Consider the following 57,200-nt stretch of genomic DNA (forward strand, 5'->3'; position numbering starts at 1 on the left):
TTCCCGACGGTTCTTTCGCGGAAGGGGCGGCAGCCCTGAATTCCGTCACCGATGCCGTGGAGATCCTGAAGCTCGATGCCGATGCGCTGGTCGGCTCCGTCGAGATCCTGCACGGACTCTTCCGCAGCAAATCCCGGCTGCTGATGTCGGTGCCGGTCTGTTTCGATACGCTTGCGGCCCGCCGCACCCGGCAGCCCTTTCTTGAAATCTGCCAGTCGATTCCCGATTACCTGCGCCGCTTTCTGATTTTCGAGCTTCTGCGGTTCCCGCCGGGGGTGCCGACCGGCCGGCTGAGCGAACTGCTGCATGAGGTCAGGCCCTATTGCCGCTGGTCCTTCATGCAGATGGATTTCAGGCAGCAGAGCTTCTCCAGCCTTGCCGGCACCGGATTGAGCGGCATCACCATGGCGATGCCTGGCGACCGCTCCGCCGAACCGCGACTGATGGAGGAGATGAACGCCATCGTCACATTGGCGGAGCGGGCTGGCCTGATGATATGCGTCACCGGCCTGTCGACCACCAGCATGGTGGTGGCGGCAAGGGCGGCGGGGGTCAGGCTTGTCGCAGGCAACCGCATCGGCCTGCCGCAGGATCGACCGCGGGCAATGAAGCGCCTGGACTGGCCCAACCTGTACCGCGAGGACGACGAGGGTGACGGGCAGGGCGGTTCATAGTGCCGCGATCGCCTCGGCCAGCGTCACCAGCCGGCGGGCGTTCTCGACATGCAGGGTCTCCACCAGCTTGCCGTCGACCAGCACCACCCCCTTGCCGGATGCCGCAGCCTCCGCATGGGCGGCGATGATGCGGTGGGCCTGGGCGATTTCCTCGGCATCCGGGGCGAAGGCGGCGTTGCAGGCGGCGATCGTCTTCGGATGGATCAGCGTCTTCCCGTCGAAGCCCAACTCGCGCCCCTGCCGGCAGGAGGCGGCGAAGCCCTCGTCGTCGTTCAGGTCGAGATGCACCCCGTCCAGCACCGCCAGCCCATAGGCCCGGGCCGCCAGCAGGCACAGCCCCAGGCTGGTGATCATCGGCAGCCGCTGCGCCGTGTGAGCGGCGTGCAGGTCCTTGGCGAGGTCCGAGGTGCCGAGCACCAGCGCACCGACGGCGGGCGAGGCACCGGCGATCTCTTTGGCATTCAGGATGCCGAGCGGCGTCTCCATCATGCACCAGATCGTCTGCTTGGCCGGCGCACCGGCGGCGCGCAGCACCGCCTCGGCCTGCCGCACCGCGTCGGCGCTCTCCACCTTCGGCAGCAGCACGGCATCGGCACCGCTGGCTGCCGCCATGCGCAGATCGTCATAGCCCCAGGGGGTGTTCAGCCCGTTGACCCGGACGACCAGTTCCCGCCCGCCATAGCCGCCGGCGGCCAGCGCGGTGGCTATGGTGTCGCGCGCCGTCGCCTTGGCGTCGGGAGCGACCGCGTCCTCCAGATCCAGGATCAGCCCGTCGGCAGGCAGGCTGCGCCCCTTCTCCAGAGCGCGGGCGTTCGAGCCCGGCATGTAGAGCACGCTGCGACGGGGGCGGACGGTCGTGGCCATGGCGGTATCCTGGAAATGCTGAAGATGGAGGAGGCCAGCTTTAGCCGCGCGCCGTCACCCTGTCCATGGGCCAAGCCGCCACAGATGTGCCCTTGCACGGCCCAGTGCATGGCTGCCATGCCGCTCACCCCCGCTGTCGAGGTGGAGTCGGCCGCTTTACGGCCGGCGGACCGTCGCTTACGCTTCCACCCATGAAAAGCGTCCTCACCATCCAATCACACGTCGCCTATGGCTATGTCGGCAACCGCGCCGCGGTGTTTCCGTTGCAGCGGCTGGGTATCGACGCCACGGCGGTGAACACCGTCCAGTTCTCCAACCACACCGGCTATGGCGCCTGGACCGGGCAGGTCTTCACGGCGGAGCATATCGCCGACATCGTCGACGGCATCGCCGCCCGCGGCGTGCTGCCGGCGCAGGATGCGGTTCTGTCCGGCTATATGGGCGCGGTCGAACTTGGGCAGGTGATCGTGGAGACCGTGGCGCGGGTGAAGGCGGCCAATCCCAAGGCGGTCTATTGCTGCGATCCGGTGATGGGCGACGTCGGCCGCGGCTTCTTCGTGCGGCCCGGCCTGCCGGAGTTCATCCGTGACCATGCGGTGCCCGCCGCCGACCTGATGACGCCGAACCAGTTCGAGCTGGAATATCTGACCGACCGCAAGATTGCGACGCTGGACGACGCGCTGGCCGCCACCGCGGCATTGCGGGCGCGCGGGCCGCGATTGGTCCTGGTCACCAGCCTGACGCGCAGCGATGCCGATCCCGACAGCATCGAGATGCTGGTGGACGGCACCGACGGTGCCTGGCTGGTGGCGACGCCGCGCCTGACCTTCGATCCGCCGCCGAACGGCTCGGGTGACGCGGTGGCGGCGCTGTTCCTCGCCCATTACCTGACCGCCTTCGATCCGGCCGACGCGCTGGAAAAGGCGGCGGCGGCGATCTTCGCCATCTTCGAGACGACGCGGCGGATGGGCACGCGCGAGCTTCAGCTGATCGCCGCCCAGGACGATTTCGTCGACCCGCCCCGCCGGTTCATCGCAACGCGCCTGCGCTGAACGCCGGCGCGACAGCCACGTCACGCCGCGGGAATTTTCGCGTGGCTGCCGATATCGGTGGGCCGTTCGATCACCCGCCCGGCCGGCAGCCTCACCGTCATCTTGGTGCCGGTCCCGGGTGCGCTGCGGCAGGTCAGCGTCCCGCCATGCAGATCGACGAAGTTCTTTGAGATCGACAGCCCCAGCCCGGTGCCCTCGTACCGGCGGTTGGCGGCATTCTCCGCCTGACGGAAAGGCTGGAACAGATCGGCCATGAAGTCGGACGGAATGCCGATGCCGGTGTCGGTGACCGTCAGCACAAAGCCGCCATCCTCCGCCATCCCGGCGGCGATGGTGATGCTGCCGCCGCCGGGCGTGAACTTCACCGCATTGGACAGCAGGTTCAGGATCACTTGCTTGAAGGCCCGGCGGTCGACCCACAGGGCAGCGACGGCGGCCGTCACCTCGTTGTGGATGGCCACCCCGCCGGCGGCGGCGCGGTCGCGCACCATCATCAGGCATTGGCCGACCGCCTCATGCGCCTCCACCGCCTCCTCACACAGTTCGAACAGGCCGGAGTCCAGCTTGGACATGTCGAGAATGGCGTTGACGATGTCGAGCAGATGCCGGCCGCTGTCGTGGATGTCGGCGATGCAGGACTTCTGCCGCTCGTTGACGGCACCGAAGAACTCGCTGTCCAGCACCTCGGCGAAGCCGATGATGGCGTTCAACGGGGTACGCAGCTCGTGGCTCATGTTGGCGAGGAATTCGCTCTTCGCCCGGTTCGCCAGCTCCGCCTGGGTCTTGGAGGCGATCAACTCCGCCTCCTGCTGCTTGCGGCGGGTCATGTCTCGGATGACGCCGACATAGATACGCGGTTCGTCCGGACGCAGAGCGCCGACCCCGGTGGGATATGCAGGGGGGTAGGAGGCCGCGGCGCAGGGGCCGCCGCCCAGCCGCAGGTCGCTGACAGTGAAGCCGACCGGGAAGGCATGGCCGTCACGGCGCAGTGCCGTCAGGTCGCGGTCGTTGGCTCCGCCGCGCGCATCGGGGATCAGCGCCTCGATCGGCTGGCCGATCATCTCGTGCTCCCGCAAGCCGAACATCATTTCCGCCGCGCGGTTGAAGGTGACGATGCGCCCGGCCGTGTCGAAGGTCACCACCGCGTCCGGCATGGAATCGAGAATGCCGCGGATCCGCCGCGAGGCGCGGGCCAGCCGGGCCTGATCCTCCTCCCGCCGGGCATGCTGGCGGACGACGAAGGCGGTCAGCAGGGCGATGGCGATGGTCATGACCGTGCCGATGGCCGTCCAGGCCGCCGTGTCGCGCCGCCATTCGGCCAGTGCCGCGGCCACCGGCAGGGTCGCCACGATGACGAAGGGATAGCCCTGCACCCGCCGCACGCTGATCAGGCTGTCGGTGCCAGACTCTGGGCCGGCCCCCGGACCGGGGACGGTATCGCGGATGGTGGCCTCGTCATGCGCGGCGAGCGCAGTCCACACCGCCGGCCAATCGGTCAGCCGGGCAGGTCCGCTGTAGCCCTGTGGCCGTTCCAGCAGGATCGTGCCGTCTCCCAACGCCAGGATCACGCTGCCCTTGCGGTCGATGTCCCGCGATTCCAGTGTCGCGGCCAACCGTGTCGGATCGACCATGGCGACCAGCACGCCGCGGAATCCGCCATCGGTGTCCAGCCAACGCCGGCTGAACGGAATGACCTGGGTCCCCGGTCTGACACGGCTGGTGATGGCGCCGCCGACATGCAGCTCCTGGCTGCGACCGTCGCGCGGCCCGGTGAAGTAGCTGCGGTCGGTCAGCGAAACCGCGGGAAGCGGCAGCTCGGCCGAATGATGCAGGGCGAAGCCGTCGCCGCCGACCACCACCAGATCGGCCAGTTCGGCGAAGGAATCGCGCCGCTGGCGCAGATGGTCATGGATGGAAGTGCTGCCGCGGCGGGCACCGTCAGGAAGCATGTCGAGCGCGAAGGACAGGTCGCGCAGCATCTGGTCCACCGCGAAGGCCGTCCGCAGCGTCTGCGATTCCAGCATGCGAGCGAGGTCACGGGTGGCGCGTTCGCCGGCGTCCAGCGCCTCGCGCCGGCCCTGGACGATGCCGTAGCCGATCAGCGCGTTCACCACCAGGATGAAGGCAAGACCGGATGCGGTCATCAGGAAACGCACCGATCCCAACCGGCCACGCAACGCCCGCGCCAGACCGGCGGAGGAACGGGGCAGCGGCGGGGAGGCGGACCCGGGAACGGGCATCGGCGTGTCGATTTCCTGTGGGGCTGGCGGCCGTACGGCCTGTGTTGATTAGACGAACCAACACCCTAATGAAAGCGTAACCTCACGGAAATATGGGTCATTCCCGCTGCGCGCAGATGTCGCGCCGCCGCCGGCCGGTTCCGGGGCCGGCTCCGGGTGGCCGACGCCACCCTTATTCTCCACCCTGCCATTCCCACCTTGCCTTGCCGTCGGCGGTTGCCGGGAGCGGCGCCATCCGCTAGGTAAGGACCCATCTTGGCAGCCGGATCTCCCATAATCCCATGACCGACGGACCGCTTTCGCTCTACCGCGCCCGCCGCGGCAGCGGCACTCTTCGCCCCGATCCCGACCAGGAACTGGCGGCGGAGAAGTTCCAAAGCCTGTATCAGGCGCTGAAGGGCTATCAGCCGCGGCCCGCCGGCGACGACAAGCCTGCCGGGGGAGGCTGGCTGGAACGCTTCGGCCTAGGCCGCCGCCGTGCCGTCCCGCCGCCGCCGGACATCGCCTCCACCGCACCGCAAGGGCTGTACATCTACGGCAGCGTCGGTCGCGGCAAGTCGATGCTGATGGACCTGTTCTATGAGACGGCACCCGTCGACAAGAAGCGGCGGGTCCATTTCCACGAATTCATGCTGGAGATCCACCAGCGCATCCACGACCACCGCCAATCGGGCAAGGGCAAAGGCGACGGACCCGACGAGGCGCTGCCCGAACTGGCCCGCGCGCTGGCCGACGAGGCGTGGCTGCTCTGCTTCGACGAGTTCCACGTCACCAACATCGTCGACGCGATGATCCTGGGCCGGCTGTTCACCAACCTGTTCGATTTGGGCGTGGTGGTGGTGGCGACCTCCAACTGGCCGCCCGACATGCTGTACAAGGACGGGCTCCAGCGCGAACTGTTCCTGCCCTTCATAGCACTTCTGAAAGAGAAGCTGGACATCCTGTCGCTGGACGGCCCGACCGACTACCGGCTGGACCGCCTGAAGGGCGTGCCGATCTACCACCACCCGCTGGGCGCTGCCTCCGACGCCGCCCTTGCCAAGGCGTTCTCCGACCTGACCGGCGGTGCGGCGGGCGAGCCTTGCAGCCTGACGGTGCAGGGGCGCCGGGTCGAGATCGACCGGGCCGCCAAATGCGTGGCCTGGGTCGATTTCTGGAACCTGTGCGGCAAGCCGCTGGGGGCGGCCGACTATCTGGCGATCGCCACCCATTTCCACACGGTCCTGATCGACCATGTGCCGACGATGAAAGACGAACTGCGCAACGAGGCCAAGCGCTTCATGACGCTGATCGATGCCTTGTACGAGCACAAGGTCAACGTCGTCATCGCCGCCGAGGGTCCGCCGGAGCGGCTCTACCCGGAAGGCACCCATGCGTTCGAGTTCGAACGCACGGTGAGCCGCCTGATGGAGATGCAGAGCGAGGACTACCTGCAAAGGCAGCATCTGACATAAGCGCGGGTTTCCACGCAGCCTGAAAGCTGTAACCCGCTTCGGCTTGTCGCTTCCCAGGGGATCCATCACTGGGTTTGGTGCTGCCCTGGCGAAATCGGCCTATGGCGTGGATTATTTCGTATCGGCGTCCTGTTCGTGTCGATTGGAAGTAATCCACGGCGGGGCATCCACTATGATGACGCGTTTCATTGTACTCGGCTGCATGCTGGCGGCCGGGCTGGCCGGTTGTGTCCCAAGTCCACGCTTCGAGACGACGACGAACTATTTTTCGCCGGTCAGCGAGGCCGGAAAACTTTGCGTAGCCCAATGCAGGCAGGTGCAATCCATGTGCGAGTCCGCGAGAGAGTTGGCCCTTCAAACCTGCCGGGCCGAGGGCCTGACCCGCGCACATGCGGATTATCGTGCTTATCTCAAATCATTGCCCAAGGACTACAACAAGAAGAAGATGAAGACCCTCAGCGATTTCGAGCGGGAAATCAGCTGTTCCAGCAATCTTTATTGCTCATCCGATTACGATCAGTGCTTCAAATCCTGTGGCGGCCGGATCGAACAGCAGACCTTTTGCGTCAAGGATTGCAAGCTGATGAAGCCGCCGCAGCCGGACGGAGTTGCGGTCGGACCGAAGACCACGCTCTGATCCCAGCGGTCCCGTCGAAAACCGCAGGGATCAGGGCAACGCTCAATCCTTCGTCGCCGACCGCCGCCGCAGCTCTTCGAAATCGCGGCCGGCATGGTGGGAGGAGCGGGTCAGCGGCGTCGCCGACACCATCAGGAAGCCTCTGGCCCGCGCCACCGTCGCGTAGCGCTCGAACTCCTCGGGCGTGACGTGGCGGGCGACCGGATGGTGGTTGGAGGTGGGGCGGAGATACTGGCCGATGGTCAGGAAATCGACGCCCGCCGCCCGCAGATCGTCCATCACCTGCAACACCTCCGCCGGCTCCTCGCCCAGCCCGACCATGATGCCGGACTTGGTGAAGATGGTCGGATCGTGCTCCTTCACCCGCTCCAGCAGGCGCAGCGAACCGTAATAGCGCGCTCCCGGCCGCACATCGGCATAGAGCCGAGGCACGGTTTCCAGATTGTGGTTATAGACGTCGGGCTGGGCGTCCGCCACGGTCTCTACCGCCCCCGGCTTGTTGCGGAAGTCGGGGGTCAGCACCTCCACCGTCGTGGTGGGCGCCGTTTCGCGCAGGCGGCGGATGCAGCGGGCGAAATGCGCCGCACCGCCGTCGGGCAGGTCGTCGCGGTCGACCGAGGTGATGACGACGTGGGCGAGGCCCAGTTCGCCGACCGCCTCGGCCAGCCGGTCCGGCTCGTGGGGATCGAGCGCGTCCGGCCGGCCGGTGGCGACGTTGCAGAAGGCGCAGGCCCGCGTGCACACGCTGCCCAGGATCATCACCGTGGCGTGCCGCTTGCTCCAGCACTCGCCGATGTTGGGGCAGGCGGCCTCCTCGCAGACCGTGTTCAGGCCGTGGCGGCGGACGAGCGACTGCGTGTCCTCGAACGCCGCACCGGCGGGGGCGCGGGCGCGGAGCCAGGCCGGCTTCTCGGCCCGATGCTCGGGCCGGGGACTGTGCATCGCGGGCAGGGCCATCAGTGGACAAGCTCCGGCTGTTCGGCGGCAGCAGGAACCGCCTGTGGCTGCACGATGATCTTCACGTTGCGGTCCTTGTGGGCGACCAGTTCCTCGAAGCCGCCGCTGACGATGTCGTCCAGCGTGATGCGGCCGGTGATCAGCGGCTGCACGTCGATCCGACCATCGGCGATGAAGCGGATGACGTCGGCGAACTCGCCATTGTAGGCCAGCGAGCCGATGACCTGCTTTTCGGTGGCGACGATCTCGAAGAAGTTGAAGGAACTGGGCTCCTCGAAGATGCCGACCAGTACCGTCTTGCCCGCCTTGCGGATCACGTCGATGGCGAGCTTCGCCGTGTCGCGGTGGCCGATGCACTCGAACGACACGTCGGCGCCGTAACCGCCGGTCAACGCCTTCACCTCCGCCACCGCGTCGCATTCCTTGGGATCGAGCACGATGGAAGCGCCGACCTCCAGCGCCTTGGCCTTGCGGGCGGCGGACATCTCAAGGACGATGATCCGGCCGGCTCCCGCCGCCTTCGCGCACATGATGGTGCAGAGGCCGATGGTGCCGGCACCGACCACCACCACGGTCTCGCCGACGATGCTGCCGGCCTTCTTCACCGCATGCATGCCGACCGCTAGCGGCTCGATCAGGGCGCCGGCCTCGGTCGGGAAGCCGTTCGGCAGCTTGTAGAGCAGCTCGGCCGGGACGTTGACCAGACTGGCGAAGGCGCCGTTGTTCATCAGGCCGGTGAAGGCCAGCTTCTCGCAGATGTTGTACATGCCGTGCTTGCAGTAATAGCACTCGCCGCAATGCTGGCAGGCATCGGCCGCCACCCGGTCGCCGACTTTGAAGCCGGTGACGCCTTCGCCCAGCGTCGCGATCTCGCCGCTGAACTCGTGGCCGAGGATGCATTGTCCCTTCAGACCGGTCAGCGGGTGGGGGGTGTCGACGGGGATGAAGACCGGGCCGGCAACATACTCATGCAGGTCGGACCCGCAGATGCCGCACCAATGCACCTTGATCTGCACCCAGCCGGCGGGCGGGGCGCCCGGCAGCGGCACGTCCTCGACCCGGATGTCCTTGCGGCCATGCCAGACGGCGGCCTTCATCGAAGTGGCACTCATGGTGTTGTCCTCCGGTTTTATCGTTGTGAGGCGAGCGTTGATGGCGGTCAGGCGAACACCATCCCGCCATCGACCAGCAGGGACTGGCCGGTCATGAAGTCGCTGTCCGACGAGGCGAGGAAGCGGGCGACGCCGACCAGATCGTCGGGCCGCGACGGCCGGCCCAGCACGGCGCCGGCGGCGAACATGTCAAAGGCCTCGTTCTCCGACTTGGTGATGCCGGTGTCGCGGAAGCCCTGGTCGATGATCTTCCACATCTCGGTCGCCACCACGCCGGGGCAGATGGCGTTGGCGGTGATGCCGTCCTTGCCGAAGCCGCGGGCGGCGGCCTGGGTCAGCGCGACCACAGCGAATTTGCTGGCGGAGTAGTGGGCCAGCGGTTCGTAGCCCTGCTTGCCGGCGATGGAGGCGGTGTTGACGATCTTGCCGCCACCACCCTGCTTGCGGAACGTCTTGATAGCTTCCTGCATGCCGATCAGCACGCCGAGCGCGTTGACGTCGTTGACCGTGTGCCAGTCGTCCTCGGTGATGTCGAGGAAGGGCTTGGTCTGGGCGATGCCGGCATTGTTGAAGATGACGTCGAGCCGGCCATGGGCCTTCACCGCCTCGTCGATCATGCGGCGGACGGCGGCGCGGTCGCGGACATCGACGGTGACGGCGATAGCGCTGCCGCGGGCAGCACGGATGGCCTCGGCCACCTGCTGGGCGTCGGCCTCGGTGCGGTCGGCGATGGTCAGCTTGGCACCGTCGGCGGCCAGCGCCTTGGCGATGGTGGCGCCGATGCCGCGGCCGGCGCCGGTGACGATGATGCTCTTGTCCTTGAGATCAGGCATGAGCGGTCTCCTGCCGGCGCGCTGGTGGTCGTCGCGCGCCGGTTGCGGGTGGATCGGGATGAAGCGAAGGGGAGAGAGGCCGGCCTCTTTGTAAGTCGGGCCGCCTCAGCTCGCCTTGGCGATGTGCTCCTTCAGCAGCGCGTTCACTTTGCCGGCCGCCTCCATCTGCACCATATGGCCGGCGCCGGGGATGACGGCGACCTGTGCCGTGTTTGCCAGCGCCTGGGCGTGGTCGGCGGGGATGACGCGATCCTCTTCACCCCACACGACCAGCGTGGGCGTCCGGGCATCCGCGATTCCGGAGACGAGTACGCTGGCCTGCCGGCCCTCGGCGAACAGCGAGGCCGACAGCGCCCGCAGCGCCTCGTCCACGCCGTCCAGCCGCTTGTACTTCAAGAGGTCGTCAACCATCTGGCGGCTGACAAGGCCGCGGTCGGCGAACAGCGTCTCCAGGACCGGTTTCAGGTCGCGGCGCGATGTCGCACCGACGAAGCCCTGGATGTAGCCGCCGTCGATTTGCTCGCCGAGACCGGCCGACGCGATCAGCGACAGCGACGCCACCCGGCCCGGCGCGTCGAGCGCGGTGCGCATCGACACCGCACCGCCCATCGAATGACCGACGAAATGGGCGCGCTCCACCCCGACCGTGTCGAGGAAGCCCAGCACCGCCTGCGACAGGCCGGACAGGCTGGCGTCGGCGATCTGCTTGGTGGATTGGCCGTGGCCGGGCAGGTCGAGGGCGTAGACGGTGGCCTTCTCCGCCAGCGCGTCGATGGTGAACAGCCAGTTGTCGAGATCGCCGCCGAAGCCGTGGACCAGCAGGATGGTCGGCCCGCTTTCACCACGCTTTGCGTAGCGGATGGTGCCGGCCGGCGTCTCGGCGGTGTGGTACTGCGGGCCGGCCTCGGCCTCGCCATCCCCGTCTTCGCCGGCTGGGACGGCATAGGCGTTGATGAAGGCGTCGATGTCATCGTCGGGCACATCGGGTTCGGCCAGCACGGCGATCAGCGCCTTGACCGGATAGACGGTGCCGGGCTCGCCCAGCACACGGCGCAGCACGCCGGTTTCGCCGGCCTCGACCACGTTGGTGATCTTGTCGGTCTCGACCTCCAGCAGTTCATCGCCGATGGAGATGGTGGACCCCGGCCGCTTCAGCCAGCCGGTGACCTTGCCCTCCGACATGGACAGGCCCCATTTCGGCATGACGATGGGCTTGATGCGCTCGTTCAACATGGAACTCGGTCTCCTGGGAATGCTTTTTTGCTTGGCGCACACCCCTCCCGTCACTCCCGCGGAGGTGGGAATGTGGGAGAGGGCGCGGCTCGTGCGTACTGTGTGGTGATGCCGGTCTGTCAGGCCGCGATCCGCGGCGACGCCCCCTTGGGCGACAGGGTGCGCCGCACGGCGCTGGCGATGCTGTCGGCGCTGGGGACGTACAGATCCTCCAGCGAGGGCGCGAAGGGTACCGGCGTGTGCGGCGCCGTCACCATCTGGATGCCCGCCTTCAGCGCGCCGAAGGCGTTCTGGCCGACGAAGGCGGCGATGTCGGTGGCGAGGTTGCAGCGCGGGTGCGCCTCGTCCACTACCACCAGCCGGCCGGTGCGCTCGACGCTCTCGACGATGGTGTCCCAGTCGATCGGCGACAGGGTGCGCAGGTCGATCACCTCGGCCTCGGTGCCGTCCTTGGCCAGGGCCGTCGCCGCCTCCATCGCGCGGTGGACGGTCAGGCCGTAGCTGACGATAGTCACGTCATCGCCGTCGCGCAGGACGTTCGCCTCGCCGAAGGGGATGGCATAGCTCTCCGCCGGAACCTCGCATTCCAGTCCGTAGAGATTCTTGTGCTCGCAGAAGATGACGGGGTCGTTGTCGCGGATCGACTGGATCAGCAGGCCCTTGGCGTCATAGGCGTTGCTGGGGCAGACCACCTTCAGGCCGGGGATGTGGGTGAACAGCGGGGTGAGCATCTGCGAATGCTGGGCGGCGGCGCGGAAGCCGGCGCCGACCATGCCGCGGATCACCACCGGCGTCTCGGCCTTGCCGCCGAACATGTAGCGGAACTTGGCCGCCTGGTTGAAGATCTGGTCGAAGCAGACGCCCATGAAGTCCAGGAACATCAGCTCCGCCACCGGCCGCAGCCCGCAGGCGGCGGCACCGATGGCCGCCCCGATATAGGCGGATTCCGACAGTGGCGTGTCCATCAGCCGGTCGCCATGCTTGGCGTACAGACCCTTGGTGACGCCCAGCACGCCGCCCCAGGCGTCATCCTCGCCCTGGGCGCCGGTGCCGCCGACGATGTCCTCGCCCATGACGATGACGGTGGGGTCGCGGCGCATCTCCAGGTCCAGGGCCTCGTTGATCGCCTGCTTCATGCTGATCTTGCGGGACATGTGTTTCCTCCGCGTTTGGCGTTTCTTGAATGGGCTTAGTAGGAGACGTAGACGTCGCGCAGCAGGTCGTCGGCGACCGGCAGCGGGGCGGCCTTGGCGGCGCGCACGGCATCCTCGATCAGCGCGTTGACCTCGCGGTCGATGGCCTGAAGCTCGTCGCGGCCGATCACCCCGGCCTCGATCACCCGTTCCGACAGGATGGTCAGGCAGTCGCGCGAGGCGCGGATCGCCTCCAGTTCGCCCTTGGCGCGGTAGGTCTGGGCGTCGCCTTCGAAATGGCCGTAGAAGCGGACCATGTTGCATTCCAGCAGGGCCGGGCCGCCGCCGTCGCGGGCGCGGCGGATGATCTCGCCCGCCGCCTCGTACACCGCGAAGAAGTCGGTGCCGTCCACCGTGACGCCCGGCATGCCGAAGCCGGTGGCGCGGTCGACATAGCTGTCGCAGGACACCGCCCATTCCATCGCGGTGGATTCGGCATAGCCGTTGTTCTCCACCACGAAGACCACCGGCAGGTTCCACACCGCGGCGAGGTTCAGGCTTTCCAGGAAGGTGCCCTGGTTGGAGGCGCCGTCGCCGACGAAGGTGATGCCGACGCCGCGGTCGCCGCGTACCTTGGCCGCCAGCGCAGCGCCGCAGATCAGCGGAGCACCGGCCCCCAGGATGCCGTTGGCGCCCATCATGCCCTTGGACAGGTCGGCGATGTGCATCGACCCGCCCTTGCCCCGGCAGGCGCCGGTGCTGCGGCCGTAGATCTCCGCCATCATCGCGTGGACGTCGACGCCCTTGGCGATGCAGTGGCCGTGGCCGCGGTGGGTGGAGGCGATGCGGTCGTTGTCGTTCAGGTGCATCATGATGCCGGTGGCGCAGGCCTCCTCGCCGGCATAGAGGTGGACAAAGCCGGGGATGTCGCCCTTGGCGAAATCGACGTGCAGCCGCTCCTCGAACTCGCGGATCGTCCGCATGGTGCGGTAGGCCTTCAGCAGCTCGTCCTTGCCGAGGGGGAAGGGATTCTGGGCCATAAGGTGTTTGCTCCCTGGTTGATGTCTTTGGGGGTTGATTTGGGTTGTGGTTGTCAGAAGGCGGCGGTGACGGGCACGGGGGTACCGGTCAGCAGCCGGTTCTGGCCGGCGTGCCGCATGACTGCGGCGACGTTGACCGTGCGGAAGGCGTCGTCCCTTAAGGTCAGGGACAGACGGTCGCGTTCGGTGAAGGACAGCTCCCGCTCGCCATCCAGCGCGACCGAGCCGGCGGCGACCTCCGGCACGAAGGCCACGTCGGCCGGCATGCGGCGCCAGTCGGTGACGCCGACCTGGGCCATCATTCCCGGCGCGATGGGAGCGTTGAGGGTGGTGATGCCCTTGCGGCAGTCGCCGTCCGGCGACAGACGCACCATCAGGCCGCCGCTTTCGTCGCGGCCGACGGGTTCCAGCAGGCCGGCGATGGCCGACATGCCGATGACCTCCGGGTCGGCGAAGGTGACATAGAGTTCGCGGAAATTCTCGGTCCGCCACAGGGCGCGGGCGCCGATGTAGCGCTCCGTCACCAGCGCGACGTCGACCAGCGCCATGTCGGTGACGGCACCGCCGTTCAGCGAAACGTCGATGCGCTTGTTGGCGATGAAGGCGATGTGCGGCGGCACCCGGCCGGTCACCGCCAGCCCGGTGGCAAGCCCGGTGATCGTCGGCTCGCGATGTTCGGGGAAGGCGTTGTTGGTCCCGGTGGAGATGCCGGCGATCGGCACCGTCCCGCATTCGGCTGCCACCGCTCGGTGGGTGCCGTCGCCGCCCAGCACCACCAGTGCGGCCACCCCGGCTCGCCGCATCTCCGCTGTGGCGCGGTGGGTGTCGGCGACGGTGCCGGTGACCGGCATGGCGACCGGGTGAAGGGCAGGGTAGATATCCTCGCCTCTTGCCCTGGCCCGCATCATGCCGCGGTCTACATGGGCGCGGATGCCGCCATTCTCCGGCATCATCAGCACGTCGCGGACGCCGCACGCATGCAGCGCCGCCAGCACCCGCAGCAGGATGTTCGCCCGGTCGGCGATCTGCAGGCTGGTGGCGTTGGCGACGACCCGGCGGATGTCGCGGGCGGAAACCGGATTGGCGACGATGCCGACGACCGGAGCCAAGATGGCACCTCCCCCTCGTTGTGGTGCGTCGTTGATCGACGCGCGGTTCGAGGGGGTAAGAGCAACCGCCGTGCCAGATGGTCAGTTTGACGGATTTTCTTGATTTTCAACGGTTGAAGGTGATGCGGCAGGGTGGCGCGTTGCAACAGGTGTTGCATGGACTGTGGCGTTGCCGGTGCAACAGGTGTGGCGCCTCAGATGCTGAGTGGCGCCAAACTGTGGCAACCCGGCATTCCACCTCTGCGCATTGCCCGTCTTGCCAAGCACTTGCCCGCCGCCTTAGCCTCGCTTGGTCATACCAATGAACCATCCCAATGACTCATCGACCGGGGAGGACAACACCCATGACCGTCATCGCCACCACCCAGCCGCGCGCGGCCCTGACCGAGGAGGCTCGGGCCGAGCTGACGGCTCTGCTGGGCGACCGGTTCACCACCTCCCTGCCGGTGCGCGAGCATCACGGCAAGGACGAGTCCTATCACACGCCCTGTCCGCCGGACGGCGTCGCCTTCGCCAATTCGACCGAAGAGGTCAGCGCGATCGTGAAGATCTGCGCGAAGCACAAGCTGCCGATCATCCCCTTCGGCACCGGCACCTCGCTGGAGGGCGGCATCGCGGCGCTGGCCGGCGGCATCACCATCGATCTGTCGGGCATGCAGCAGATCCTGCGCGTCAGCCCGGAGGATCTCGACGTCACCGTCCAGGCCGGCGTGACCCGCAAGCAGTTGAACGAGCATCTGCGCGACACCGGCCTGTTCTTCCCCATCGATCCCGGTGCCAACGCTTCGCTGGGCGGCATGTCGGCGACCCGGGCCAGCGGCACCAACGCCGTGCGCTACGGCACCATGCGCGAAAACGTCCTGGGCCTGACCGTGGTGCTGGCCGACGGCCGCGTCATCAAGACTGGCGGACGCGCACGCAAGTCGGCGGCCGGCTATGACCTGACCCGGCTGTTCGTCGGCTCCGAAGGCACGCTCGGCATCATTACCGAGGTGACGCTGAAGCTCTACGGCATCCCGGAAGCCATCTCGTCCGCCGTCTGCGCCTTCCAGTCGATCAAGGGCGCTGTCGACACCGTGATCCAGACCATCCAGGTCGGCGTTCCGGTCGCCCGCATCGAGTTGCTGGACGAGGTGCAGATCGATGCCGTCAACAAATACTCAAAGCTCGACTATGCCGTGGCACCCACCCTGTTCTTCGAGTTCCACGGCACCGAGGCCGGGGTGAAGGAGCAGGCGGAGATGGTGGCGGCCATCGCGGCCGAGCATGGCGGGATGGAGTTTGCCTGGGCCACCCGGCCTGAGGACCGCTCGAAGCTGTGGCAGGCCCGGCACGATGCCTATTACGCCGCTCTTGCCCTGCGTCCGGGGTCGAAGGGCTGGCCGACCGACGTTTGCGTGCCGATCTCACGCCTCGCCGACTGCATCCTGGAGACCAAGCAGGATCTGGCCGAGTCCGACATGCTGGCCCCGATGGTCGGCCATGTCGGTGATGGCAATTTCCACCTTGTCTATGTCCTCGACCCCGACAACCCGGCCGAACTGGCCGAGGCTCAGCGGCTTGCCGACAAGATGGTGGGCCGCGCGCTGGCGATGGGCGGCACCTGCACCGGCGAACATGGGATTGGTTACGGCAAGATGGCGTTCCTGGAGCAGGAGACCGGCGAAGCCTTCAACGTCATGGGCGACCTGAAGCGGGCCTTCGATCCGGACAATCTGCTGAATCCGGGCAAGGTGGTGCGGGTTTAATCACTGGCAAGTATTTGTGCGCCTGTAGATTTGACGCCAACTCTTTCGGCGTAGTCTTTTGTTGTTGAGTACTTGTTATCGCTTCTACGATTGGGAATGCCGTCTGTCGGCACGGCGCAACGATCCCGTTGCGCCGCCCAATCTGGAGCCCGGTCATGAAGCATGCCGTTCTCGCTTTTGCGTTTGGTGTCCTGTCTTTCGGCGCTCTTTCGGTGGGATCGCCCGCCATGGCCGACGACAACGCCAAATGGGTGGCCCAGTGCATGAAGGACAATGCCGACGCCAAGGTGTCGGAGGCAGTCGTGAACAAGTATTGCGTCTGCATGAACGACAAGATGGACAACAACGAGACGCGCACCATCACCCAGTGGGAAAAGGCCAACCCCGAAGCCCGCAAGGCCTGCGAGAAGGTTGCCGGCTGGGAGTGATCGCCGGTCTCCGGCGATCCCGCAGGAAAGGCCCGGTTCCGTTTGGAGCCGGGCCTTTCTCTTTCATCTTCACCGTCTCACCGAAACCTCGGCCGCCGCCCAGCCTTCAGCGCCTGCACCGCCTGATCCAGCGTTTGCAGGAACTGCGACTTGTCGCGCTGGCTCATCGGGGCGTTGCCGCCGCTGACCATGCCCATGTCGCGCAGATCCTGCATCAGCGCGCGGGTCGCCAGCGCCGAACCGACGCTGTCGGGCGTGAAGGGCCGCCCGGTCGGGCCGATCACCACCGCGTTACGCTTCACGCAGCGGTCGGCCAGCGGGATGTCGGCCGTCACCACCACGTCGGTCGGACCGGCATGCTCGGCGATCCAGTTGTCGGCGGCGTCGAAGCCGTCGCTGACCACCACCAGTTCCGCCATGCATTCCGTCGGCAGGCGCAGCGGCGCGTTGGCGACCAGCCAGACCTTGCAGCCGGTGCGGCCGGCGACCTTGTAGATCTCGGCCTTGACCGGACAGGCGTCGGCATCGACGTAGATTTCGACCTTGGGACTGACCAATCCTTTTCCTCCTGTTGCCGGCCGATACCGCCCGATCCCGGCGGGGCGGCTCAACAAGGTTTCATGCAAGCCCCTTATGCGCTAAAACCAGACCCTAGCGACAGGGTGCCGTAGAACCGCAGGGATGGGGGCGGCGCCATTTCTCACATCTTTTCGGAAGGTCGGAGCGGCGCATGGCGTCCTACCAGTATGTCTATGTCATGAAGGGCCTGACCAAGGTCTATCCTGGCGGCAAGAAGGTTCTCGACAACGTCTGGCTCTCGTTCCTGCCGGGTGTGAAGATCGGCGTGCTCGGCGTCAACGGTTCCGGTAAGTCGACCCTGATGAAGATCATGGCCGGCCTGGACAAGGACTATTCCGGCGAGGCCTGGGCGGCCGAGGGCGCCAAGGTCGGCTACCTGCCGCAGGAGCCGCAGCTCGACCCGACCAAGACCGTCCACGAGAACGTCATGGAGGCGCTGGGCGAGACCAAGGCGCTGCTCGACCGCTTCAACGAAGTGTCGAACCTGATGGCCGATCCGGATGCCGACTTCGACGCGCTGCTGGCCGAACAGGGCGAGCTGCAGGAGAAGATCGACGCGGCAGACGCCTGGGACATCGACCGCACGGTCGAGATCGCCATGGACGCCCTGCGCTGCCCGCCGGGCGACGCCGACGTGACCAAGCTGTCGGGCGGTGAGAAGCGCCGCATCGCGCTGTGCAAGCTGCTGCTCGAGAAGCCCGACCTGCTGCTGCTCGACGAGCCGACCAACCACCTTGATGCCGAATCGGTCGCCTGGCTCCAGAAGCATCTGGAGGACTATAAGGGCACCGTCGTCCTGGTCACCCACGACCGCTACTTCCTGGACAGCGTCACCGGCTGGATCCTCGAACTCGACCGCGGGTCGGGGATTCCGTGGGAAGGCAACTACTCGTCCTGGCTGGAGCAGAAGCAGAAGCGCCTGGAGCAGGAAGGCCGCCAGGAAGAGTCGCGCCAGAAGCAGCTGGCCACCGAACTGGAGTGGATCCGGCAGTCGCCGCGCGCCCGTCAGGCCAAGAGCAAGGCGCGTATCACCGCCTACGAGACCTTGCTGGCCGAGAGCGGCAAGGAGCAGTCCGGCGAGACGCGGATCGTCATCCCGGTGCCGCCGCGTCTCGGCAACGTCGTCATCGAGGCGGAGAACATCGCCAAGGGCTTCGGCGACCGCCTGCTGATCGACGGCCTGTCCTTCCGTCTGCCGCCGGGCGGCATCGTTGGCGTCATCGGCCCGAACGGCGCCGGCAAGACCACGCTGTTCCGCATGATCACCGGGCAAGACGGGCCGGATTCCGGCACCTTCCGCGTCGGCGACACGGTGAAGCTCGGCTATGTCGACCAGAGCCGCGACAGCCTGGACGCCAAGAAGACGGTGTGGGAGGAGATCTCCGACGGGCTGGATCTGGTGGAACTGGGCAAGAAGACCATGCCCAGCCGCGCCTATGTCTCCAGCTTCAACTTCCGTGGCCCCGACCAGCAGAAGAAGGTCGGCCAGCTGTCGGGCGGTGAGCGCAACCGCGTCCACCTCGCCAAGATGCTGAAGTCCGGCGCCAACGTCCTGCTGCTCGACGAACCGACCAACGATCTGGACGTCGACACCCTGCGGGCGCTGGAAGACGCGTTGCAGAGCTTCGCCGGCTGCGCCGTGGTCATCAGCCACGATCGCTGGTTCCTCGACCGCATCGCCACCCACATCCTGGCCTTCGAGGGCGACAGCCACGTCGAATGGTTCGAAGGCAACTTCCAGGATTACGAGGTCGACAAGAAGCGCCGCCTGGGCGCCGACGCCGACCAGCCGCACCGCATCAAGTACAAGCCGCTGGTCCGCAGCTGATCCTGTTGCCTGAATGAAAAAGGCCGCCCCTTTCGACTGGAAGGGGCGGCCTTTTTCATGCCTGCGAACGGTGAAGTCCGGTCAGCGGGTCACGTCGTCATCTGTCCGGTCGGAGAGCGGCCGGTCGGACAGGGGATTGCGGGTGCTCTTGTCCCGCGTGTCCTCGATCTCGACCTCGGTGCGGCGGACGGTGTCGCGGACGCTCTGGGCGCGCTCCTCGACATCCTTGCGGACCACGACGGTCTCACGGACATGGGCGGTCTTGCTGACCACGGCCTCCTCGTCGGTCTCCGTCACCTCGATGGTGCGCTCGCGGAAGGCGTCGGCCGGAACCTCGGCGCTTCCCTCCACCAGACCGCCGGGGCGGCGTTCGACGGTGACGGTCTCGTCGCGCAGGCGGACCTGCTCCTCGACCGGCGTCTCGACGACGTAGCTGCGGACGCGGACGCCGCCGCGCTCGACGCTGCGCTTGCCGATGTTGACCTGTTCCTCGACGATCGGGATCTGCTCTTCCCGTTCGGCGGAGCCGGTGCGGGTGGCGTGGGTGCTGTCGGTGTTCACGTCGCGCATGGCGGCGGCGGCACCGGTCAGGCCCGTTCCGGCTGTCGTGCCGGTCGAGGTGTCGATGGCAGTGCGGCCCGGCGAATAGCGCAGACGCTCTTCCTCGGCCGACTGCTCGTCATAGTAATCGGCGGTCTCGTCGTAACCGGTCCAGCCGGATTCACGATAGGCGCTGCCGCGTTCCTCGACATCGACCACATTGCCGCGCTCCAGCACCTCCATGGCGCGGTCGACATCCTCCTCGTCCAGCCGGACCTTCAGCAGCGAGCCACCGCGGCGCACACCCTCGGCATAGACCTCCGCATCCCGGTTCGGAATGCCCCAGCCGGCCAGCCGGGTCAGCATGCCGCCGGAGCCGGTCGTGGTGCTGCCCAGCCCGCCCTCCAGGGCGCTTCCGGTGCCCGGCACCGTGTTGGGCGAGGCGACATAGCCGGTGGACAGGTCGGTCCGTGCCATGCCGCTCGCCGCGCCCAGCGAGGCGTCGCCGGTGGTGGTGCCGATCCCAGTGGTTCCAGCCCCGGTATAGGTGCCGCCGCTTCCGCTCCAGCCGCCGCTGGACAAGTCGCTATGCGACAGGATTTCGATGGCACTGGAGTCGAAACCGGCGGCCTGCAACTCGCGGGAGGCCGTTTCGGCTTCCGATCGGTGGTCGTAGAGGGCAACGATGGTCTTGGTCATCGGCTTTACTCCTCAGGCGGATTCTGGTTGGGGGATTGGGCGGGGGAGGGCGGGGACGTCACACGCTCCACCACCGCGTCTTCGGAACGCAGGGTGACGGGCTGCTCGACCTCGACGGTCCGCCGGCTCTTGCGGATGTGCAGTTCCTCGCGGAGCACCAGACGGCGTTCCACCACCAGCACCTCCTCCACCAGCGGGATCACGGTGACGTCGCCTTCCTGACGGATGCCGGGATGGGCGTCGATCTCGCGGTCGATAGGGACGCGGGTGACGGTGGCCTCTTCCTGCTCCAGCGCTTGGCGGACCATCTCCTCGCGTTCGGTGACGCGCGTGGTGACGCGGACGCGGCTTCGCTCCACCCGCTGCTTGCCGACGGTCACCGACTCGTCGTGCAGGGGAATGACCGCATCACCGTCTTCAAGGGGCGGTCCATTGTCGGCCGTCATGGCGGCGGGTACTGCCGGGTCAGCGGAACAGGAGATAGAGGACGATCGCGACCACGATCAGGCCGATGATGATCCACATCCAGTTCATGCCCGAACTGCCGGCCCCACCGTCGGAGCCGTCATACACACCAACTTTCCTGGGCTTCTGTTCGTCTGCCATGGGAGCCTCCATTCGGGGATCTACCGGCGGGTTGTACCCCCATCCGGCGTGCTCCCTTCAAACAGGAGGTCCTGTGGATCGTTCCGCGATCGTTTCGGGGATTCAACGATCCTGTGCAATCGAACGGTTCTGCGGCAGGCGGAGGAATCGCCAGCGTCAGCCGGCCATCTTCTGGTGTTCCAGGAAGGCGGTCTTCAGCAGCGCCTTCAGGTCGTCGCCATACTGATGGAAGCGGACGGACAGCTGTCCACGCTCCTCGTCGCGATGCAGGACGACGAGGTTGGCGACGGCCGCCACCTCCTGCCGGTCGGCCAGGACGACGCGGGCCTGAAAGGTCTGGCCGCGCTGGTAGGGCTGGTTGACCGCCAGCAGGCAGAGGCCGCCCACCGACCAGTTGCGCGCCGGGAAGCTGCCATGGTCGGTGTGGACGACCATGCCGGGCCGGACGAAGCGCTTCTGCCGCCGCCGCTCTTCCGGCGGAGGCGGGGGCAGAGGGCTGGAGGCGCCGGCAATGTCGATGCCGGACCGGTCGGTCAGTGCCTTGGTGAACACCGCCCCGCGCACAATCGCCGACCCCATGGTGGAGTCGCGCAGGTCGGCATCGGAGAAGTCGGCGCCCTCGAAATTGGCCGGCCAGTCGCGGCCGCCGGCCAGCGGCACCGGGCGGGCATCCACCCCGTTCATCAGCGTGTGGGCCAGATAGGCGCGGCGCAGGGTGGCCCCGCGTAGTACGGCGTCGCGCAGGTCGGCCTCGTCGAGGTCGATGTAGGACAGCTCCGCCATCTCCAGGCTGGCCTTGGTCAGGCGGGCGCCGGGCAGCCGGCAGCGGCGCAGCCGGGCCGCCGCCAGCGTGCGCCCATGCAAATCCGCCCCCGCCACCGACACGAGGTCGAGGTCGAGCCGCGCGCCCTCGGCCCCGCCGCTGTCGACCCAGCGCTCGTGCTTCTCCACCAGCTCCAGGAACTCGGCGACCGGCATCGCGGTATAGCTGGGCCGGACGATGGCGTCGGGGGGGAGGGCGAAGGGGATGAAGGTGCGGGTCAGGGTGGCGTGGTCCATCACCGTGTTGCCGAACACCGCTCCATCCAGGTTGGCGCCGCAGAAATCGGTGCCCATCAGCACGGCGGAGGTCAGTTCCGCCCCGGTCAGGTCGGCATCGTTCAGGTCGGCACCTGTCAGGTCGCAGCCGGCGAAATTGGCGCCGGCCAGGATCGAGCGCTCCATCTTCGCTTCGGTCAGCCGGGTGGTGCCGGTGCCGCGGGTCGTCTTCTGGCCGCCATCCTGCGGACCGCCGCTGTCCACCAGTTCGCCCGCGCGGAAATCGGCGCCGCGCAGGTTGGCGTCGGTCAGCACGGCGCGGTGCAGATTGGCGCCGCGCAGGTCGGCACCGGTCAGTACGGCGCCGGACAGGTTCACCGCCTCCATATCGGCGCCGAACAGGTCGGCCTGCGACAGGTCGGCCTTCACCATGCGGGTGTTGCTGAGATTGGCGCCGGCCAGCTTGGCGCCGGCCAGCGAAACCCGCTCCAGGTTCAGCCGCGACAGGTCGCGGAAGCTGAGGTCAGCCCGCCGGCCGCTGGACGGCCGTTTCAGCCAAGCCTGATGCGCCTGTATGATCGTCCGGAGTTCGTCGATCTCTTTCGGATCGCGTTCGGCCATGGCGTCGGGTTCCCGGATCCACCGTATGACGAAAGACAGCAGCGTCGCCGCAACGATAGCCCGTTCGGGCAGGCGCGTCACGGATTCTGAACGGCCGGACCCAAACGGCGCCGCCGCCGTTCTGCTGCCGGGCTGTCTTGCACAAAACCTCCGTACCGATCTTGGGTGACGAATGACCGACAACGCCGCGACCCACCGGTCGCTCGACCTGCTGAACTTCTTCCTGGCCGATGTGCGGGACGGGCTCGGCCCTTATCTGGCGATCTATCTGCTGACCGTCCAGCATTGGAACGAGGCCGACATCGGGCTGGTGATGACGCTCGCCGGGCTGGCGGGGATCGCCGCCCAGGTGCCGGCCGGCGCGCTCGTCGACGGCACCCGGTACAAGCGCGCGGTCATCATCGTCGCGGCGTTGCTGGTGACGGTGGGATCGCTGGCCTTGCCCTGGCTGAACGGCTTCACCGTCGTCGCCATTCTGCAATCGGCCGTCGGCGCCGCCGGTGCGGTCTTCCCGCCGGCCATCGCGGCGGTGACGCTGGGCCTGCTGGGGCCGCGCGCCTTCGTCCGCCGGGTCGGCCGCAACGAGTCCTTCAACCATGCCGGCAACGCGGTTGCGGCGCTGCTGGCGGGTGGTGCTGCCTATGCGTTCGGACCGGTCGCCGTGTTCTGGCTGATGACGGCGATGGCGCTGTGCAGCATCGCTGCGACCACCGGCATTCCCGCCGATGCCATCGACCATGCCGTCGCCCGCGGGTTGCATGCCTCCGCCCAGGGGGGCGGCCGCGAGGCGCCGTCCGGTCTGCGCGTCATCCTGAGCTGCCGGCCGCTGCTGATCTTCGGCGGCTGTGCCGCCCTGTTCCATTTCGCCAACGCCGCCATGCTGCCGCTGGTCGGGCAGAAGCTGGCGATGAAGGACCCGGCCCTGGGCACCAGCCTGATGTCCTTCTGCATCGTCGCGGCGCAGCTGGTCATGGTGCCGATGGCGATGCTGGTGGGGGCCAGGGCTGATCGCTGGGGGCGGAAGCCGCTGTTGCTGGCGGCGTTCCTGGTCCTGCCCCTGCGCGGCATCCTCTACACCCTTTCCGACCACTCCGGCTGGCTCGTCGGCGTCCAGCTGCTGGACGGGGTGGGGGCGGGGCTGTTCGGTGCCCTGTTCCCGCTGGTGGTCGCCGATCTGACCGAGGGCACCGGACGTTTCAACGTCAGCCAGGGCGCCATCGCCACCCTCCAGGGGATCGGCGCCTCGCTCAGCACCGCCGCCGCCGGACAGATGGTGGTGCGGGAGGGATACAGCGCGGCCTTTCTGATGCTGGCCGGGGCCGCCGGGGTGGCCCTGCTGCTCGCGGGGCTTCTCCTGCCGGAAACCCGCGGCGTCGCCACGACAGAGGCCGACAAGGATGAGGCTGCTGTACGGGCCAGCACCGCAAAGGCGGCGTCGGAGGCCTGAAACGACGAAGCCCGGCTCCTTTGCCGGGGCCGGGCTCGTGGGACAAGGAAAGCTGTCGTGGACCGGTCAGCCGGCGCGGCTGCCGACCTTCTGGCGTAGGGCCTGGATCAGGCCGTCGACGCGGCCGCCATTCTGTTCGATGACGGAGGCGAATTCCTGCCGCTGGGTCACGCCCATGCTGACATTCTCCACCACCACATCGATGATCTTGTAGTCGGCGCCGCTCTTGCGGACACGCCAGCTGACATTCACCGGAGGGCCGTTGGGACGGACGATCTGCGTCGTCACCATGCTGTCCGCCTCACCCGCGGCAGCAACGCCGGTAATCTTGAAGGTCTCGCCGGAATACTCGACGAAACGCTCGGCATAGGTGTTGACGATCAGCTGCTCGAACAGCTTCTGGTATTCGGCCCGCTGTGCCTCGTTGGCGCTGTTCCAGTAGCGGCCCAGCACCCAGCGCCCGATGTACGGCACGTCGAAGCCGGCGTACAGCAGCGTGCGGAAACGCTGGATCGCCTGATCGCGCGGCAGGCTCTTGTCCGAGAAGGTTGCGATGGCGTCGTTCCCCAATTTCTGGATGAACGCGCTTGCCCCCTGGTCCGCGGTCTGCGCCGCGGCGGGAGAGATGAAAGAGTGCCCGGCCCAACCGCTCACCGCGAGCAGGGCAGCGGACGCGACAAACTGGCGGCGTGTCAGCATGATAGGGCGAAAAGTGGCTGTTGCTCGGGCTTTGTCAATGGTCATTCGGCGGTCATCCGGCAGTCACCTGACAGTCATCTGGCCTTTGGAGTGCGACACGGACGCTTTCGGCCGAGCGTTCCGGTCCGCCTTCCACGCCGGGCTTTCGTGCCGGGAGCCGCCGCAGGTGTCCGGTCAGGACTGTCTGCGGCGGACCGGGAACGGTGTTCCATCGACGGCATCAGGCAGGGCGTCAGGGCTTCGGCGCGGTGGTGAAGTCCGGGAATTCCTGAGCCGATGGGCCCTTGCTGTTGGCGATCGCCGCCTGGCGCTGCTGCTGATACAGGCTGCGCACGGTGGCGTAGAAGTCCAGCGAGTTGCGGCGCAGGTCGTCCACCGATTGCAGCACTTCGGAGCGGCGGTCGACGGCGCTCACGCCGGCGCGGGTGTACATCAGGCCCTGGCCGTTGTGGGCGTAGGCCCATATGCGGACCGGATCGCCGACGGTGTCGACGCCATAGCCGACGGTGTCGCGCAGGTTCGACGGGCCCAGCAGCGGCAGGACCAGATAGGGGCCGTCGCCCACGCCCCAGACCGCCAGCGTCTGGCCGAAATCCTCCGACGCGTGCGGGATGGCTGCCTGGGAGGCGACATCGGCGATGCCGCCGGCGCCCAGGATGGTGTTGGTCAGGAAACGGCCGGTGGCGTCCGTAGCGCCATCGAAGTTGCCCTGAAGCAGGTTGTTGGCGATGTAGAGCGGCGCCATCAGGTTGTCGATGAAGTTGTGGATGGCATCGCGGATCGGATCGGGCACCACGGCGACATACACTTCGGCCGCCGGGCGCAACGCCACGGTGTCGACGGCGTCGTTCACGGCGAACACGACGCGGTTCGCACCTTCCAGCGGATCGTTGACCTGATAGGCCCCGTCCTTCGCGCCCGAGTCACCCGGGTTGGTCGCGCAGGCCGTGGCCGTCAGGGCGAAGGCCAACACGGTGGCCGTACGGAGGAGGGAGCGGGAAAGGCTGGCCAGCTTCATGTGCGACGGCTCATTATCTGTGGGCTCGACTCGGTGCGGGTCGCAGCATCTCCTGTCCACAACCGAAGATCCCGATGGCGGGAGTCCTCAACCCTGGCAAGGTGGCTACGCGGTCCGGAGGAAGATTGGGCGAGATATCGCAGAATTTCCACCGTTTCCTGACCTAACACAGGCTTCGCCTTTTGACCAGCATGTGCCGGTGCGGCGCCGGACGGGCGTCGGCGATTGTGTCGGCTTTGCCGCAATGTGGCCGGAAAGCTTGCCTCCCGCCGCTTTTCGCCACGGACCGCCTGCGTCAGGCAGACCCGGCGTGGCCCGGGCCAGGGTGTTGCTGCCGCCGGGCGCGAAAAGCGGTTTACGACGCATAAAGATATCTTTATATCTGTATTCGGATCGGCCGGGCATGGTGCGGCGGCCGGGCATCTCCTTTCCAGGCCCCTTTCCGGGCCCGAATCGGACGTGAGGCGATGGACGATCTGCTTGCGACGCTGAAGGCGGCGGCCGAAACGACACGGCTCAGGCTGCTCGCGCTCTGCGCGCATGGCGAGCTGACGGTGACGGAGCTGACCCAGATCCTGGGACAGAGCCAGCCGCGGGTCTCGCGCCATTTGAAGCTTCTGTGCGACGCCGGGCTGCTCGACCGTTTCCGCGAGGGCACCTTCGCCTTCTACCGCCTGGCCGAGAAGGGGCAGTCGGCCGAGCTGGCGCGTGTCCTGGTCGCCGCCATCCCTGCCGACGACGCCACCCTCATCCTCGATCTGGAGCGGCTGGACGCCATCAAGCGCTCCCGGTCGGAGACCGCTGCCGCCTATTTCCGTGAGAATGCCGCGCGCTGGCACGAAATACGCTCCCTTCACGTTGCGGAAGGCGAGGTCGAGGCCGCTCTGCTGCGCCTGTTCCCGAAAGGGGGGGTGGAGGAACTGCTGGATATCGGCACCGGCACCGGACGGATGCTGGAGGTGCTGGCCGGGCGCGTCCATCGCGCGATCGGGGTAGACCAGTCGCGCGAGATGCTGGCCGTCGCCCGCAACCGGCTGGAGGAGGCGGGGCTGCGCCATTGTCACGTCCGTCAGGCCGACATGTACCAGTTGCCGTTCCCGTCCGGCTCCTTCGACGCCGCGGTGATCCATCAGGTGCTGCATTACACCGAGTCACCGTCCGGCGTCCTGGCCGAGGCGGCGCGGGTCCTGCGCCCCGGCGGGTTGCTGCTGATCGTCGATTTCGCCCCCCATCATCTGGAAGCCCTGCGCGAGGAGCATGCGCACCGCCGCCTTGGCTTCGCCGATGCCGAGGTCGCCGGCTGGTGCCGCCAGTCCGGGCTGGACTGCGGTCCGGTGGTGCATCTGCCGGGCGAGCCGCTCACCGTTTCCATTTGGCCGGCCACCCGTCTTGCGGCCGGCGTGCAGATTCCTTCCCCGCAAATCCAAAAGCCTGCCCACTCGCTCAGCGGAGTTCCGTCATGACCGCGCCCACCTCTGCGCTGCCGTCCATCAGCTTCGAGTTCTTCCCGCCCAAGACGGAGAAGATGGAGCAGAGCCTGTGGCAGTCGATCCGGCGGCTGGCCCCGCTGTCGCCCAGCTTCGTGTCGGTGACCTACGGGGCGGGCGGCTCGACCCGCGAGCGTACCCATGCCACCGTCTGCCGCATCCAGGCGGAGACCGGCATCCCGGCCGCCGCCCATTTCACCTGCGTTGGCGCCACCCGCGACGAGATCGACGCGATTGCCCGCACCTATTGGGACGCCGGCATCCGCCATCTGGTGGCGCTGCGCGGCGACCCGCCGGAAACCGCGGGCGGCGTCGGTGGCAGGTACGAGCCCTTCCCCGGTGGCTACGCCTATGCCGCCGACCTGGTGGCGGGGATGAAGCGCATCGCCGACTTCGAGATCTCGGTCGCCGCCTACCCGGAAGCCCATCCGGAGGCACCGAGCGCCCAGTTCGACCTGGACAACCTGAAGCGGAAGGTCGATGCCGGCGCCACCCGCGCCATCACCCAGTTCTTCTTCGACAACGACGCTTATTTCCGCTTCCTCGACCGCTGTGCCGCCGCCGGCATCCATGTGCCGATCGTCCCCGGCATCCTGCCGATCACCAACTTCGCCCGCGCGGTGGAGTTCGCCGGCAAGTGCGGCGCCTCGATGCCGGCGAAACTGGCCGAGACCTTCGAGGGGCTGGACGACGACCCGGAGACCCGCCAGCTCGTCGCCGCGACGGTGGCGGCGGAGCAGTGCCAGGCGTTGCAGGCGCAAGGCGTGAACGACTTCCACTTCTACACTCTGAACCGGTCCGACCTGACCATCGCCATCTGCCGCATGCTGGGCGTAAAGGCGAAGGCGGCACCGGCCGCCGCGGTGGTGGCGGGGTAGGGCGCGGCCGTCACGGTTTCGTGTTAGAATTGCCGCACATCCGCGGAAGGGGGCATCGCGCCATGGACAGCCGGATCGGATACGACACGGACTTCCTCGCCTGGACCGAGGAGCAGGCCCGCCTGCTTCGCGAGGCGTCGCGCGAGCGCATCAACATGCCCATCGACTGGGAGAATGTCGCGGAGGAGATCGAAAGCATGGGCCGATCGGAATTGCGCGCGGTCGAAAGCGCGCTGGTCCGTGTGATCGAGCATCTGCTGAAGCTGGAATACTCCCCGGCCGCCGATCCGCGCGGAAACTGGCGTCGCACTGTCCGCGAGCAGCGCGACCAGGCAAAAGACGGTCTGGAGGACAGCCCCAGCCTGCTTGGCAAGATCGACCTTGCCAAGGCTTACCGGCGGGGCCGCGACTACGCGACGGAGGGACTGGAGCAGGACAGGTTGCCCGCTGACCTGCTTCCTGTCGACTGCCCCTATTGTTTGGAACAGCTTCTCGACGAGGACTGGTGGCCTGCCAACCGCCACGGCCTTGCTTAATTCCGCCTCTGCCCTGAATCCGCAAATACCCGAACCCGCCAAATAACGGACAAGACGCATTCCCATGGCCCACATCCTCGACACCCTGCGTGACCGCGTTCTGCTTTGCGACGGCGGGTTCGGCAGCCGCATCCAGGCGCTCGACCTCGACGTCGAGAAGGATTACTGGGGGCACGAGAACTGCACCGACATCCTGCCGCTGTCGCGCCCGGACATCGTCCGCGACATCCATCGCGGCTATTTCGAAGCCGGCGCCGACATGGTGGAGACCGACACCTTCGGCGCCTCGCCGGTGACGCTGGGCGAGTTCGGCATCTCCGAGAAGGCCTTCGAGATCAACCAGCGCGCCGTCGAGCTGGCGCGCGAGGCGGCTTCGACCTTCAAGGACGGCCAGCCGCGCTTCGTCATCGGTTCGATCGGGCCGGGCACCAAGCTGCCCAGCCTGGGCCACATCGCCTATCAGCCGGCGGAGGACAGCTTCTATGTCCAGGCCGCCGGCCTGATCGCCGGCGGGGCCGACGCCATCCTGGTCGAGACCTGCCAGGACCCCCTGCAGATCAAGGCTGCCGTCAATGGCATCAAGCGCGCCCGGCTGGAAGCGAAGTCCGACACCCCCGTCTTCGTCCAGGTGACGGTGGAGACCACCGGCACCCTGCTGGTCGGCACTGACATCGCCGCCGCCGCCACCGTCATCCAGGCGCTCGACGTGCCGCTGATGGGCCTGAACTGTGCCACCGGCCCGCTGGAGATGAGCGAGCATGTGCGCTGGCTGTCGCAGAACTGGCCGGGTCTGATCTCGGTCCAGCCCAATGCCGGCCTGCCAGAGCTGGTCGACGGCAAGACGCACTACCCGCTGCGTGCCGACGACTTCGCCCATTGGCTGGAGCGCTTCGTGTCGGAGGACGGGGTGAACCTCGTCGGCGGCTGCTGCGGCACCAACGTACCGCACATCGCCGCCGCCAACCAGATGCTGCGCAAGCTGGCCCCGGCCGGCGCGCACCGCCCGGCGCCGAAGGGCCGTACCGTCCATTGGGTGCCGGCGGTGGCCTCGCTCTACTCCCAGGTCACGCTGCGCCAGGAGAACGCCTTCTTCGCCATCGGCGAGCGCTGCAACGCCAACGGCTCCAAGAAGTGGCGCGAGTTGCAGGAGAAGAACGACTGGGACGGCTGCGTCGAGATGGCGCGCGAGCAGGTGAAGGAAGGCAGCCACTCGCTTGACGTCTGCACCGCCTTCGTCGGCCGCGACGAGGTGGCGGAGATGAACGCGGTGATCTCCCGCTTCTCCGGGTCGGTGACGGCGCCGCTGGTCATCGATTCCACCGAGTACAAGGTGCTGGAACAGGCGCTGGCGCTCTATGGCGGCAAGGCGATCCTCAACTCGATCAACTTCGAGGACGGCGAGGAGCCGGCGCGCAAGCGTCTGGCGCTGGCCAAGAAGTTCGGCGCCGCCGTCATCGCGCTGACCATCGACGAAGAGGGGATGGCGAAGACGCCCGACCGCAAGCTGGAGATTGCCAAGCGGCTCTACGATCTGGCGGTGAACGAGTATGGCCTCGCCCCGTCCGACCTGCTGTTCGACCCGCTCACCTTCACCATCGCCACCGGCAACGAGGACGACCGCAAGCTCGCCATCTGGACGCTGGAGGGGATCGAGGCGATCGCCCGCGAGATGCCCGGCTGTCAGATCATCCTGGGCCTGTCCAACGTCTCCTTCGGCCTGAACGCCGCGGCGCGCCATGTGCTGAACTCGGTCTTCCTCGACCATGCGGTGAAGAAGGGGATGACGGGCGCCATCGTCCATGTCTCCAAGATCCTGCCGCTGCACCAGATCCCCGAGAAGGAGGTCAAGACCGCCGAAGACCTGATCTTCGACCGCCGTGCGGAAGGTTATGACCCGCTTCAGGCCTTCATCGCCCTGTTCGAGGGCCGCAAGGCTGCCGACGCCAAGAAGAAGGCGCGCGCCGAAACCGTCGAAGAGCGGCTGAAGGAGCGCATCGTCGACGGCGACCGCACCGGGCTGGAGGACGACCTCGCCGAGGCGATGAAGACCCATCCGCCGCTGGAGATCATCAACACCTACCTGCTCGACGGCATGAAGGTGGTCGGCGAGCTGTTCGGCGCCGGCAAGATGCAGTTGCCCTTCGTTCTCCAGTCGGCGGAGACGATGAAGGCCGCCGTCGCTTGGCTGGAACCGCACATGGAGAAGGTGGAGGGCCAGCAGAAGGGCACGCTGGTGCTCGCCACCGTGAAGGGCGATGTCCACGACATCGGCAAGAACCTTGTCGACATCATCCTGACCAACAACGGCTACAAGGTGGTCAACCTCGGCATCAAGCAGCCGGTGACCGCCATCATCCAGGCCGCCAAGGAGCACAAGGCCACTGCCATCGGCATGTCCGGCCTGCTGGTCAAGTCCACCGTGGTGATGCGCGAGAACCTTGAGGAGATGACCCGCGAGGGGCTTGAGGTTCCGGTCCTGCTCGGCGGTGCGGCGCTGACCCGCGCCTATGTCGAGGGCGACTGCGTGGCGTCCTACGGCTCGGGCCGCGTCGCCTATGCTGGCGACGCCTTTGACGGCCTGACCCTGATGGACAAGGTGGTGGAGGGCAGCTTCGACCAGCAACTCGCCATCCAGCAGGCCAAGCGTGCCGGCAAGGCAACCAACCGCCGCCGCGTGCTGGGGCAGGCCACCAGTGCCGCCACCGGCCCGGTGGACAAGGACGCCGTCCGCGCCCGCCGCCACCGGCTGGCCGAGGGCGTTCCGGTGCCGACTCCGCCCTTCTGGGGGCCGAAGCTGATCGACCATGTGCCGCTGAAGACTCTGGTCACCTACCTGAACGAGCGGATGCTCTATCAGCTGCAATGGGGCTACCGGAAGGACGGCAAGTCCTTCGAGGAGTTCAAGGAATGGGCGAAGAAGGAGTTGCGGCCGGTGCTCGACCGCATCCTCCAGATCGCGGCGAAGGAGGAAATCCTGCGCCCGACCGCCGTCTACGGCTATTGGAAGGCGGCGGCCGACGGCAACGACGTCATCCTGTTCGATGAGGACGGCACCACCGAGGCCGCCCGCTTCTCGCTGCCCCGTCAGGCCAAGGAGGATGGCGAGTGCATCGCCGACTTCCTGCGCGATGTGACCGACCCGGAACGTGACGTGATCGGTCTCCAGGTCGTCACCATGGGCCAGCATTGTGCCGACGTGGCGCGGGAATGGTTCGCCGAGAACCGCTATCAGGACTATCTCTACCTGCACGGCCTGTCGGTGGAGATGACCGAGGCGATGGCGGAATATGTCCACGCCCGCATCCGTGCGGAACTGGGCTACGGCGCCGAGGATAGCCGCGACAAGGAAAAGCTGCTGCAGCAGTCCTACCGCGGCAGCCGCTACAGCTTCGGCTATCCGGCCTGCCCGAACCTGAAGGACCAGGAACAGCTGCTGAAGCTGCTGGACGCCGGCCGTATCGGCATCGAGATGTCGGACGAGGATCAGCTTCACCCGGAGCAGAGCACCTCGGCCATCGTCCTGCACCACCCGCGGGCCAAGTACTTCTCGGTGTGATGTCGTCTGTTTAAGCGATGATCCTCCGCCGCCCGTTCCGTGTTAGGATGTGCGGCGGAGGTCTTCATGGCTGTGGTCGACGCACGGAACGACGAGAAGCTGCAAATCCTGCTGGACCGGATCGTCCCGACCCCGGAGCCGGAAGCCGTCTACCTCTTCGGCAGCCGGGCGCGCGGCGACTTCCACGAGGACAGCGACTGCGACCTGCTGGTGATCGTCCCGGACGATGCGCCGAAGGAGCGGCGGTCGATCCGCTATGCTTATGCATCCAAGATCGGCACCGGCATCCGGCGGACGCGCTTCCCTGCTCCCGCGCCAATTTTGAGCGATACAAGGATTCCGTGGGGACGCTCTGTTACGAGGCCAACCACAACGGCGTACGGGTCTATGGACACTGACGTTGTCCGTACCTGGATCGCGGTAGCCGACCGCGACCTCGCAATGATCCGCAAGGCCATTGCTGGTCCTGATCCCGAGCCGGCAGGAGCTGCCTTCCATTGTCAGCAGGCAGCGGAAAAGCTGATCGAGGCGGTGCTGGTTGCAGCGGGAATCCACCCGCCGCGCAGCCATGATCTGCGCAGCCTGATCGACCGCTTGCCCGCCGACCATGGGTTGCGTGAGGTGCTGCTTCCGCTGCAGCGGTTCACCGCACTCGCCGTCGCCTATCGCTACCCCACCGCGCATCTTTTCGACGATCCGCCTGACGAACCTACCGTCGAGGAGGTCGCCGACTGGCTGGTGGAGATTGGGACGCTACGTACAGACGTCATCCGATTTCTTGGGATCCCATGACCGCTCCCGCTCCCACCACCCCCCTGGCCCTTCATCACGAGACCGTCCGCTCGGAGTGGATCGACTACAACGGGCACATGAACGTCGCCTATTACCTGTTGGCCTTCGACCATGCGACGGACGCCGTGCTGGACCGGTTCGGGATCGGCAAGGCCTATGTCGCGGCGGAGAACCGGTCGGTCTTCGTCGTCGATGCCCACCTGACCTATGCCCGCGAGGTGACGGAGGGTATGCCGCTGCGTTTCGAATCGCTGCTGCTCGGCGCCGATGCCAAGCGGCTGCACCTGTTCCACGAGATGCGGCATGCCGAGGAAGGGTGGTTGGCGGCGACGGCCGAGTTCATGCTGCTGCATGTTGATCTCGCCACCCGCAAGACCGGCCCTTACCCGCCGGCCGTCGCGGTGGCGCTGGCCGAACAGGCGGCGGCCCATGTCAGGCTTCCCAGGCCGCCACAGGCCGGGCGGGCGGTTGCCCGGCTGGATGGCTCCCGCGCCGACGGGTAAGGTCCCGATAGTTGAGTTGGCCGGTGGTGCCCCCATCTATTGAGGGATGAGAACCGCAACCGTCCCGCCGATTCGCTCCCATGTCCGTTCCGGCATCCTCGCCGCGGCCGCTATCGTGCTGACCATCCTGGCCGCCGGTCCGGCGCTGGCTGACTGCACCGAGGCGGCACAGCCGAAGGTCAACTGGCGGCGCTGCTCGCTGGAAGGGCAGACGCTGACCGGTGTCGATCTCAGCGGGGCCATGCTGCGCGACGCGAGCTTTCAGCGCGCCACGCTGGGCGAGGCGAAACTGGTGGATGCCGACGGCTACCGCGCAAAATTCATCAGCGCGACCGCACCCGGCGCGGTCTTCGACAGAGCCCGCCTGATCGAGGCGGATTTCACCCGTGCCGACCTGACCGGCGCCAGTTTCCGCGAGGCCGACCTGCGCAATGCCAAGATGGTCGGGGCGTCGCTGGCGCGTGCCGACCTGACAGGGGCGAAGCTGTCCGGCACCGACCTGCGCCATGCCGACCTTTCGGGTGCGCGATGGACCGACGGCAAGCATATCTGTGCGGAAAGCTCAGTCGGGCAATGCAACTAGACCGTTTGCAGCGTCTCATGACACTCCCAAAAACCTCCTTGCCGTAAGGGCTTGCACCGCGTACCGTTCGAAACCGAATGATTTTGGACGGACGGCGGCCGTGGCAACTGCGGAGGATTTCGAGCGTTCCAGCGGTCTCGCCGCGAAGGCCATGGAGCGGATGCAGTCCGACCGGCTGCCGCCCAGCCCGGAAAATTTCACGCTCTGGTACGTCTATTTCAGTGGCAACAACCCCGACCTGACCCGCGCCATCGATCTGGCGCGCCGCGACGGGCTGGCCGCCTCGCAGACGCTGTGCGACGAGCTGTACAAGCGCTTCTTCACCATGGATGCCGAAGCCCAGGCGATCCGTGAGATCTCCGACAAGGCCCGTTATGCCCTGGGGCGCATATTGGAGCAACTGGGCAATGTCGGATCGGAGACGGAGCGCTACGGCAACACCCTGTCCGGTTTCCGGGAGGAATTGGATCAGCCGCTCAGCCTGCCTGAATTGCGCGCCATGATCGCCGCCATCGCCGCGGAGACCAGGGAGATCGTCGACCGCCAGACGGCGCTCCAGCTCCAGCTTCAGGAATCGAGCCAGCAGTTGGCGGAGATGCGGGTCAGCCTGGACAGCGCGCGGCGCGAGGCGCTGACCGACGGGCTGACCGGCATCGGCAACCGCAAGGCTTTCGACCTGATGCTGGAGGAGGCGATGGAGGCCGCCGTGCGCGATGATCAGCCGTTGTCGCTGCTGATGGTCGACATCGATCATTTCAAGACCTTCAACGACACCCACGGCCATCTGGTCGGCGACCATGTGCTGAAGCTGGTCGCCCGTATGCTGACCGAATGCATCAAGGGCCGCGACACCGCCACCCGATACGGCGGGGAGGAATTTGCGATCATCCTGCCGCGCACCAGCCTGGAAAATGCCAGCAAGCTGGCGGATCAGGTGCGCGGCTTCGTCGGTGCCCGCCAGATTGTGAACAAGGCGCGCAATGCCAATTACGGCACCGTCGCCCTGTCGGTCGGTGTCGCCCAGTACCGTCCCGGCGAACCGGCCCTGTCGCTGGTCCGCCGCGCCGATCAGGCGCTCTACGCCGCCAAGCGCGGCGGGCGCAACCGCGTCTCGGTCGAGGTCGTCTGAACCGGCCGGTCAGCCTCCAGCCAGTCGATCAGCCGGCCAGCCCGCGACGCACCGCCTCCGTCCCGTGCAGCAACTCCGCCACCAGGTCGCCCGCCGGACGCCGTTGCGCCAGCCGCAGCCCCTGGCCGGCCCACAGCGACAGGAATTCCGCCCGTTCTGCCTTGCCGGCGGCGGTGCGCAGCGGCCGTGTCAGCGCGTTCTGCAAGGGGAAGGGCAGAACAGCGTCGGGAGCGTTCGGGTCCTCCACCACCTCCATGAAGCGGTTGAGGATGCCGCGCGCCGGCCGGCCGGAAAAGGCGCGGGTGATGCGGGTCTGGTCCTCGCGCGCGGCCAGGATGGCGGCCTTGTGCGCCTCCGGGATGCCGGCCTCGCCGGTGGTCAGGAAGACGGTGCCCATCTGCACCGCCGTGGCGCCCAGCGCCAGCGCGGCGGCGATGCCGCGCCCGTCCATGATGCCGCCCGACGCGATCACCGGCACGCCCACCGCATCGGCCACCTGCGGCACCAGCGCCATCGTGCCCACCAGATTGGCGGCCGGATCACCGATGAAACTGCCGCGATGCCCACCGGCCTCGCTGCCCTGGGCGATCACCGCGTCGACGCCAACCTGCTCCAGCGCCACCGCTTCGGCCACCGTGGTCGCAGTGCCCAGCACCCGCATGCCGCGCGCCTTGGCTGCGGTTACGCTCTCGGCCGGCGGCAGCCCGAAGGTGACGCTGTAGAAGGCGGCGCCGCTGTCCAGCACCGCCGCGATCTGCCGGTCGAACCCGTCGCCGGCGTAAGTCGGTTCCTCCGCCTTCGGCAGCCCAAGCTCGGCATGGAAGCCTGCCACGCGGGCCATCGCCTCGGCCATCATCGGTGCTGGTCCGGGGGCCGGCGTCGGTGCGAACAGGTTGATGCCGAAGGGCAGGGCAGTGCGGCTGCGGATGTCGTGCGCCCGCTCGGCGATCTGCGCTTCGGTCAGATAGGCGGCGCCGACGAAGCCCAGCCCGCCGGCCTCGTTGACCGCCGCCACCAGGGCCGCGGTATCGCCGCCCCCCGCCATCGGCGCCTGGATCACCGGCGACCGCAGTCCCAGCCGTTCAAGGGAGTCCGTGTGAGAGGGCATGTCCGCCTCCGTCGCTTCGACAACGGAGGCGATGCTACGCCCCGGCGGCCTTCACGACCAATGACTTGTTCTGAAGGGGGCGTTCACTTGGAGTGAAGGGAAGGGCGGGACTCAGCTCCGCAGCCCCGGTGCCTCCTGCCCGGTGCGTTCCACATACTCGGTGTAGCCGCCGCCATACTGATGGATCCCCTCCGGTGTCAGTTCCAGCACCCGGTTGGACAATGCTGCCAGGAAATGGCGGTCGTGCGACACGAACAGCATGGTGCCCTCATAGGCGGCCAGCGCCTGGATCAGCATCTGCTTGGTGTCGAGGTCCAGGTGGTTGGTCGGCTCGTCCAGCACCAGGAAGTTGGGCGGGTTGAACAGCATGATCGCCATCACCAGACGGGCCTTCTCGCCGCCCGACAGCACCCGGCACTTCTTCTCCACATCGTCGCCGGAAAAGCCGAAACAGCCGGCCAGCGCCCGCAGCGAGCCCTGGCTGGCCTGCGGGAAATGCGCCTCCAGCGATTCGAAGATGGTCTGGTCGCCGTCGAGCAGTTCCATCGCGTGCTGCGAGAAATAGCCCATCTTGACGCTGCCGCCGACGGTGACGGTGCCGCTGTCCGGCTCCGTGGCCCCGGCGATCAGCTTCAGCAGGGTCGATTTGCCGGCGCCGTTGACGCCCATCACGCACCAGCGCTCCTTGCGGCGGATGGTCAGGTCCAGCCCTTCATAGATGGACCGGCTGCCATAGCCCTTGTGGACGTTCTTCAGCACCGCCACGTCGTCGCCGGAGCGCGGGGCCGGCGGGAAGTCGAAGGTCACCACCTGACGGCGCTTGGGCGGCTCGAACCGCTCGATCTTGTCCAGCTTCTTCACCCGGCTCTGCACCTGGGACGCGTGCGAGGCGCGGGCCTTGAAGCGCTCGATGAACTTCAGTTCCTTCGCCAGCATCGCCTGCTGGCGCTCGAACTGCGCCTCCTGCTGCTTCTCCTTCAGCGCCCGCTGCTTCTCGTAGAAGCCGTAGTCGCCGGAATAGCTGGTCAGGGTTCCGTCATCGATCTCGATGATCTTGGTGACGATCCGGTTCATGAACTCGCGGTCGTGCGAGGTCATCAGCAGGGCGCCCTCATAGCCCTTCAGGAAACCTTCCAGCCAGATCAGGCTTTCGATGTCCAGATGGTTGCTCGGCTCGTCGAGCAGCATGGCGTCGGGGCGCATCAGCAGGATGCGGGCCAGCGCCACGCGCATCTTCCAGCCGCCCGACAGGCCGCCGACGTCGCCGTCCATCATCTCCTGGCTGAAGCTGAGGCCGGCCAGCACCTCGCGCGCCTTGCCCTCCAGCTCATAGCCGCCCAGCTCGTCGAAGCGGGCCTGCACCTCGCCATAGCGCTCGATGATGGCGTCCATCTCGTCGGCTCGGGTAGGGTCGGCCATGGCGGCTTCCAGTTCCGCCAGTTCGGCGGCGACAACGCTGACCGGGCCGGCACCGTCCATCACCTCGGCCACGGCGGAACGGCCTGACATCTCGCCGACATCCTGGTTGAAATAGCCGATGCTGACCTGCTTCTCGATCGCCACCTGACCGCCGTCCGGCTGCTCCTCTCCGGTGATCATGCGGAACAAGGTGGTCTTGCCGGCACCATTCGGACCGACCAGCCCGATCTTCTCACCCCGGTTGAGCGCCGCGGAGGCCTCCAGGAACAGGATGCGGTGGCCGTTCTGCTTGCTGACGTTATCGAAGCGGATCATGGGCGGCAGGGGTCCTTAGGGCGTGATGCGTGACGCGGCCCCTTATGCCACAGGATGTGCGTTGCGGCAGAGTCCTGATCGACTTGGACAGGCGGCAGCCGAAAACACGTCGGGCGCGGTCTTTCCTCCGCGCCCGACGCTACACTCTATAGAGCAGAATAAAGCCGACTCTCAGATCACGTAGGTCAGCTCTTTCTCCGACTTCAAGCTGTTCTTGCCCAAGGTCTCGTCGACATAGTCGAGCAGCTGGGCCAGCGCCTCGCTGCGGCTCAGCGTGTCGGTGTCGATCACCAGTTCGGGCTGGTCCGGCGCCTCGTAGGGGGCGGAGATGCCGGTGAACTCGGCGATCTCGCCGGCCCGCGCCTTCTTGTACAGGCCCTTCGGGTCGCGCTCCTCGCAGGTGGCGAGGTCGGCCGCCACATACACCTCGTGGAAGCGCTCGCCGCCGATCACCCGTGCCCGCGCCCGATCGGACTTCAGCGGCGAGATCAGCGAAGCGATCACCACCATGCCGGCATCGGCGAACAGCTTCGCCGTCTCGGCCACCCGGCGGATGTTCTCCGCCCGGTCATCCGACGAGAAGCCCAACCCGGCGTTCAGGCCGTTGCGGACATTGTCGCCGTCCAGCACGAAGGTCTGCCAGCCGCGGTCGAACAGCGCGCGTTCCAGCGCCATCGCCAGCGTCGACTTGCCGGCACCCGACAGGCCGGTCAGCCAGACGATGCCGCCCTTGTGGCCGTTGGCCTGGGCGCGCTCCTCCAGCGAGACGGTGTGCGACACCTCGGTGATGTTGGCCGCCGCGGCGTCCTCGATCTCCACCACCAGGCAACCGCCGACCACGTCGTTGCCGTCGATCAGGGCGCCGCGGCCGGTACGCGGCAGGTCCGACGCCAGATCGAGCGCGATCGGCGAACGGGAGCGCAGGACGACCTCGGCCACCTCGTTGCGGCGGACCGCCTTGCCGGGGGTGCTGGACAGATCCTCCACGTCGATGACCGCCGTCACCTGCTCCACCGTCACCCGGTGCTCGGCGGTGGCGATCTTCAGCGTGTAGGTCTTGCCGACCACCAACGGGTCCGACACCAGCCAGAACAGCCGCACGCTCAGCCGGTGGGCCAGGGTCGGGGCGTCGGCCTGATGGTGGGCGATGTGGCCGCGCTCGGCGAAGATGCGCTTGTCCAGCGTGATGCCGATGCTCTGCCCGGCCTGGGCCGACAGCACCGTCTCCGGATGGTTCCACGCCTCGATGCTGACCACCTTGGCGCTGGCGCCGGTCGGCGAGAAGTGCAGGGTGTCGCCGACGCGCAGGCGCCCGCTCTCGATGCGGCCGGCCAGGATGCGACGGTCGTCCGGCTTGTAGACGTCCTGAAGGGGCAGGCGCAGCGGCTGGTCGGGCGAGGTCTGCTGCGGACGGAAGGCGTCCAGCTGTTCGATCACCGTCGGGCCGAGATACCAGTCCGACTGCTCGCTGCGGCTGACGATGTTGTCGCCGTTGCGGGCGGAAACCGGGATCACCGCCTTGGGCTGGAGGCCCAGCTCGGCCAGATAGTCCTTGATCTCCTGCGCCACCACCTCGTAGCGGCGGCTGGAGAACTCGACCTTGTCCATCTTGTTGACGACGACCGCGACCTGACGCACGCCCAGCAGATGCAGCAGGAAGGCGTGACGGCGCGACTGTTCCAGCGCGCCCTCGTCGGCGTCGATCACCAGCAGGGCGGCGTCGGCCTGGGAGGCGCCGGTCACCATGTTCTTCAGGAACTCGGTGTGGCCCGGAGCGTCGATGATGACGTAGGGGCGCTGCTTGGTCTTGAAGTGGATCTGCGTGGTGTCGATGGTGATGCCCTGGTCGCGCTCGGCCTGGAGCGCGTCCATGACGAAGGCCCATTCGAACGGCATGCCGCGCTTGCGGCTCATCTCGCGGACCTGCTCCACCTTGCCGTCGGGCAGGCTGCCGGTGTCGTTCAGCAGGCGGCCGATCAGCGTGGACTTGCCATGGTCGACATGGCCGACGATGACGATGCGAAGTTGAGAATGCGGCATCTTACATGTACCCCACGCTGCGCAGGCGCTCGAAGCTGTCTTCGGATTCGTTGTCCATCGCGCGGCCGGCGCGTTCCGGCACGCGGGTCACCTGAAGCTCGGCGATGATCTCGTCGATGGTGGACGCGGTGCTGTCGACCGGGAAGGTGATGTTCTTCTCACCCAGCGAGCGGTAACGCTTGCCGTCCTTGGCGAAATACAGCGGAACGATGGGAATCCCCTCGCGCTGCGAATAGCGCCAGATGTCCAGTTCGGTCCAGGCCAGCAGCGGGTGGATGCGGACATGGACGCCTTCCGGGAAGCGCGTCTTGTAATGGTCCCAGAACTCCGCCGGCTGGTCCTTGACGTCCCAGTCGCCCTCCAGCGAGCGTGGCGAGAACACGCGCTCCTTGGCGCGGGTCGCCTGCTCGTCGCGGCGGATGCCGACCATCACGCCCTGATAGGCATGGTCGCGCAGCAGGTTCTTCAGACCTTCCGTCTTGCGCGCGGCGGCGCGGGTCAGCGGCGGCAGGGTCTGGTCCATCTCCTCTTCCGGCGGGCACTGCTCCACCTTCAGGTCGAGGTTCCATTCCTTGGTGATGCGGTCGCGGAACTCGTAGACCTCCGGCAGTTCCATGCCGGTGTCGAGTTGCACGACGGGGAAGGGGATGCGGCCGAAGAACGCCTTGCGGCAGAGCCAGAGCAGCGCATTGCTGTCCTTGCCGATCGACCAGAGCATCGCCAGCTTGTCGATGCGGTTGTAGGCCTCACGCAGAATATAGATGCTCTGGTTTTCGAGCTGGTCGAGATCGGCGCTCATCGAACGATTCCAATCATGGTGGTATGTATGCCGCATTCGGTCTTGGCGCTGCCGGCCCAGCGGCCGGAACGCGGGTCGGCACCGGGCGCCACTCGCTCGGTGCAAGTGTAACAGCCGATCGACAGGAATCCGTCGGCTTCCAGCGGGTGGCGCGGCAGGTCGCGCCGGGTGAATTCTTCCTCCAGCCGGGCCTTGTCCCAGTTCGCCAGCGGGTTGACCTTCACGCGGCCGCCTTCCGCCTCGAACAGGGGCAGGGCGGCGCGGGTCGCCGACTGGAAGCGCTTGCGCCCGGTGACCCAGGCCTCCAGTCCGGCGGTTGCCAGCGCGCGGTCCAGCGGCACCGTCTTGCGCAGATGGCAGCAGGCGTCGTAATCACGGTTGAACAGCAGGCCGTCCTTGTCGCCGGCGGCGAGGTCGTCGGCGGTGGGCCCGATCTCCCGCACGTCACGCAGGCCCAGCCGCTTCACCAGCTGGTCGCGGTAGCGCAGCGTCTCGCCGAACAGCTTGCCGGTATTCACAAACAGAACCGGGAAATCCGGTGTCGCTTCGGCGGCCAGTGCCAGCAGCACCGCGGATTCGGCGCCGAAGGACGACAGCAGTGCGATCCGCCCGCCGAACACCTCATGCATGGCGGCCAGCAGCGGCGCGCCTTCCAGCGTGCCGTAACTGTCGGTCAGATGCTTCACCCGTGCTTCCGCGTCCATCGTCAGCTGCCTTTCGCGGTGGCTCATTAAACCTATTCAATAGATAGGTTATTGGCTTGTGTTTGCACATTAACACCGGCGGAAAACCCGTGCAACGTAAATACATTCTCTACTTGTTTAATAGGCTTGTGCTGCGCTGCAACGCTTTGTGTGAAATATGTTGATTGTCGTGTGGCGGCTGGGCTAAATACCGCCATGCACAGGATCCTGGTCATAGGCGCCGCAATCGGCCGCTTGGTTTCGCCCGTCTCGGCGAGGCTGGCATGATTCCGCTGGCGCTCGACCCGGCGCGGGTGGTGATCGCGCTGGCCGGCAACGGCCCGCTTGCGGTGCGTCGCCTGACGCAACTGCGGGATGGCGGGGCGGATCCGCAGGTCTTTTCACCGGAACCGGATGGGGAATTGGCGGTACTCGCCGGCGACCGTCTGGTGCGGGCTTTGCCGGATGCCGCCGATCTGGACAAGGTCGGCGTGCTGTATGTGATGGGGCTGGGGCCGGAGACCGAGACGGCACTGGCCGAGCTGGCGCGGCAGCGCCGCGTGCTGGTGAATGTCGAGGACGTCATCCCCTTGTGTGATTTCCACTCCCCCTCGGTGGTGCGGCGTGGCGATCTGGTGATGACGGTCTCCACCGCCGGCCGCAGCCCGACGCTCGCCAGCCTGCTGCGCCAGCGGTTGGAGGCCCTGTTCCCGGCGGAGTGGGCGGAGCGGCTGCGCACCATTGCCGAGCTTCGCAACCGCCGCAGGGCGGAGGGAGCGTCGATGTCAGAGGTCGCCCGCGAGACCCGCGAGTTGATCGACCGGGAAAGATGGTTGCCGTAAGAACCCTCATCCCGCCGAATTCACTGCCGGACCGCTGACGGTTCGGGTTAAGACACCAAACGCGTTCGAGAACGACCAGCCAGGAGAGCCAGATGTCGGCCAAGGATCGATCGAAGGAAGGATCGATGAAAGCCATCACCGCCAACCGCCTGCGCGACGGAGAAGTCGTGTTCCTGGGCGAGGGCGGCCGGTGGGTCGAATCCTTCGCCGAGGCCGCGCTGTTCCAGCGCGCCGAGGCCGATGCCGTGCTGGCCGACGCCAAGGCGAAGGCCGAGCGCGAGCAGTTCGGCGTCGACATCTACGCCTTCGAGGTGGTGGAACAGGACGGCGTGCCGGTCCCGGCGACGATGCGCGAGCGCATCCGCACCGCCGGCCCGACCGTCCGCCTGGATCTGGGCAAGCAGGCCGCCTGACCATCTGGCTGATTTACTGATCGCTGGCCGTTCCGGCGGCCCTGAGGGTTTACCGACATGAACCACATCGCGCCCGGCGCCCGTGCCGGCATCTATCACTACGACGAGATCGACCGGCAGTTCGTCGCCGAGCGCGTCGAGCAGTTCCGCAAACAGGTCGACCGCCGCCTGTCCGGCGAGCTGACGGAGGAGGAGTTCAAGCCGATCCGGCTGATGAACGGTCTCTATCTCCAGCTTCACGCCTACATGCTGCGCATCGCCGTGCCCTATGGCGTGATGTCCGCCACCCAGCTGCGCAAGCTGGCCGCCATCGGGCGCAAGTACGACCGCGGCTACGGCCATTTCACCACCCGCCAGAACCTGCAGTACAACTGGATCAAGCTGGAGGACACCCCGGCGATCCTGCATGAGCTGGCCGAGGTCGACATGCACGCGCTGCAGACCAGCGGCAACTGCGTGCGCAACGTCACCACCGATCCCTTCGTCGGCGCTGCCCGGGATGAAGTCGTGGACGGCCGCGTCTATGCCGAGATCCTGCGGCAGTGGACGACGATGCACCCCGAGTTCACCTATCTGCCGCGCAAGTTCAAGATCGCCATCTCCGGCGCCGAGAGCGATCGTGCGGCGGTGCGCATCCACGATGTCGGCCTGCTGGCGCGCCGCAACGACAAGGGCGAGGCCGGCTTCTCCTTCTATGTCGGCGGCGGTCTCGGCCGTTCGCCCTTCGTCGGCAAGCTGGTGCGCGAGTGGGTGGCTCAGGAGGATTTTGTCGCCTATCTGGAAGCCATCCTGCGCGTCTACAACCAGTATGGCCGCCGCGACAACATCTATAAGGCGCGCATCAAGATCCTGGTCCACGAGCTGGGGCTGGAGAAGTTCACCCAGGAGGTGGAGGAGGAGTTCGCACGGCTGCGCGGGCCGAAGTACCGCCTGGATCCGGAGATCGTCGAGTCGATCCGCCAGCATTTCGCCCCGCCGCCCTTCGAGGAGCTGCCCGACCATTCGGAGGTTCTGGAGCGCGCCAAGGCCACCGATCCGGCCTTCGCCAACTGGCTGGCGGTGAATGTCGCCGAGCACAAGGCGCCAGGCTATGCCATCGCCACCATCTCGCTGAAGCCGGCCGGCGGCATCCCGGGCGACGCCACCTGCGACCAGATGGACCTCGTCGCCGATCTGGCCGAGCGTCACAGCTTCGGCGAGCTGCGTGTCACCCATGTCCAGAACCTCGTCCTCGCCCATGTGAAGAAGGACGAGCTGTACGACCTGTGGAAGCAGCTCGACGCGGCGGAGCTGGGCAGCGCCAATGCCGGGCTGATCGGCGACATCATCGCCTGCCCGGGTCTGGACTACTGCGCGCTGGCCAACGCCCGCTCGATCCCGCTGGCGCAGGCGATCTCCGCCCGCTTCGCCGACCCGGTCCGCCAGCGCACCATCGGCGAACTCGGCATCAAGATCAGCGGCTGCATCAACGCCTGCGGCCATCACCATGTCGGCGCCATCGGCATCCTGGGCGTCGACAAGAAGGGCACCGAGTACTACCAGATCACGGTCGGCGGCGACCCGACGCTGACCACGGCGATCGGCGACATCCTCGGCCCGGCGGTGACCGAGACCGAGGCGGTGGACGCCATCGAGGCGATCGTCGACGTCTATCTCGCCAACCGGGCCGACGGGAGCGAGCGCTTCATCGACACCCTCAAGCGCGTCGGCCATGCCCCGTTCAAGGAGAGAATCTATGCCGCTGATTGAGAATGGGCGCATCGGCGAGGACGCCTGGAGCTTCATCCCCGATGGCGAGCCGGTCCCCAACGACCGCCCGGTCATCATCAGCTTCGAGCGCTGGCAGGCGGAGCGCGACAGCTTCGAGGGCCGCAACGCCCGGCTTGGCGTGCGGCTGAAGAGCGGGACGCTGGCAGGATCCATCGCCGCCGATCTCGACCGCTTCTCGCTGGTGGCGCTGGAATTCCCGAAGTTCCGCGATGGCCGCGGCTTCTCCACCGCGCGCGAGCTGCGGGAGCGCTACGGGTACACCGGCGAGATCCGCGCGGTCGGCCATGTCATCCCCGACCAGTACCTGTTCCTGGTCCGCACCGGCTTCACCTCGGTGGAGGCGCCGGAAGGCACCAACCCGGACAGCTGGGCCGAGGCGCTGAAGGAGATCACCATCGCCTTCCAGCCGAGCCTGGACGACACCGCACCGCTGTCGCTGCTGCGCCGCAAGCTGAAGGTGGGGTAAGCAGGGATGGGGGAGGGTGGTCTCGCCCTCTTCGACATTCGACAACGAAAAAGGCGCCGTCCCGGTCGGGCGGCGCCTTTTTCGTTACCGACGGTCCAGCCGCTCACCAGTGGCGCAGCGGCCCCACGTCGACATGGACGAAGTTGCTGTCGGGGTAATAGCCGACGCCGCCGCCGCGCAGGCTCAGCGCCGCGCGCTGCAGCTGGCGGGTCGACAGACCCTCGACCCGCAGGTCGATCGCCATGCCGCGCATGTGGAAGCTGTTCTGCGCCACGCCGCTGCCATCGGCCTCGCGCAGCATCGCGTTGGTCTCCGGCGACCGGTAGCCCGAGATGATCTCAATCGGGCCGCGCCTGTTGATCTTGCGGCTCAGCGCATGGACCAGATCCAGCAGCTTCGGATCCATCGCATGGACCGAATTGTTGTGGTGATCGCGCAACACGCGGTTCAACGCCCGCATCGCGTCGCGGACATATTTGCCCTTCGACCAGTATTCGGCGTTGATCCGCTCGCCGGTGTGCAGATTCACCAGGGACAACACCCGCGGCGGTGCGCGGAGCGCCGCGGCCTCCGCCTCCTCGCTGGAGAACAGGGTTCCCCCGGCCGAAGCGACCGCCGCCAGGCCGAGGCCGGCGCGCAGAAGATGGCGGCGATCGAGATGGCAGCGATCAAGATGATGGCGTTCGGTGGCGTGGCTCTCGCCAGCGCTCGGGCGTGCGGTCGTGATCGACCGGGCGTCCGCATCCTTCATCGTTCTTCCTTCATATCCCGTTTTTCCGCTCCGGAAGCCGGAATCCGTCGTCTGGATCCCATCGTTCCGGTTACGGCCAAAGTCACACCCTGGCTAAGGTCAAGGCGCGCTGCGGTGCGTTAATCCGAAAGGTGGGACACTTTTAGGATGCCCGTGGCCTTTTCTGTCAAGAAACCATTGCTTAACCGATCCTGTTTTTTGGAGGAGTCCAAGGATTCCGCCCACTTGCCAGCCATTGGGGCGAATGGCCGAGTCGCAGCTGTTCGCGACTCGTTCGCAACTGGTTCGATTACAGAACCGTAACGCGCGCGACTCGGGGACGCTGCGGTAAAGTCACGGTGATGAAACGTCAGGGCCTATGGCCGTTGCTATGGCCAAGCTTCTGTTTTTCATAGCCGATCCGGCCGTATCGCCCTGTTGCCCGCCGCTGCGGCATGCCGGCGGGCCGCCGAACCGCATCCTCCGAAAGAGGGTGCGCAAAAGGGGGATTCATTCAGCCTTCGGTAAGGAATGAACCGCATGATTGTCGCGATGTAACCATTTCACGGCGTCGAGTTGTCCGTGCCCACTGCCACCACACCGACTGTCTCGTCCGTGTCCTTCTTTCGGCCCGACCAACTGGCCGAGGTGCTGGACCGGCACGCCCGCTGGATCAAGGGCCAGCCGGGCGGCGTCCGCGCCAACCTCGCCATGGCCGATCTGGAGGGGGCGGACCTGTCGCAGCGCGACCTGCGCGGCGCCCGTCTGGTGGGCGCGCGGCTGGCACGCGGGCGGCTGAACGGCACCAATCTGGCCGGCGCCGACCTCTTCGGCGTCGATCTGCGCGATGCCGACATCAGCCGGGCCAACCTGATGCAGACCGACCTGCGCGGCGCCCGTCTGCGCTCGGCCGATTTCTCCAACGCCAACCTCAAGGGCGCCGACCTGCGCGCGGGCACGCTGGAGCCGGGCGGCACCGCGCGGCGCGGCAACGGCCCCGATGCGCAGGACGCCGAGAGCGCCCGCCAGATCCACAAGGCCGCACTCGCCCGTCTCCAGAACGGCATGACGGCGGAGGGTGGCATTCCCACCGACCTTACCGGCGCGGTGCTGCGCGGCGCCAACCTCTCCGACGCTGACCTCAGCGGTGCGGTGCTGCAGAACGCCGACCTGTCGGGGGCGGTGCTGACCGGGGCGGACCTGACCGGCACGCGGCTGAACGGCGCCAACCTGTCGGGGGCGGCGCTGGACGGCACCCGGTTCGACCATGCCGACATGGTCGGGACGCGGATGGCCGACTGCGACCTGTCGACCACCCGGATCACCAGCGCGCAGATGACCCGCCCCATCGACAGCATGGGGTCGGAAATCCAGCGCGCCATCTTCGACCATGAACGCTGGATCGACAGCTTCGGCCAGCGCGGCCAGCGGGCCGATCTGGACGGCACCGACCTCAGCCGCGCCGACCTGCGCAACGTCAACCTCAGTGCCGCCTCGCTGCGCGGGGCCAACCTGTCGGCTGCGGCGCTGACCGGTGCGCGGCTGATGATGACCGACCTGTCCGGTGCCAATCTGGAGGGCGCCAACCTGATGGGCGCCGATCTGTCCGGCGCCAACCTCAGTTATGCCGTGCTGACCGGTGCCGACCTGACGCGGGTGCGGCTGGGTCCGGCGGCGATCAAGGACCCTTCGGGTCGTCCCACCGGCCGCTCCTGGGCCGCCAACCTGATGGGAGCCGATATGCGTGGCGCCCTGCTGGTCGGCACCTGTCTGGTGCAGGCGAATCTGTCCGACGCCAACCTCGACAGCGCCGATCTGGATGGTGCCGATCTTGCCGGCGCCAAGCTCCAGCGTGCCATGCTCCCCGGCCGCCCGCCCCGCCGGGGGTAGGGCATTCTCCGCTCCGGGCAACCGCCGCAACCCGTTTACGGCAGGATGATCATTACCGTGGTGCCGACTCCCGGCGTGCTGTCCAGGGTAAGGGTGCCGCCATGCGCCTCGACGAAGCGGCGGGCCAGCGGCAGACCCAGGCCGGTGCCGGCCTCCGCCTTGGTCAGGTAGTTGTGGATCTGACGGAACGGCTCCATCGCGATCACCAGTTCGTCCGCGTTCATGCCGACGCCGGTGTCGGCGATCACGATGACGGCACCGGTGCCGCCGGGGCCTGGGCCGGCCTGCACCCGCACCGTGCCGCCGGACGGGGTGAACTTGACGGCGTTGGACAGGACGTTCAGCACCGCCTGACGCAGGCGGACGCCATCCACCGTGACCTGCAGATCGGGGGCGATGGCGCCACTGGTCAGAACCACGCCTTTGCGCATGGCCAGCGCCTCCATCAGCCCCATGCAGTCCTCCAGCAGGTCGCTCAGGGTCACGCTGGTAGGGAACAGCTCCAGCCGGCCAGCCTCGATCTTGGCCATGTCCAGCAGTTCGTTGACCAGATCCAGCAGATGGCGCCCGGACTGGTGGATGGCGCTCAGATATTCGACATGCTTGGGCGGGGCGGGGCCGAAGATGCCGGACATCAGCGCTTCGGCGAAGCCGATGATCGCGTTCAGCGGTGTGCGCAGCTCGTGGCTCATGTTGGCCAGGAAGTCGCTCTTGGCCCGGTTCGCCGCCTCGGCATGTTCCTTTTCCGACTCCAGCCGGCGGCGCTGTTCGATCAGCACGGCTTCGCGGGCGCGGCGGACCTCCTCCTCGGCGCTGCTGCGGCGGCGGTAGGCGCGCGACACCAGCAAAGCCAGCATCAGCGTCGCCGCACAGGCGGCCGCCGCACCACCGATCACCGTCATCCGGGTGGCGTTCAGCTTCTGCTGCACGGTGGAGGACGGCACGCCCAGCACCACCGCCCAGCCGGTTTCGGGGGACCGGTGGATGACCGAGTGGACCTCTACCCCATCCCTGTTATGGCCGACGAACATGCGGTTGCTGCCGGACCGGACCCGCGTCTCCATCGACGCATAGACCTTCTGGCCCAGATAGGCGGCTGCATCGCGCGAGCGGGCGGCAATCAGCATGGTCGGATCGATCACGGTGACCGTCCATTCCGGCGGGGTATCGCGGGTCCGCAGCGCGCTGGCCAACCCCTCCAGCCCAAGCGCCAGCGACAGCACATAACGCACCCGGTCGGTCTGGCGCGTCGGGTCGAATTGGATGATCGGTGCCCGCAGGACCAGTGACGGCCGGCCCGGCGGACCGCCGGGCGGCAGCACCCCGCCGATCGTCGCGCGGCGGCTTTCGATGACGCGGCGGGTGATCTCGTCCAGCCGGGGGGGCGGCAACGGCTGGACGCCCAGCGGGTAATGGGTGTGGAAGACGAAGCGCCCGGTATCGGCATCGATCATTCCCATCGCCAGCCAGCCGGGCTGGCTGTGGGTGGCGGTTGTCGTCTCCTGGTACAGGGTGGGCAGATCATTGGCATTGGGCTGGAGCAGCGAGGCCAGCAGTTCCAGCGGCCGCAGCTGGCTCGCCAGTTCGCGGTCGACCGCCAGCGACAACGACTGCGCCACCGATTGCAGCGCGTCCTCCATCTCGGCTTGGTCGCGGGTGTCGAGCTGCCAGACCAAAATGGCGCCGAACAGCAACAGAGGCGCGGTCACGGCCAAGCCGATGGCAAGGATTGAACTGGGTAGATGGAACCTCAACCGATGATGCTCCATGCCGCCGGGCAATGTCCACGGGAGTGGCAAAAATGGATTAATGCGGGGCCGGTTGGGATTCCAGGCGCCCCCTTCATCCTCCGGGGTTTCCCCCTGTCGGGAGACACAATCATGACGCTCCGGTCAGCAACCGCGTCAACTCCACCGCCGTCTTCACCCGCATCTTCTCGAACACATGGCTGCGGTGGACCTCCACCGTGCGCATGCTGATGCCTAGCTCATCGGCGATCACCTTGTTCAGCCGGCCGGCGACGACCAGTTCCATCACCTGCCGCTCACGCTGGGTCAGGGTGGCCAGCCGGGCGGTCAGTCCGGCTTGGCCGGCTTCGCGCTCGCGCTGTTCGGCGTCGAAGGCCAGCGCATCGATCACCCGGTCGACCAGTTCGTTGTCGTTGAAGGGCTTTTCCACGAAATCGCGGGCACCTTTCTTCAAGGCGCCGACGGCGATCGGCACGTCGCCGTGGCCGGTCAGGAAGATCACCGGCATGCGGCATCCCTTGGACAGCAGCCGGTCGAACAGCTCAAGACCACTCATCCCCTCCATGCGGATGTCCAGCAGAAGGCAGCCAGTGGTGTCCGGCCGCCACGCCTCCAGGAAGGATTCGGCCGACGGCCAGCCCGCCACCGGAACATTGCGTGACTGGAACAGCCAGCCGAGCGCGTCGCGGATGGCCTCGTCGTCGTCGACGATGTGGAGCGTGGTCATTCGGCAGCCTCGGCACTGTGGTCGGGAATCGAGTTGGTCTTCTGGTCCGGCGTATGGGCATGAACGGGCAGGGTGAACAGGAAGCGGGTGCCGGGCACGGCTTCCGGACCGCCTCCCTCTGCCTCTCCCTCTGCCGTCGCCGTCTCGAACCACAGCCGGCCGCGGTGGTGTTCGACGATGGAGCGGCAGATGTTCAGGCCCATGCCCATACCTTCGCGCTTGGTGGTGAAGAAAGGGGAAAACAGGCGGTCGGCCACCTCGGGCGCGATGCCGCAGCCATGGTCGCGGATCTCCGTCAGCAGCAGGCGTCCACCCTCCTCGCCATTTTCGCCGCCCGTCTGGCGGACGGTGACGGTCAGGCGGCGGCCGGGGCGGGGGGTGCGCGCCATCGCCTCGATGCCGTTGCGCATCAGGTTCAGCACCACCTGTTGCAGCAGGATGCGGTCGCCGGTGACCAGCGGCAGGTCGGCCGGGGCGTCCAGTTCCACCCGCACGCCCAGCCGCGCGGCGTCGCTGCCGGCCAGCCCGACGCAGTCCTCCAGCACCTCCGCCAGCGAACAGGGGGCCACTTTCGGGTCACGCTTGCGCACGAAGTCGTGGATGCGGCGCACCACCAGCCCGGCCCGCTTGGCCTGGGCGGCCAGCTTCTCCAGCGCCGCCGCCACCTCTTGCGTGTCGCAGCGGTCGGAGCGCAGCCGGTTCAGGCAGCCGGTGCAATAGCTGGCGATGGCCGACAGCGGCTGGTTCAGCTCATGCGCCAGGGTGGAAGCCATCTCGCCCATGGTGATCAGGCGGGACGTCTGTTGCAGCCGCTCCTGCTGCTGGCGGGCCAGTTCTTCGGCGCGCTTGCGCTCGGTGATGTCGAGGACGGAGCCCATCCAGCCGGTCTGCCGGCCGTTGGCGTCGATCAGCGGAGCTTCGTAGATCAGGGCCTCGAACCGTTCGCCGTTGGCGCGCCGGAACCGCATCTCCAGCCCGCTTTCCGGCGCCCGGCCGGCCAGCACGTCCTGCAAGGCGGCCTCGGCCTGGTCGATCTCCTCCGGCAGCCAGTAGGGCATCGGCGGGCCGCGCCCGACCAGCTCCTCGGCCTCCAGCCCGACCATCCGGCAGAAGGCCGGGTTCACGTAGGTGATGCGCCCGTCCAGGTCGCGGGCGCGCATGCCCACGGTCAGGCTGTCCTCCATCGCCTTGCGGAAGGCATGCTCCTCGCGCAGGGCCTCCTCGGCGCGCAGGCGGCCGGCGATGTGTCGGCGCAGGGACCACAGGCTCCACAGCGCCGATCCGGTCAGTGCGAAGATCGCCGCCACCAGAACCGTGCGAGTGACGTTGGAGTCGGTGGGGTAGGCGGTGGCGACCAGCGCCAGCCCATGGCCGGGCGGATCGAACGGGATGACGTGGCTGCGTGCCGGGTCGGGCGCCGGCCCCGCCCCTGACCCTGTTGCCGATCCAGGGACCGACATCCGCGATTTCGACCCCAGCACCGTGCCCGTCGCGTCGATCACCTCCAGCTGGTAGCGCTGGGCGAACCACCAGGGAACATGGTGGGTCAGCATCGCCTCGAACGAGAAGACGCCGACCAGCGCACCGGCATAGACCCCGTCGCGGAACAGTGGGAAGGCGGCGTCGAAGCCGCGGTCGGTGGCATCGATCCGATAGGGTGCGCCATAGGCCCGCAAGCCGGTGGAACGGGCAATGCGCACCGCATCGTCGCGGGGCGTTCCATCGGGACTGCCCCCTTCCGCGTCAGCGCCCTCTGCTCCGCCGTTCCCCGGCCGATCTTTCCCGGTCAGCGGCGGCTCGGCCAGCAGGGTGCGTCCCTGGGCGTCCAGCCACAGCACCCGTTCGATCGCCGGGTTGGTGTTCACCACCAGCCGCGCCATCGCGGCGAACTGCCGCAGGTCCACCTCGGTCCGGCCCAGCGCCTCGGCCAGCCTTTCCAGCTTGTCCTCGTCCGACGCCAGCTGGAAGTGCAGGTTCTGCTCGATCCACAGCGCGTCCTTGATCAGGGCCAGCGCCTCCTCCTCGCGCTCGTTGCGCTGCAACAGCCACAGGAAGGCACCCAGCAGCACGACGACCAGCGCCATCGCCACCACCGGCATGGCATGCGGTACCGCGCGCCCGATGCGGGCGGTGGAACCGGACTGACGGGGCGGATTCGGCATCGGGTTGGACACGAAAGTGTGGGGACGGGGAATGGCGGCACCGGACGAAAGTGGGATGGGCCGACTCTGCGGATATCCACAATAGCCGCAATTCATCCGATCATGAACAATGCGCAACAAGTACGGGGCCGAACATTCCGTCCCGTCGACAATGAATACCAGAGGGGGACGCACCTATGAAACTCGTGAAGCTCCTGTGCGCGGCGGCGGTCGGCTGCATGATGTCGGCGCCGATGGCCATTTCGACGGCCTGGGCCCAGGACCAGATCGTCATCAAGTTCAGCCACGTCGTCGCGCCGGAGACGCCGAAGGGCAAGGGTGCCGAGAAGTTCAAGGAACTGGCCGAGAAGCTGACCGCCGGCAAGGTCAAGATCGAGGTCTATCCGAACAGCCAGCTCTACAAGGACAAGGAAGAGCTTGAGGCGCTTCAGCTGGGCGCCGTGCAGATGCTGGCCCCGTCGCTGGCCAAGTTCGGTCCACTGGGCGCCAAGGAATTCGAGGTCTTCGACCTGCCCTACATCTTCCCCAGCAAGGAAGTGCTCCAGCGCGTCACCAAGGGCGAGATCGGCAAGAGCCTGTTCAAGAAGCTGGAGTCCAAGGGCATCATCGGCCTGGCCTATTGGGACAACGGCTTCAAGATCATGAGCGCCAACAAGCCGCTCATCAAGCCGGAGGACGTGAAGGGCCTGAAGATGCGCATCCAGTCGTCCAAGGTGCTGGACGCCCAGATGCGTGCGCTGGGCGCCCTGCCGCAGGTGATGGCCTTCTCCGAAGTGTACCAGGCGCTGCAGACCGGCGTCGTCGACGGCACGGAGAACCCGCCGTCCAACATGTACACCCAGAAGATGCACGAGGTGCAGAAGAACGCCACCCTGACCGACCACGGCTATCTCGGCTATGCGGTCATCGTGAACAAGAAGTTCTGGGAAGGCCTGCCGGCGGACGTCCGCGGCAAGCTGGAAGAGGCGATGAAGGAGGCGACCGACTACGCCAACGACATCGCCCAGAACGAGAACGACGTCGCGCTGGCCCAGATGAAGGCGTCCGGCAAGACCGAGTTCCATACCCAGACCAAGGAAGAGCGCGAAGCCTGGATCAAGGCGCTGAAGCCGGTCCACAAGGACGCCGAATCCCGCGTCGGCAAGGATCTGATCGAAGCGATCTACAAGGAATCGGCGGCGGCCGGCTTCAAGATGTAAGGGCTTGCGGGCGGGTGGCTATTCCCTCTCCCTCTGGGGAGAGGGTCAGGGTGAGGGGCAGCACAGGCTTACGCCTGTGCTGCCCCTCACCCTCCCCACCGCTACGCGGCAGGTCCCCTCCCTCTCCCCGGGGGAGAGAGGGCTGGTCGCGGTTGCAGAATGTATGTGAATCCAGACCATCTCCGCCGACCGGGAGATCCCCCGACATGTTCATGAGAATACTCGACCGCCTTGAGGAGACGCTGATCGCGTCGCTCATGGCCGGGGCGACGCTTGTCATCTTCGCGTCCGTCGTCCACCGCTATTTCTCCAGCGTTCCCTACATCCAGGACTATGTGCTGCACTGGAACCTCGCCTGGGCGCAGGAGCTGTGCATCTACATGTTCGTGTGGATGGCCAAGTTCGGTGCCGCCTATGGCGTGCGCACCGGCATCCATGTGGGCGTCGACGTCATCATCAACCGGATGGAGCCGCACCTGCGTGCCAAGTTCGTGCTGTTCGGGCTGGGCGCCGGCGCGCTGTTCACCTTCATCGTCGGGTCGCTCGGCGCCCGCTTCGTCTACCACATCTCCGAGACCGAGCAGGTGTCGGCCGATCTGGAATGGCCGATGTGGATCATCTATCTGGCGGTGCCGCTCGGCTCCTACCTGATGTGCTTCCGCTTCCTTCAGGTCGCCTGGAATTTCGTCCGCACCGGCGAACTGCCCCACCACGACCATGCCCAGGTCGACGGCATCGACCCGGTCGAAGCCGCCAAGGAAGGAGGCCCGGCATGAACGCCGCCATCATCTTCGGGCTTCTGCTGGCCCTCATGCTCACCGGCATGCCGATCTCGATCTCGCTCGGCCTGACCGTTCTGTCCTTCCTGTTCTTCATGACCGACGTGCCGATCGACGCGGTGGCGCTGAAGCTGTTCACCGGCATCGAAAAGTTCGAGATCATGGCGATCCCGTTCTTCATCCTGGCCGGCAACTTCCTGACCCACGGCGGTGTGGCGCGCCGCATGATCAACTTCGCCACCTCCATGGTCGGCCATTGGCACGGCGGCCTGGGTCTGGCCGGCGTCATGGCCTGCGCCCTGTTCGCGGCGGTATCGGGGTCCAGCCCGGCGACGGTGGTCGCCATCGGCTCGATCATCCTGCCGGCCATGGTGGCGCAGGGCTTCCCGAAGAATTTCGGCGCCGGCATCATCACCACCTCGGGCGCGCTCGGCATCCTGATCCCGCCGTCCATCGTCATGGTGATGTACTGCGTCGCCACCACCGGCCATCCGCAGGCCGCCTCCATCGGCCAGATGTTCATCGCCGGCGTGGTGCCGGGCATCCTGCTGGCCTGCTTCCTCGGCTTCACCACCTGGTTCCGCGCCCGCAAGTTCGGCTATCCCCGCCTGCCCAAGGCGAGCTTCGCCCAGCGCATGCATGCCCTGCGCGAGAGCTTCTGGGGCCTGCTGCTGATCATCGTGGTGATGGGCGGCATCTACAGCGGCATCTTCACCCCGACCGAGGCGGCGGCGATGGCCGCGGTCTATGCCTTCTTCGTCGCCGTCTTCATCTACAAGGACATGCCGCTCAGCCGCGTGCCGAAGGTGCTGCTGGACAGCGCCAGCATGTCGGCGATGCTGCTCTACATCATCACCAACGCGGTGCTCTTCTCCTTCCTGATGACGTCGGAGCAGATCCCGCAGAACATGGCGGCCTGGATCCTCGACCAGAACATGGGCGTGTGGGTCTTCCTGCTGGTGGTGAACATCATCCTGCTGGCCGCCGGCAACTTCATGGAGCCGTCGTCCATCGTCCTGATCATGGCGCCCATCCTGTTCCCGGTCGCCATGAAGCTGGGCATCGATCCGGTGCATTTCGGCATCCTGATCATCGTCAACATGGAAGTCGGCATGTGCCACCCGCCGGTGGGCCTGAACCTCTACGTCGCGTCGGGCATCACCAAGATGGGCATCACCGAACTGACGGTGGCGGTGTGGCCGTGGCTGCTGACGATGCTGATCTTCCTCGGTCTCGTCACCTATGTCCCGGCAATCACCCTGTGGTTCCCGCGCATGCTGGGTTTCATGTAAAGCCACAAGTCGCCAGGGGATTTCCCGGTTAAAGCAGCGGGGCCGCGAAGTCCGGATAAGGGACTTCGCGGCCCCTTCGCTTGTGCGGGTGTCATTATTGTACCCATACATTGTTGCGCATTGATGCGGGCGCGCGGCCGGGCCTAAACTTGCGGCAATCCCGCCGCCAGCCAGACCAGAGGTTAGCCTTGTCGGCCCAGTTCCTGCCCACCGCCTGTCCGCACGATTGCCCCAGCACCTGTGCCTTGGAGGTGGAACGCCTCGCCCCCGACCGTATCGGCAAGGTGCGCGGCGCGGCGGAGAACAGCTACACCGCCGGCGTCATCTGCGCGAAGGTTAGCCGCTATGCCGAGCGGGTACACTCGCCGGACCGGCTGAAGACCCCGCTGCTGCGCAGCGGCCCCAAGGGCTCCGGCCAGTGGAAGGAAATCGGCTGGGACGAGGCGCTGGACCGCATCGCCGACGCTTTCCTGACCGCCGAGCGCACCTACGGCCCCGAAGCCGTCTGGCCCTATTTCTACGCCGGCACCATGGGTCTGGTGCAGCGCGGCGGCATCCAGCGCCTGCGCCACGCCAAGGGCTATTCGCGCCAGACCAGCACGGTGTGCGACACGCCGGCCAACATGGGCTGGCTCGCCGGCTATGGCGACATCCGCGGCGCCGACCCGCGCGAGATGGCGGAAAGCGACCTGATCGTCAACTGGGGCGGCAACCCGGTGGCGACCCAGGTCAACGTCATGACCCATGTCAGTCGCGCCCGGAAGGGCCGTGGCGCCAAGCTGGTCACCATCGACCCTTACCGCACCGGCACGGCCGAGGTTTCCGACCTGCACCTGATGCTGCGGCCGGGCACCGACGGGGCGCTGGCCTGCGCTGTGATGCATGTGCTGTTCCGCGACGGTCACGCCGACCGCGCCTATCTGGATCGCCTCGCCGCCGGCACCGACCGGCTGGTGGCGCATCTCGCCACCCGTACGCCGGAATGGGCAGCTGCGATCACTGGCCTGACGGTGCAGGAGATCGAGGAATTCGCCCGCCTCTACGGCACCACCAAGCGGTCCTACCTGCGCGTCGGCTACGGGCTGTCGCGCGCCCACAACGGGGCCGCCCAGGTCCATGCCGTCTCCTGCCTGCCGGTGGTCACCGGTTCCTGGCAGCACAAGGGCGGTGGCGCGCTCTACTGCTCGTCCGGCATCTACAAGCTGGACAGGACCCTGTCGGAGGGGCTGGACCGCCTCGACAAGTCGGTGCGCAGCTTCGACCAGTCGCGCATCGGCGCGGTGCTGACCGGCGACCCGCGCGACCTGACCAGCGGCCCGCCGGTGACGGCGATGCTGATCCAGAACACCAACCCGGTGACGATCTGCCCGGATTCCAACCGCGTTCGTCAGGGCTTCCTGCGCGACGATCTGTTCGTCGCCGTGCATGAGCAGTTCATGACCGACACGGCCAGGCTGGCCGATCTGGTGATCCCCGCCACCACCTTCCTGGAGCATGACGACATCTATCGCGGCGGCGGCCAGATGCACATCCTGATCGGCCGCAAGGTGATCGAGCCGCAATTCGAGGCGCGCGAGAACCACTGGGTGATCAGCGAACTCGCCCGCCGCGTCGGTGCCGAGCATCCCGGCTTCGGCATGACCGCGCTCGAGATCATCGACGCCATGCTGAAGGCATCCGATCTCGGCGACGCGGCGACACTGACCGCCGACCGCTGGATCGACGCCCAACCGGATTTCGAGACCTCGCATTTCCTCAACGGCTT

The 57,200-nt window shown here is 67.0% G+C and carries 50 protein-coding genes (2 of these 50 cut by a window edge); 25 read left to right on the top strand and 25 right to left on the bottom strand.

What is annotated here, in order from left to right; translation table 11 throughout:
• Positions 1-674 carry the 3' portion of a hypothetical protein gene (locus J2848_RS01110; RefSeq protein WP_246193754.1) on the top strand. The gene continues 667 nt to the left of window position 1, outside the view, so 674 of the gene's 1,341 nt are visible here — the last part of the coding sequence; the start codon falls outside the window, past its left edge; its stop codon occupies positions 672-674.
• On the opposite strand, the gene J2848_RS01115 is transcribed toward J2848_RS01110, so the two are convergent.
• Entirely contained in the window at positions 669-1,538 is an 870-nt protein-coding gene (locus tag J2848_RS01115; protein ID WP_149230634.1) for an HpcH/HpaI aldolase/citrate lyase family protein, read from the bottom strand. The genes J2848_RS01110 and J2848_RS01115 overlap by 6 nt on opposite strands.
• Positions 1,539-1,729: 191 nt before the next feature.
• On the opposite strand from J2848_RS01115, the gene pdxY reads away from it, so the two are divergent.
• The gene (pdxY, locus tag J2848_RS01120) at positions 1,730-2,590 is read left to right on the top strand and encodes a pyridoxal kinase PdxY (RefSeq protein ID WP_149230635.1); all 861 of its coding nucleotides are present in this window, start codon (positions 1,730-1,732) and stop codon (positions 2,588-2,590) included.
• 20 nt (positions 2,591-2,610) lie between these two features.
• On the opposite strand, the gene J2848_RS01125 is transcribed toward pdxY, so the two are convergent.
• Positions 2,611-4,830, bottom strand: a complete 2,220-nt coding sequence (locus J2848_RS01125; protein ID WP_149230636.1) for an ATP-binding protein — start codon at positions 4,828-4,830, stop codon at positions 2,611-2,613.
• A gap of 281 nt (positions 4,831-5,111) precedes the next feature.
• On the opposite strand from J2848_RS01125, the gene zapE reads away from it, so the two are divergent.
• Positions 5,112-6,284 (top strand): cell division protein ZapE, encoded by a 1,173-nt coding sequence (zapE, locus tag J2848_RS01130; RefSeq protein ID WP_149230637.1) that lies wholly within the window; start codon positions 5,112-5,114, stop codon positions 6,282-6,284.
• A 172-nt stretch (positions 6,285-6,456) separates the two neighbouring features.
• Positions 6,457-6,921 carry an Aq_678 family protein gene (locus J2848_RS01135; protein WP_149230638.1) on the top strand — a complete coding sequence of 155 codons (465 nt, stop codon included), beginning with the start codon at positions 6,457-6,459 and terminating at the stop codon, positions 6,919-6,921.
• Between the two features lie 42 nt (positions 6,922-6,963).
• Here J2848_RS01135 and lipA read toward each other — a convergent pair whose 3' ends face one another.
• The 7 genes from lipA to J2848_RS01170 form a co-directional block, all read right to left on the bottom strand.
• Positions 6,964-7,878 carry a lipoyl synthase gene (gene lipA / locus J2848_RS01140; protein ID WP_149230639.1) on the bottom strand — a complete coding sequence of 305 codons (915 nt, stop codon included), beginning with the start codon at positions 7,876-7,878 and terminating at the stop codon, positions 6,964-6,966.
• Positions 7,878-8,990 carry a 2,3-butanediol dehydrogenase gene (locus tag J2848_RS01145; RefSeq protein WP_246193755.1) on the bottom strand — a complete coding sequence of 371 codons (1,113 nt, stop codon included), beginning with the start codon at positions 8,988-8,990 and terminating at the stop codon, positions 7,878-7,880. Before J2848_RS01145 ends, lipA begins: the two co-directional genes overlap by 1 nt.
• A 47-nt stretch (positions 8,991-9,037) precedes the next feature.
• Entirely contained in the window at positions 9,038-9,823 is a 786-nt protein-coding gene (locus tag J2848_RS01150; RefSeq protein WP_149230640.1) for a glucose 1-dehydrogenase, read from the bottom strand.
• Positions 9,824-9,928: 105 nt separating this feature from the next.
• Positions 9,929-11,056 carry an acetoin dehydrogenase dihydrolipoyllysine-residue acetyltransferase subunit gene (locus J2848_RS01155; RefSeq protein WP_211103077.1) on the bottom strand — a complete coding sequence of 376 codons (1,128 nt, stop codon included), beginning with the start codon at positions 11,054-11,056 and terminating at the stop codon, positions 9,929-9,931.
• Positions 11,057-11,175: 119 nt separating this feature from the next.
• Positions 11,176-12,210: an alpha-ketoacid dehydrogenase subunit beta gene (locus J2848_RS01160; RefSeq protein ID WP_149230641.1), complete on the bottom strand. Its 1,035-nt coding sequence runs from the start codon at positions 12,208-12,210 to the stop codon at positions 11,176-11,178.
• A gap of 35 nt (positions 12,211-12,245) precedes the next feature.
• The gene (locus J2848_RS01165) at positions 12,246-13,229 is read right to left on the bottom strand and encodes a thiamine pyrophosphate-dependent dehydrogenase E1 component subunit alpha (RefSeq protein ID WP_149230642.1); all 984 of its coding nucleotides are present in this window, start codon (positions 13,227-13,229) and stop codon (positions 12,246-12,248) included.
• A 53-nt stretch (positions 13,230-13,282) separates the two neighbouring features.
• Positions 13,283-14,338, bottom strand: a complete 1,056-nt coding sequence (locus tag J2848_RS01170; protein WP_149230643.1) for an ATP-NAD kinase family protein — start codon at positions 14,336-14,338, stop codon at positions 13,283-13,285.
• A gap of 344 nt (positions 14,339-14,682) precedes the next feature.
• Here J2848_RS01170 and J2848_RS01175 point away from each other — a divergent pair, with 344 nt between their 5' ends.
• A complete protein-coding gene (locus tag J2848_RS01175) occupies positions 14,683-16,086 on the top strand; it encodes an FAD-linked oxidase C-terminal domain-containing protein (protein WP_149230644.1) in 1,404 nt (467 codons plus the stop codon).
• A 227-nt stretch (positions 16,087-16,313) separates the two neighbouring features.
• Positions 16,314-16,514: a hypothetical protein gene (locus J2848_RS01180; protein ID WP_246193756.1), complete on the top strand. Its 201-nt coding sequence runs from the start codon at positions 16,314-16,316 to the stop codon at positions 16,512-16,514.
• A gap of 77 nt (positions 16,515-16,591) precedes the next feature.
• On the opposite strand, the gene J2848_RS01185 is transcribed toward J2848_RS01180, so the two are convergent.
• Positions 16,592-17,071: a YaiI/YqxD family protein gene (locus J2848_RS01185; protein WP_149230646.1), complete on the bottom strand. Its 480-nt coding sequence runs from the start codon at positions 17,069-17,071 to the stop codon at positions 16,592-16,594.
• Between the two features lie 173 nt (positions 17,072-17,244).
• Here J2848_RS01185 and ettA point away from each other — a divergent pair, with 173 nt between their 5' ends.
• Positions 17,245-18,921, top strand: a complete 1,677-nt coding sequence (gene ettA / locus J2848_RS01190) for an energy-dependent translational throttle protein EttA (protein WP_149230647.1) — start codon at positions 17,245-17,247, stop codon at positions 18,919-18,921.
• Between the two features lie 81 nt (positions 18,922-19,002).
• On the opposite strand, the gene J2848_RS01195 is transcribed toward ettA, so the two are convergent.
• From J2848_RS01195 to J2848_RS01210, 4 genes are all read right to left on the bottom strand, one after another.
• Positions 19,003-20,160: a YsnF/AvaK domain-containing protein gene (locus J2848_RS01195; protein ID WP_149230648.1), complete on the bottom strand. Its 1,158-nt coding sequence runs from the start codon at positions 20,158-20,160 to the stop codon at positions 19,003-19,005.
• A gap of 5 nt (positions 20,161-20,165) precedes the next feature.
• Positions 20,166-20,606, bottom strand: a complete 441-nt coding sequence (locus J2848_RS01200; protein WP_149230649.1) for a YsnF/AvaK domain-containing protein — start codon at positions 20,604-20,606, stop codon at positions 20,166-20,168.
• Between the two features lie 19 nt (positions 20,607-20,625).
• Positions 20,626-20,766, bottom strand: a complete 141-nt coding sequence (locus J2848_RS01205; RefSeq protein ID WP_158282065.1) for a hypothetical protein — start codon at positions 20,764-20,766, stop codon at positions 20,626-20,628.
• A gap of 156 nt (positions 20,767-20,922) precedes the next feature.
• Positions 20,923-22,425, bottom strand: a complete 1,503-nt coding sequence (locus J2848_RS01210) for a pentapeptide repeat-containing protein (RefSeq protein ID WP_149230650.1) — start codon at positions 22,423-22,425, stop codon at positions 20,923-20,925.
• A gap of 172 nt (positions 22,426-22,597) precedes the next feature.
• Here J2848_RS01210 and J2848_RS01215 point away from each other — a divergent pair, with 172 nt between their 5' ends.
• Positions 22,598-23,872 (top strand): MFS transporter, encoded by a 1,275-nt coding sequence (locus tag J2848_RS01215; RefSeq protein ID WP_149230651.1) that lies wholly within the window; start codon positions 22,598-22,600, stop codon positions 23,870-23,872.
• A gap of 66 nt (positions 23,873-23,938) precedes the next feature.
• On the opposite strand, the gene J2848_RS01220 is transcribed toward J2848_RS01215, so the two are convergent.
• On the bottom strand, positions 23,939-24,616 hold the full coding sequence (locus J2848_RS01220; protein WP_246193757.1) for an MlaC/ttg2D family ABC transporter substrate-binding protein: 678 nt from the start codon (positions 24,614-24,616) through the stop codon (positions 23,939-23,941).
• A 187-nt stretch (positions 24,617-24,803) separates the two neighbouring features.
• Positions 24,804-25,589: an MlaA family lipoprotein gene (locus J2848_RS01225; protein WP_170306995.1), complete on the bottom strand. Its 786-nt coding sequence runs from the start codon at positions 25,587-25,589 to the stop codon at positions 24,804-24,806.
• Between the two features lie 467 nt (positions 25,590-26,056).
• Here J2848_RS01225 and J2848_RS01230 point away from each other — a divergent pair, with 467 nt between their 5' ends.
• From J2848_RS01230 to J2848_RS01265, 8 genes are all read left to right on the top strand, one after another.
• Positions 26,057-27,052: an ArsR/SmtB family transcription factor gene (locus tag J2848_RS01230; RefSeq protein WP_149230653.1), complete on the top strand. Its 996-nt coding sequence runs from the start codon at positions 26,057-26,059 to the stop codon at positions 27,050-27,052.
• Complete coding sequence (gene metF / locus J2848_RS01235; protein WP_149230654.1) at positions 27,049-27,954, top strand: methylenetetrahydrofolate reductase [NAD(P)H]; 906 nt, start codon at positions 27,049-27,051, stop codon at positions 27,952-27,954. Before J2848_RS01230 ends, metF begins: the two co-directional genes overlap by 4 nt.
• A 62-nt stretch (positions 27,955-28,016) precedes the next feature.
• Positions 28,017-28,490 carry a DUF29 domain-containing protein gene (locus J2848_RS01240; RefSeq protein WP_149230655.1) on the top strand — a complete coding sequence of 158 codons (474 nt, stop codon included), beginning with the start codon at positions 28,017-28,019 and terminating at the stop codon, positions 28,488-28,490.
• Between the two features lie 64 nt (positions 28,491-28,554).
• Positions 28,555-32,046 (top strand): methionine synthase, encoded by a 3,492-nt coding sequence (gene metH / locus J2848_RS01245; protein WP_149230656.1) that lies wholly within the window; start codon positions 28,555-28,557, stop codon positions 32,044-32,046.
• A gap of 66 nt (positions 32,047-32,112) precedes the next feature.
• Positions 32,113-32,838 (top strand): HEPN domain-containing protein, encoded by a 726-nt coding sequence (locus J2848_RS01250; RefSeq protein WP_246193758.1) that lies wholly within the window; start codon positions 32,113-32,115, stop codon positions 32,836-32,838.
• Positions 32,835-33,341, top strand: a complete 507-nt coding sequence (locus tag J2848_RS01255) for a thioesterase family protein (protein WP_149230658.1) — start codon at positions 32,835-32,837, stop codon at positions 33,339-33,341. The genes J2848_RS01250 and J2848_RS01255 overlap by 4 nt, the downstream gene beginning before the upstream one ends.
• A 46-nt stretch (positions 33,342-33,387) precedes the next feature.
• On the top strand, positions 33,388-33,924 hold the full coding sequence (locus J2848_RS01260; protein WP_149230659.1) for a pentapeptide repeat-containing protein: 537 nt from the start codon (positions 33,388-33,390) through the stop codon (positions 33,922-33,924).
• Positions 33,925-34,024: 100 nt separating this feature from the next.
• A complete protein-coding gene (locus J2848_RS01265) occupies positions 34,025-35,053 on the top strand; it encodes a GGDEF domain-containing protein (RefSeq protein ID WP_149230660.1) in 1,029 nt (342 codons plus the stop codon).
• Between the two features lie 28 nt (positions 35,054-35,081).
• Here the strand turns inward: J2848_RS01265 and J2848_RS01270 are convergent, their stop codons facing one another.
• The 5 genes from J2848_RS01270 to J2848_RS01290 form a co-directional block, all read right to left on the bottom strand.
• Positions 35,082-36,161, bottom strand: a complete 1,080-nt coding sequence (locus tag J2848_RS01270; protein WP_149230661.1) for an NAD(P)H-dependent flavin oxidoreductase — start codon at positions 36,159-36,161, stop codon at positions 35,082-35,084.
• Between the two features lie 111 nt (positions 36,162-36,272).
• Complete coding sequence (locus J2848_RS01275; RefSeq protein WP_149230662.1) at positions 36,273-37,895, bottom strand: ABC-F family ATP-binding cassette domain-containing protein; 1,623 nt, start codon at positions 37,893-37,895, stop codon at positions 36,273-36,275.
• A gap of 171 nt (positions 37,896-38,066) precedes the next feature.
• Positions 38,067-39,935, bottom strand: a complete 1,869-nt coding sequence (gene cysC, locus J2848_RS01280) for an adenylyl-sulfate kinase (protein ID WP_149230663.1) — start codon at positions 39,933-39,935, stop codon at positions 38,067-38,069.
• Between the two features lies 1 nt (position 39,936).
• A complete protein-coding gene (gene cysD, locus J2848_RS01285) occupies positions 39,937-40,734 on the bottom strand; it encodes a sulfate adenylyltransferase subunit CysD (protein WP_149230664.1) in 798 nt (265 codons plus the stop codon).
• Positions 40,731-41,438, bottom strand: a complete 708-nt coding sequence (locus J2848_RS01290) for a phosphoadenylyl-sulfate reductase (RefSeq protein WP_149230665.1) — start codon at positions 41,436-41,438, stop codon at positions 40,731-40,733. Before J2848_RS01290 ends, cysD begins: the two co-directional genes overlap by 4 nt.
• A 263-nt stretch (positions 41,439-41,701) precedes the next feature.
• Here J2848_RS01290 and J2848_RS01295 point away from each other — a divergent pair, with 263 nt between their 5' ends.
• The 4 genes from J2848_RS01295 (at position 41,702) to J2848_RS01310 (ending at position 44,908) form a co-directional block, all read left to right on the top strand.
• Positions 41,702-42,259, top strand: coding sequence for a precorrin-2 dehydrogenase/sirohydrochlorin ferrochelatase family protein (locus J2848_RS01295; RefSeq protein ID WP_149230666.1), 558 nt, complete (start codon positions 41,702-41,704; stop codon positions 42,257-42,259).
• A 125-nt stretch (positions 42,260-42,384) separates the two neighbouring features.
• Positions 42,385-42,672, top strand: coding sequence for a DUF2849 domain-containing protein (locus tag J2848_RS01300; RefSeq protein WP_149230667.1), 288 nt, complete (start codon positions 42,385-42,387; stop codon positions 42,670-42,672).
• Between the two features lie 57 nt (positions 42,673-42,729).
• The gene (locus tag J2848_RS01305) at positions 42,730-44,421 is read left to right on the top strand and encodes a nitrite/sulfite reductase (protein ID WP_149230668.1); all 1,692 of its coding nucleotides are present in this window, start codon (positions 42,730-42,732) and stop codon (positions 44,419-44,421) included.
• Positions 44,408-44,908 carry a DUF934 domain-containing protein gene (locus tag J2848_RS01310; protein ID WP_149230669.1) on the top strand — a complete coding sequence of 167 codons (501 nt, stop codon included), beginning with the start codon at positions 44,408-44,410 and terminating at the stop codon, positions 44,906-44,908. Before J2848_RS01305 ends, J2848_RS01310 begins: the two co-directional genes overlap by 14 nt.
• 103 nt (positions 44,909-45,011) lie before the next feature.
• On the opposite strand, the gene mepK is transcribed toward J2848_RS01310, so the two are convergent.
• Complete coding sequence (mepK, locus tag J2848_RS01315; protein WP_149230670.1) at positions 45,012-45,659, bottom strand: peptidoglycan L,D-endopeptidase MepK; 648 nt, start codon at positions 45,657-45,659, stop codon at positions 45,012-45,014.
• Positions 45,660-46,253: 594 nt separating this feature from the next.
• On the opposite strand from mepK, the gene J2848_RS01320 reads away from it, so the two are divergent.
• On the top strand, positions 46,254-47,528 hold the full coding sequence (locus J2848_RS01320) for a pentapeptide repeat-containing protein (protein WP_246193759.1): 1,275 nt from the start codon (positions 46,254-46,256) through the stop codon (positions 47,526-47,528).
• 35 nt (positions 47,529-47,563) lie between these two features.
• Here J2848_RS01320 and J2848_RS01325 read toward each other — a convergent pair whose 3' ends face one another.
• From J2848_RS01325 to J2848_RS01335, 3 genes are all read right to left on the bottom strand, one after another.
• Positions 47,564-49,237, bottom strand: coding sequence for a sensor histidine kinase (locus J2848_RS01325; protein ID WP_246193760.1), 1,674 nt, complete (start codon positions 49,235-49,237; stop codon positions 47,564-47,566).
• A 169-nt stretch (positions 49,238-49,406) separates the two neighbouring features.
• Positions 49,407-50,003, bottom strand: a complete 597-nt coding sequence (locus tag J2848_RS01330; protein WP_149230673.1) for a response regulator transcription factor — start codon at positions 50,001-50,003, stop codon at positions 49,407-49,409.
• On the bottom strand, positions 50,000-52,165 hold the full coding sequence (locus tag J2848_RS01335) for a two-component system sensor histidine kinase NtrB (RefSeq protein ID WP_149230674.1): 2,166 nt from the start codon (positions 52,163-52,165) through the stop codon (positions 50,000-50,002). Before J2848_RS01335 ends, J2848_RS01330 begins: the two co-directional genes overlap by 4 nt.
• Before the next feature lie 176 nt (positions 52,166-52,341).
• Between J2848_RS01335 and J2848_RS01340 the strand changes: the two genes are divergently transcribed.
• The 4 genes from J2848_RS01340 to J2848_RS01355 form a co-directional block, all read left to right on the top strand.
• Entirely contained in the window at positions 52,342-53,364 is a 1,023-nt protein-coding gene (locus J2848_RS01340) for a TRAP transporter substrate-binding protein (protein ID WP_149230675.1), read from the top strand.
• 206 nt (positions 53,365-53,570) lie between these two features.
• Complete coding sequence (locus J2848_RS01345; protein ID WP_211103079.1) at positions 53,571-54,140, top strand: TRAP transporter small permease; 570 nt, start codon at positions 53,571-53,573, stop codon at positions 54,138-54,140.
• Entirely contained in the window at positions 54,137-55,435 is a 1,299-nt protein-coding gene (locus tag J2848_RS01350; RefSeq protein WP_149230676.1) for a TRAP transporter large permease, read from the top strand. Before J2848_RS01345 ends, J2848_RS01350 begins: the two co-directional genes overlap by 4 nt.
• 188 nt (positions 55,436-55,623) lie before the next feature.
• On the top strand, positions 55,624-57,200 hold the 5' portion of the coding sequence (locus tag J2848_RS01355) for a molybdopterin oxidoreductase family protein (protein ID WP_149230677.1). Its footprint extends 475 nt past the window's final position; the window shows 1,577 of its 2,052 coding nt (coding positions 1-1,577); the start codon lies at positions 55,624-55,626; the stop codon falls past the right edge of the window.

It is taken from the genome of Azospirillum lipoferum (assembly GCF_024170005.1).
Taxonomy (GTDB): Bacteria; Pseudomonadota; Alphaproteobacteria; order Azospirillales; family Azospirillaceae; genus Azospirillum; species Azospirillum lipoferum.

Excerpts from the sequence above, each read along its gene's own strand:
- J2848_RS01115 (WP_149230634.1), bottom strand. The coding sequence starts at position 1,538 with ATGGCCACGACCGTCCGCCCCCGTCGCAGCGTGCTCTACATGCCGGGC.
- pdxY (WP_149230635.1), top strand. The coding sequence starts at position 1,730 with ATGAAAAGCGTCCTCACCATCCAATCACACGTCGCCTATGGCTATGTC.
- J2848_RS01125 (WP_149230636.1), bottom strand. The coding sequence starts at position 4,830 with ATGCCCGTTCCCGGGTCCGCCTCCCCGCCGCTGCCCCGTTCCTCCGCC.
- zapE (WP_149230637.1), top strand. The coding sequence starts at position 5,112 with ATGACCGACGGACCGCTTTCGCTCTACCGCGCCCGCCGCGGCAGCGGC.
- J2848_RS01135 (WP_149230638.1), top strand. The coding sequence starts at position 6,457 with ATGATGACGCGTTTCATTGTACTCGGCTGCATGCTGGCGGCCGGGCTG.
- lipA (WP_149230639.1), bottom strand. The coding sequence starts at position 7,878 with ATGGCCCTGCCCGCGATGCACAGTCCCCGGCCCGAGCATCGGGCCGAG.
- J2848_RS01145 (WP_246193755.1), bottom strand. The coding sequence starts at position 8,990 with ATGAGTGCCACTTCGATGAAGGCCGCCGTCTGGCATGGCCGCAAGGAC.
- J2848_RS01150 (WP_149230640.1), bottom strand. The coding sequence starts at position 9,823 with ATGCCTGATCTCAAGGACAAGAGCATCATCGTCACCGGCGCCGGCCGC.
- J2848_RS01155 (WP_211103077.1), bottom strand. The coding sequence starts at position 11,056 with ATGTTGAACGAGCGCATCAAGCCCATCGTCATGCCGAAATGGGGCCTG.
- J2848_RS01160 (WP_149230641.1), bottom strand. The coding sequence starts at position 12,210 with ATGTCCCGCAAGATCAGCATGAAGCAGGCGATCAACGAGGCCCTGGAC.
- J2848_RS01165 (WP_149230642.1), bottom strand. The coding sequence starts at position 13,229 with ATGGCCCAGAATCCCTTCCCCCTCGGCAAGGACGAGCTGCTGAAGGCC.
- J2848_RS01175 (WP_149230644.1), top strand. The coding sequence starts at position 14,683 with ATGACCGTCATCGCCACCACCCAGCCGCGCGCGGCCCTGACCGAGGAG.
- J2848_RS01180 (WP_246193756.1), top strand. The coding sequence starts at position 16,314 with ATGGCCGACGACAACGCCAAATGGGTGGCCCAGTGCATGAAGGACAAT.
- ettA (WP_149230647.1), top strand. The coding sequence starts at position 17,245 with ATGGCGTCCTACCAGTATGTCTATGTCATGAAGGGCCTGACCAAGGTC.
- J2848_RS01195 (WP_149230648.1), bottom strand. The coding sequence starts at position 20,160 with ATGACCAAGACCATCGTTGCCCTCTACGACCACCGATCGGAAGCCGAA.
- J2848_RS01200 (WP_149230649.1), bottom strand. The coding sequence starts at position 20,606 with ATGACGGCCGACAATGGACCGCCCCTTGAAGACGGTGATGCGGTCATT.
- J2848_RS01205 (WP_158282065.1), bottom strand. The coding sequence starts at position 20,766 with ATGGCAGACGAACAGAAGCCCAGGAAAGTTGGTGTGTATGACGGCTCC.
- J2848_RS01210 (WP_149230650.1), bottom strand. The coding sequence starts at position 22,425 with ATGGCCGAACGCGATCCGAAAGAGATCGACGAACTCCGGACGATCATA.
- J2848_RS01215 (WP_149230651.1), top strand. The coding sequence starts at position 22,598 with ATGACCGACAACGCCGCGACCCACCGGTCGCTCGACCTGCTGAACTTC.
- J2848_RS01220 (WP_246193757.1), bottom strand. The coding sequence starts at position 24,616 with ATGACCATTGACAAAGCCCGAGCAACAGCCACTTTTCGCCCTATCATG.
- J2848_RS01225 (WP_170306995.1), bottom strand. The coding sequence starts at position 25,589 with ATGAAGCTGGCCAGCCTTTCCCGCTCCCTCCTCCGTACGGCCACCGTG.
- J2848_RS01230 (WP_149230653.1), top strand. The coding sequence starts at position 26,057 with ATGGACGATCTGCTTGCGACGCTGAAGGCGGCGGCCGAAACGACACGG.
- metF (WP_149230654.1), top strand. The coding sequence starts at position 27,049 with ATGACCGCGCCCACCTCTGCGCTGCCGTCCATCAGCTTCGAGTTCTTC.
- J2848_RS01240 (WP_149230655.1), top strand. The coding sequence starts at position 28,017 with ATGGACAGCCGGATCGGATACGACACGGACTTCCTCGCCTGGACCGAG.
- metH (WP_149230656.1), top strand. The coding sequence starts at position 28,555 with ATGGCCCACATCCTCGACACCCTGCGTGACCGCGTTCTGCTTTGCGAC.
- J2848_RS01250 (WP_246193758.1), top strand. The coding sequence starts at position 32,113 with ATGGCTGTGGTCGACGCACGGAACGACGAGAAGCTGCAAATCCTGCTG.
- J2848_RS01255 (WP_149230658.1), top strand. The coding sequence starts at position 32,835 with ATGACCGCTCCCGCTCCCACCACCCCCCTGGCCCTTCATCACGAGACC.
- J2848_RS01260 (WP_149230659.1), top strand. The coding sequence starts at position 33,388 with ATGAGAACCGCAACCGTCCCGCCGATTCGCTCCCATGTCCGTTCCGGC.
- J2848_RS01270 (WP_149230661.1), bottom strand. The coding sequence starts at position 36,161 with ATGCCCTCTCACACGGACTCCCTTGAACGGCTGGGACTGCGGTCGCCG.
- J2848_RS01275 (WP_149230662.1), bottom strand. The coding sequence starts at position 37,895 with ATGATCCGCTTCGATAACGTCAGCAAGCAGAACGGCCACCGCATCCTG.
- cysC (WP_149230663.1), bottom strand. The coding sequence starts at position 39,935 with ATGCCGCATTCTCAACTTCGCATCGTCATCGTCGGCCATGTCGACCAT.
- cysD (WP_149230664.1), bottom strand. The coding sequence starts at position 40,734 with ATGAGCGCCGATCTCGACCAGCTCGAAAACCAGAGCATCTATATTCTG.
- J2848_RS01290 (WP_149230665.1), bottom strand. The coding sequence starts at position 41,438 with ATGGACGCGGAAGCACGGGTGAAGCATCTGACCGACAGTTACGGCACG.
- J2848_RS01295 (WP_149230666.1), top strand. The coding sequence starts at position 41,702 with ATGATTCCGCTGGCGCTCGACCCGGCGCGGGTGGTGATCGCGCTGGCC.
- J2848_RS01300 (WP_149230667.1), top strand. The coding sequence starts at position 42,385 with ATGAAAGCCATCACCGCCAACCGCCTGCGCGACGGAGAAGTCGTGTTC.
- J2848_RS01305 (WP_149230668.1), top strand. The coding sequence starts at position 42,730 with ATGAACCACATCGCGCCCGGCGCCCGTGCCGGCATCTATCACTACGAC.
- J2848_RS01310 (WP_149230669.1), top strand. The coding sequence starts at position 44,408 with ATGCCGCTGATTGAGAATGGGCGCATCGGCGAGGACGCCTGGAGCTTC.
- mepK (WP_149230670.1), bottom strand. The coding sequence starts at position 45,659 with ATGAAGGATGCGGACGCCCGGTCGATCACGACCGCACGCCCGAGCGCT.
- J2848_RS01330 (WP_149230673.1), bottom strand. The coding sequence starts at position 50,003 with ATGACCACGCTCCACATCGTCGACGACGACGAGGCCATCCGCGACGCG.
- J2848_RS01335 (WP_149230674.1), bottom strand. The coding sequence starts at position 52,165 with ATGCCGAATCCGCCCCGTCAGTCCGGTTCCACCGCCCGCATCGGGCGC.
- J2848_RS01340 (WP_149230675.1), top strand. The coding sequence starts at position 52,342 with ATGAAACTCGTGAAGCTCCTGTGCGCGGCGGCGGTCGGCTGCATGATG.
- J2848_RS01345 (WP_211103079.1), top strand. The coding sequence starts at position 53,571 with ATGTTCATGAGAATACTCGACCGCCTTGAGGAGACGCTGATCGCGTCG.
- J2848_RS01350 (WP_149230676.1), top strand. The coding sequence starts at position 54,137 with ATGAACGCCGCCATCATCTTCGGGCTTCTGCTGGCCCTCATGCTCACC.